This is a genomic window from Rufibacter soli (assembly GCF_054781795.1).
In genome coordinates this window covers 112971-170641 of sequence record NZ_BAAGTS010000003.1, presented here as the reverse complement: position 1 = coordinate 170641, position 57671 = coordinate 112971, and the positions used below count along the sequence as shown (strand labels likewise).

Sequence of the window (57671 nt, the reverse complement as noted above, 5' to 3'; positions counted from 1 at the left end):
CTGGCGCACTTTGATCATGTGCTTCTTGCGCAGTGAGTGCACCAGGGAAGACACGTTCTGCGCCAGTTGCATGCGCTGCTCCAAGTCTACGTCAATCAGATTTTCCTGCACTTGCGGGAAACGCTCCAGGTGAATAGACTCAGAAGTACTGCGGCCACTCACGCGGTTGAGGTCCAGGAACAGACGGTCCATGTAGAACGGCGCAATGGGCGAGGCCAGCTTGGCTACAGTTTCCAGACAGGTGTACAACGTTTGGTAAGCAGCCTGCTTGTCCTGGTTCAATTCGCCTTTCCAGAAACGTTTGCGGTTCAGGCGCACGTACCAGTTACTCAGTTCATCGGCCACGAAATCCTGGATGGCGCGGGCAGCTTTGGTAGGATCGTAATCATCAAAGTACGCACCCACTTCTTTCACCAGCGTGTTTAGGCGGGAGATGATCCAGCGATCGCTTTCGGTGCGCTGGCTAACCGGTATCTCTGTTCCTTCAAAGGTGAAGCCGTCCAGGTTAGCGTACAGCGCGAAGAACGAGTACGTGTTCTGCAGCGTGCCAAAGAACCGGCGCTGCACTTCGGTGACGCCGTCCAGGTTGAACTTAAGGTTATCCCAAGGCGGCGCGTTCACGATCATGTACCAGCGGGTGGCATCCGGACCGAAGCGACCGATGGTCTCAAACGGATCTACGGCATTGCCCAGGCGCTTGCTCATCTTGTTGCCGTTCTTATCCAGCACCAGACCGTTCGCGATCACGTTCTTGAAGGCCACGCTATCTTCCAGCATCACGGCCAGCGCGTGCAGGGTGAAGAACCAACCGCGGGTCTGGTCCACGCCTTCAGCGATGAAGTCTGCCGGGAAGTTGGCTTTGAATTTTTCCTCGTTCTCAAACGGGTAATGCCACTGTGCGTAGGGCATGGCGCCGGAGTCAAACCACACGTCAATGAGGTCCAGCTCACGGTTCATGGGTTTGCCACTCGGGCTTACCAACACAATGTTATCCACGTAAGGGCGGTGCAGGTCAAAGCCTTCATAGTTGAAGTCGGTGACGCCTAGTTCCGTGCGGGGTTCCTCGGTACCGGTGGGGCTCAAGGCAAACTCGCCAGCAAATTCCAGCAGGGTATTGGCCTGATGCTCACTCTCCGTACCGGTAGGTTTTTCCACATGCACTTTGGCCAGGCGCAAGGGGTTTTCAGACATGAAACCGGCGGCAATGCTGCGCTCAATCTCACGGTCAAGTTCGGCCACGGAGCCGATGCAGATTTCCTCATCGCCTTCCTCGGTACGCCAGATAGGCAGCGGCGTTCCCCAGTAGCGCGAGCGCGACAGGTTCCAGTCAACCAGGTTCTCCAACCAGTTACCGAATCGGCCGGTACCGGTAGACTCCGGTTTCCAGTTGATGGTCTTGTTCAGTTCAATCATCCGGGCCTTCACGGCGGTGGTTTTGATAAACCAGCTATCCAGCGGGTAGTATAACACCGGCTTATCAGTACGCCAGCAGTGTGGGTAACTGTGCTCGTACTTCTCTACCTTAAAGGCTTTGCCCTCCTCCTTCAGTTTGATGGAGATGAGTACATCGGTGCTTTTGTAGTCTTTGGCGTTCTCGTCTAAGCCGTCATAGTTCTTCACCGGCATGCCGGCAAAGTCAGTGACCTCTTTCACGAAGCGTCCCTGACGGTTTACCAAGGGAGCGGGCTTGCCATTCTCATCAGTTATTAACAGCGCGGGGATGTCATTCTGGGCGGCTACCCTAAAGTCATCAGCACCGAAGGTGGGCGAGATATGCACAATGCCGGTACCGTCCTCGGTGGTCACGAAGTCCCCGATCACTACCCGGAAGGCGGGCTTGTCCGGCTGCACGTACGGCATGAGCTGCTCGTACTCTATGCCAGCCAGTTGCTCGCCGGTGAACTCGTTCACTATTTTGAACGGGATAAGTTTGTCGCCGGGGTTATAGGCGTCCAGCTCCAGCTCGGCGGCCTTAGGCGAGAAATACTGCCCCACCAGGTCTTTGGCCAGAATCACGGTCACGGGGGTGAAGACGTACGGGTTGTAAGTCTTTACCTGCACGTACTTGATGTTCTTGCCCACGGCCAGCGCGGTGTTGGCGGGCAAGGTCCAAGGCGTGGTGGTCCAGGCCAGGAACTGGTTGTTGTCTGCCACCCGGAACAGGAACTCAGACTTCTCGTTTTGCCTGATCTTGAACTGGGCCACGATAGACGTGTCTTTCACGTTGCGGTACGTGCCCGGCTGGTTCAGCTCATGGGAGCTCAAGCCAGTACCGGCCGCAGGAGAGAACGGCTGGATAGTGTAGCCTTTATAGAGGAAGCCTTTGTCATAGAGTTTTTTGAGCAGGGCCCAGTTAGACTCTATATATTGGTTCTCAAAGGTGATGTACGGGTTGTCCAGGTCTACCCAATAGCCCATGCGCTCGGTGAGGTCATCCCACTGGTCTTTGAAACGCATCACGGTCTCGCGGCAGCGGGCGTTGTATTCCTCTACCGTGATGGTCTTGCCGATGTCTTCCTTGGTGATGCCTAGTTCTTTTTCTACCTGCAGCTCAATGGGCAGGCCATGGGTGTCCCAGCCGCCTTTACGCTCTACCTGAAAACCCTGCAGGGTTTTGTAGCGGCAGAAAATGTCTTTCACGGCGCGGGCCATCACGTGGTGAATACCCGGGGCACCATTGGCTGAAGGGGGGCCTTCATAAAACACGAACGTGGGCTGACCGGCGCGGGTCTCCACTGATTTCTCAAAGATGCGGTTCTGCTTCCAGTAGGCTCTCACCTCCTCGGCCAGGCCCGCGTAGTCTAGTTGTTTATACTCGTTGTACTTCACCTTTTGGTCTATATGGTGGTAGGTGTTATTCAATTCTTCTTGAGGGAAGCCTTACTGATTAGAAAACAGGTTCCTACAGCTGGCGCTTCTCAACCGTCCGCGCTATAAAATAAAGCTACCTTACACGCAAGGGTTCCATTAGCAAAGTTAAGCAATAAAAATTTGTGTGGGCGGTACAAGTGTTTTTTCCGTTTCGGGGCCGTTTTGGCCAAATCAGGCCCAAAACGGAAAGTCGTACCCTGCCACCACGTTTTTCTTTTCGTCTGCGGGCGGCGCCTGGGCAAAACCTGTTGTAGGGTAGCTCTTGCGGAAAGGGAGGCCGGCTGGCCTTAGCGTTTTAAGGCTGCTTTTGGGAAAACAGGCTTAAAACGGAATGTGGATTTCTCATCCCTTGGTTTTCGTGAAAATTACGCTCCTTACATTTCAAGCGGATTTTTGCCGTCAATACCTGCATTCTTTGTTTCTTTGCTTCAACACTTATCCACTCCCTTTTATGTCTCCCACCCAAATAATCTCCGTTCGTTTTCAACCATTGAGTTTGCCCTTGTTGGAACCCTTCGCCATTGCCACCGGCACCCAGTACCAGGTAGAGAATGTAATGGTGCAGGTACAGCTAGCCGATGGAACCACGGGCCTGGGCGAAGCAGCCCCCTTCCCGGCCGTAAGTGGCGAGACCCAGGAAAGCACGCTGGCCGTATTAAAAGACCTTGAAAAGCAGCTGCTGCAGAAAGATGTAAAAAACTGGCGCACCCTGGCTAAGCATTTAGAGGAATTGGCGCCTGCGGCGCCCGCCGCCCGGTGCGGGCTGGAGATGGCCATTCTAGACGCGCTCTGCAAACATTACCAGATGCCGCTCTACGTTTTCTTCGGGGGTGTGCAGACGCAGCTAAAAACCGACCTGACCATTACCGCTGGAGACGAAGCCCACGCCGCCGCCTCAGCGCGCTCTATTGTAGAACGCGGCTTCTCTATAATAAAGGTGAAGACCGAAGGCACGGATGTGGATTATGACGTGCGCCGACTGCAGGCCATCCACATGGCGGCCCCGGCGGCAAAACTGATTGTAGACGGAAATTGCGGCTATGATCTAGCCCGGGCTCAGGACTTTGTTAACAGACTGGCGGAAGCTAAAATCCCGGTTATTCTATTGGAACAGCCGCTTCCAAGGGATAGCTGGGAAGACTTGGCCGTGTTGGCAACCACCTGCCCTTTCCCCATTGCCGCAGATGAATCGGCGCGCAGCGCCCGAGACGTGGCGCAGTTGGCCCAGGACCGAAGCGCCGCGGTTGTCAACATAAAACTGATGAAGGGCGGGGTGCTGGAGGCGTTGCAGATGGCGGCCCTGGCGCAGGTACACGGCCTAGGCCTCATGATTGGCGGCATGGTGGAAAGCATCCTGGCCATGACCTTCTCGGCGCACTTCGCGGCGGGTATTGGCGGGTTTGACTACATAGACCTGGACACGCCCCTTTTCATTGCCGAGCATCCGTTCACAGGCGGGTTCCAGCAAGAGGGTGAGAATTTGACGCTAGACCCAACCGTCGCTGGGCATGGAGTAATCTTGCCGGAACTTCTTTGCTGATTATGGGTCATAAGGTATTTTGTAGGGCGTGCTTTTGATGCGTTCGACCAATTGCATACGCCTCACGCATTCTAGAATTACCAGATTACCTTCTTTTGCTGATTGTTTTCAGCTCCGGGTTTGGTACTGGCCGGCGCATAGGATGTATGCGATAAGTCTCTACGATCTTATAGAAAACAGAAAAGGCTCACCTTAATTAGGAGAGCCTTTTCTGTTTTTCCGTTTTGGCCTGTTTTCTGGAAAATGGGCCAAAAACGCATTCTCTTATTTTATGGGATTTGACTTTGTTGAACTTGTAGGAGCAATCCCTTGTGGTTGCCCAATGAGTGCAGAACGACAAAGGGCAACCACAAGGGATTGCCCCTACAGCTATACGTGGAAAACAAGGCGTTGAAAATTCTCCTCGATAGGTTAGTAACACATAAAAAAAGCCCCTGCTGGGCGCAAGGGCTTTTTTTATGGTGGAAATGGTTTCAGGCAGTTTTCAGAAAAACGGCCTTTATTCACAATCTATAGTTTCTCAAAAATACGTTTGAAGCTTACAGCGTCTCCTATGTATTGGCGAAGTTCAGAGATGTGCATGCGTTTCTGCTCGCGGCTGTCACGCTCGCGTACGGTCACGGTATCGTTTTCCAGGGTCTCGTAATCTACGGCAATACAGAACGGGGTGCCTATCAGATCCTGGCGGGTATAGCGCTTGCCAATGGCGTCGCGCTCTTCATAGATCATGTTGAAATCAAATTTCAGGTCATTGAAGATCTCCATGGCTTTCTCTGGCAAGCCATCTTTTTTCACCAGCGGGAACACAGCGGCTTTCACCGGGGCGATGGCAGGATGGAATTTCAGGAAGGTGCGGGTCTTGGTGTTTTCGCCTTCGGTGATTTCCTCTTCCTGGTAGGCGTTGCAGAGCGTCATCAGGAACAGACGGTCAGCGCCCACGGAGGTCTCCACCACGTAAGGCACGTAGTTTCCGTAAGGCTTGCCTTCCTCGTTGAGGTCATTGTCAAAGTACTGCTGCTTCTTGCGGCTCAGGTTCTGGTGCTGGGTCAGGTCAAAGTCAGAGCGGGAATGGATGCCTTCTACCTCTTTGAACCCAAACGGGAACTCAAACTCAATGTCCACGGCGGCTTTGGCGTAGTGGGCCAGCTTGTCGTGGTCGTGGAACCGTAGTTTTTCGGTAGGCACGCCCAAGGCCAGGTGCCAATTCTTTCTCCAGGCTTTCCAGTTTTCGTACCACTCGCCTTCGGTGCCAGGGCGCACAAAGAACTGCATCTCCATCTGCTCAAACTCGCGCATCCTGAAGATGAACTGGCGAGCCACAATCTCGTTCCGGAACGCTTTCCCAATTTGGGCAATGCCAAACGGCACTTTCATGCGGCCAGATTTCTGCACGTTCAGGAAGTTCACGAAAATTCCCTGGGCGGTTTCGGGGCGCAGGTAAATGGTGCTGGAGTCCTCGGCCACAGATCCTACCTGGGTGGAAAACATCAGGTTGAACTGACGCACTTCGGTCCAGTTGGAAGTACCTGACACCGGGCACTTTATGTTTTCTGAGATAATGAGTTGCTGTACGCCTTTGAGGTCTTCGGCCTCTAGCAGGCGGCCCATTTCTTTGAGCAGGGCCTGGGCTTTGTCCACAGTGCCGGCTTTCTCGTACTCAGCGGCTTTCTCTTCCAGGAGTACGTCGGCGCGGTAGCGCTTTTTAGAATCCAGGTTGTCAATCATGGGGTCATTGAAGGAGTCAATGTGGCCCGATGCTTTCCAGGTAAGGGGGTGCATGAAGATGGCGGCGTCAATGCCCACTACGTTCTGGTGCAGTTGGGTCATGCATTTCCACCAAAGGGTCTTGAGGTTGTTCTTCAGTTCCACCCCGTTCTGGCCGTAATCATAAACGGCCTGCAGGCCGTCATAAATCTCGCTGGACGGAAATACGAAGCCGTATTCCTTGGCATGCGATATAATATCTTTCAGCTGCGCGTTTTCTGTGGTTTTCTCAGTAGTGCTCATAGGCGCAAATATAGAGGTTTCTGCCGCACTTTGCCCAAGTAATCTTCCCCTTTCACTTCTACTAAATCAAGCCGTTTGCGTATGCGTGCACTAGTATCTGCTTGTAATTTGACCACTTATCTTCTTCTTTGAGTTTTATTTAACAATTCGGTAACATTGCCCGGGTTATAAAACTTTAATTTTGGCAGCTTTTTTCTCACCTCTATACGCTTATGTTCGGATTAGAAACTGACTTATTGATCCTGCTGATTATCTGTTTACTGGCAGCCTGTCTTTTTGAATTTGTAAACGGTTTCCATGACACCGCCAACGCCGTGGCCACCGTGATCTACACCAATACCCTTCGCCCTTGGGCGGCCGTGATCTGGTCTGGCTTCTGGAATTTTATTGGCGTTTTTGCCGGCGGAATTGGGGTAGCCATGGGGATTGTGTACCTGCTGCCCATTGAAACGCTCATTGACCAGGACGTGTGGCACGGCATTGCCATGATTGGGGCCTTATTGATAAGCGCCATCATCTGGAACCTGGGTACCTGGTACTACGGCCTGCCTTCCTCCAGTTCGCATACGTTGATTGGCTCTATCCTGGGCCTAGGGATTGCTTATTCTCTGTTGCCCTCCACCACTGAGGCCACCTTTGCCTGGTCAGAAGCCACCAAAACCGGAATGTCTTTGATCGTATCGCCTTTCCTGGGCTTTACCCTTACTGTTTTCCTGATGTTTATCCTGAAGCGGTTTGTAAAGAACAAGACCATTTTCAAGGAGCCGCACAAACGGAAGGCTCCCCCGCTTTGGATTAGAATTATCCTGATTCTTACCTGTACGCTGGTTTCTTTCTTCCACGGCTCTAATGACGGGCAGAAAGGGGTTGGCCTGGTGATGCTGATTTTGATTGCCATAGTGCCTACCTACTTTGCCTTGGACAACAGCAAAAACCCGTTTGAGCTGCAGACCTCCATTAATAAGGTAGAAATGGTGTTGGCCAAGGTAGACAGCAGCACGCTTTCTGCTTCAGATGCCCACCAATTAACCCTGTTGAATAACGAGGTTCGTGAAATGAACGGAATCTTTGCCGCCAATGCCGGCCTGAAGGAACTGCCCAAAGACTCTAGATTCAAACTGAGACGTGATATCCTTTTGATCACCAAAGGCACCGACAAGCTTCTGGAAAGCAAGGACGTGACCTTGAGCCAGCGCGACAAAGAGACCTTGAAAGAAGGTGTGACCGGTATGCGCTCCTTCACAGACTATGCCCCTAACTGGGTGATTATGATGATTGCCCTTTCCCTGGGTATTGGTACCATGATTGGCTGGAAACGGATTGTGAAAACCATTGGTGAGAAGATTGGCAAGGAGCACTTAACCTATGCGCAAGGCGCCTCTGCTGAGTTTATGGCCGCCAGTGTGATTGGTTTCTCTACGTTTGTGTTCAAGTTGCCGGTAAGTACCACCCACATTCTGTCTTCAGGGATTGCGGGTAGTATGGTGGCCAACAAAGGCATCAAAAACCTGAACCCTTCCACCATCAGAAACATTGCCATGGCCTGGGTCCTGACCCTGCCGGTGTCTATGTTCCTCTCCGGATCTCTGTTCATCCTGTTCCGGTGGTTGTTCGCCTAATAATAAGCTAAACGTTTTCTATATAAAGAGCCGCCTTATTTTAAGGCGGCTCTTCTTTTTTAGGGCTATCAGGTACCTCCAAGAAATCATTTCCAAGCGGTAACTGGTAGCTTATCTTTTTGAATAGGGCAGAGTAGCCGGGTGTTTTGGGCCTGTTTTTAAGAAAACGGGCTTAAAACAGATGTTCCACGCTCAAGGAGTAACTCATCTTATCCCTTTAAGCCTTTCTCTAGGCTGTATATAGAGTAACTGCCAACCCTGAGTGCTCTTTTGCCAAGAAGGCTGCCACAGGCCTTTAAATTTGAAAATTTCCTATTCCAAAAAATTCCGGGCCCCTTCCCCTACATGAGCTGATGTGCCGGTGGGTCCGGTTTCCTACAGGTAATTTCCAGGCAAATTTTTTAAGCGTTCAGGATTTCCTTTTAACGAGCGAGGCCTTCTTAAAAGATGAAACCGCCAACGGCGGACGATTTTTTTGAAAATTGGCCCTTTTTAGGACTTCACCTTTCTGCTGGTCTTTTCTCTGAGCCGTTTTGAGCCCATTTTTAGGAAAACAGGCTCAAAACGGAAATTTGGGATTAAAAGAGAAGCCCCACCTCAGTATAATACTGGGTGGGGCTTCTCTTTTAACTTAAACGAAAATGAAGGCTTAGGCTTGGTTTTCCTCTGGCCAAAGAACTTCCAGATTCTCATCCATGTGCACGCCGAAGTTTACGGCTAAAAGCTTGCCTTCTTCAAAGTAAAGGTCAATCATTTCGTTTTCATAAGAGAGGCAGGTCACGTTGTTTTCCATTTTCTCTTTCTCTACGTCTTGTACGCCCTGCTGCTTGAAGAGCTGCTCTACTTCCTGCTGGCTGATTTCAAAGATCTTCTTGCCCCATAGCGTCACGTTGGGGTTGGCAGTCTCTATGCAGCTAAGGCGGTAGTCATCTTCTTTGTCAAAGTAGAAAGAGAAGCCGCTGTCCCAGTAATTCCAGGCCTTGTGCTCAAACTCATCTTCCTCATCAGACTCTTCTACTTCTTCGGGCTCGCCCATGATCTCCTCTACCTGGTCCATGCTCAGGCCAAAACGGAGGTCGCCAATGCCGTAGCCTAATTTTATCTCATGATCAAATTGTTCTCTATCCTGTTCCATAGTTTCTAGTGGTTATATGGTTCCGTTTCCGGCTTGTTTTTATAAAACTACTCAAAAATTGGGGTTTCTTCCACATTAGGACCGGCCCACCCTGCCTGCTTAAATTTTTGCGCCGCGCCCCAGCTCCCCTTTCTCCTACCCGATCTGGCGGGTTTTCCCACTTTTCCACTTTCCCCACGTGATATTTATTATAAAATGATTTTTCATAAAATAAATCTTTTTCATCATTAGGGCTGTGCAGAAGTGGATAAGATTTCTTTTCCAGAGGTTATCCCCGCACTTCTGAATAATCCCCGGGGTAGTACCAGTTATGCCGGCTTCTTTGTGGATTCTTGTTTGGTCTTTGTCAGGCACTTAAATGAGCTTTCCACCTTTTCACAGGAAATGTGTCTAAAACTGCCCAACGTTTATACTCACGTGTATAACTTCAGGCAATTTCTGTTTTTATGCACCGGCTCCCACAATTGAGTGAGAGGCGAGCTGTTTCACGGTTTTGGTAAAATCATTTATCAGACTTACGCTTGAGTTGTCCAGAAGTTTGTCCACAGTTGTGCACATGGTTTCCACCTAGAATTGGATGGTGGACGTTTCGATTTCCCAGTTGCTTCTGATCTCAAAAATTTCCTTGGGAAGCACCACCGGTTCAGGTAATCTGCGGGCTTTTAGAAGGCCATTGTCCCATTTCCCGTTTCCGTTGGCGTCAATGAGAATGCGTAATTGGTAAGTACCGGGCTCTAGGTCGGTCCAAAGAATGGAGGTTTTATTTTTTACTTCCTTCACAATCTGGTCCTGGCGCAGCAGCTGTACAAAGAAGTTCTTTTCCTTGGTGGCCAGTTTTACCTGCAGGCTGCCTGTGGTGATTTTATCCGAAACAGTAAGCTTTTGGGTATTGGTGGCATATCTATCTCCTATAAAAGGGACGATTTTAGTGGTGTCTAGCGTAACCGTTACCTGACTTTTGGCCTCCATGGGGAGTTTCACGGTAATCTCTGTTCCGGTTTGGTTTAGCACAAGGTCTTTGGCGTCTTTGCTGGAAACCGTTTTAACCGAATCATATACCAAAGTAACGGCGCCCAATGGCTGCACGATTTTGGTGGGAACCTCAAACGACAGCTTGATTTCCTGGCCAGGTTGAATTGTGGTGCCGTTGGCTACGGTAAAGCTGTTGGCTTTTCTGGGCGCGCGGCTTCCACTTAGTCGTACGGCTATGGTATCTACCTTCACGTTTTGGGCACTGTCCTGTACCTCTACCAGCCATTTCTTTTCTTCCGGTTTGGCTGGGAACAAGCGTAAGGTTTTACCGTTGGGATCCAGGAGCCATTTAATATCCTCGCTTTTCTCTGCCCCTTTCACCGTGGCTTTGGCCAGGCCTTCATTATAGGTCACCTCATAGGCGTTGGTGAAACCCTTGCGGGAAATCACGTTCGGCTTGGTTGTATCTTGGGTATGGAGGATTAGCTTCAGGTCTTTGGCCGCAGGTCTTACCTGAATAGAATCTGCCAGGTAAGCGATAGCTTCCTTCTCACTGTCATACTTCAGGGTGTTGTTGGTTTCAAGTAAAGCGTAGAGGTGGTAATTGCCTTCTTTTATATTGGTGAAGGTAAAATTCCCCGCAGAATCTGAGGAAGTGACGTACAATGGCTTTCCTTTCGCTATCTGGGTGGTATCATTGGCCCGGTACAAGAGTACGCTGGTTTCTTTGGGTGTGGTGTTACTGAATAGGTAAGCCACGGTGCCGGATACCCTGCCGGAGTCCAGGTAGTTTCCAGTGGCAAAAGTGATCACCAGGTTTTTGGCGGCGTTTTTTTCTGTTACATCTGTAATCCCCTTCCTGAAGTTGAGATTATAGGTGGTATTCTCCAGCCAGGGTTCTGTGAATGTTATTTCAATGGTCTCGTTCTTGATCTTGGTCTTGTAGGTATTGTTGGTTAAGGGCGCAATGAGTAGTTCCCGGGTAAGATCTGGGGCCTGGATGGCTTCATCAAAAGTGAGGATGATCTTTTCAGGTTTTGTATTGGTTAGCCCATTTTTAGGGGTAGAGGCTATAAGAGTGGGGGCCGTTATATCTCTGTCTCCGCCTTCTGGGCTTGAGATGCTGGCACATCCAGCGGCTAGGAAAAGGGCTACCCCGGTAAGGGCGTTTCTGAGGTGGTTTTTCATTTTTGGCTGTAAAATGGAAATGACCTTACAGTCTGCACTATAAGGTCATTACGCTTGCTTTTCTATGGGTTATTTTTTCTGGGCAATAAAAATCTGGCTGGAATAGGAGTTTCCGTTGTACGCACCGTGCAGGTTGGACCTGAATCCGGTAAAGAACGAGCCCAGCATTTTGGTTTGGCCATGTTTATACTTTTCGCTCAAGATACTTACGTAATAGGCATCCCATTTCATGGGTAAAACTTCCTTTAATTCCAGCCGGTGCTTTTTGAGCAGACGTTGCATGCTGATTTTATTGAAGTGATACAGATGCCGCGGCACATCATAGGCTGCCCAATCTGCCCCGTATTTTTTAGCGTCATAAGAGTCTGCGTTGGGCACCGCTATGACTATATGGCCTCCTTTTTTGGTGGCATTCACCAAGGCCTTTACCGTTTCATTCAACTGGTGAATGTGTTCTAACACGTGCCACAGCGTAACCACATCAGACGTTTCCTGCCCTAGCTCCTCCAATGACCCGTGGTGAACGGGTTTCCCCAGTTTCTCTTCGGTTTGCTTTCTAGCGGTTTCATTGGGTTCATACCCCTCTACCTGCCAACCTTGTTTCTGGCAGGCTTGCAGAAAATACCCTACCCCACAGCCGTAATCCAGGATATTCCCCTTTTTACTTAACCGGTTCACCAGCTCCACCTTGGTCTTAACCGCCATAGACCTAACCAGACGGTAGGTTTTATTGAGCAACCCTTTGCTAGTGTCTGAGTGGGAAATGTATTCCTCAGAGGCATAGTAAGGACCAATGCTTTCTTCCGGCGGACGCGGATTGGTGAACTTGAGCTGGCAATTCAGACACTGCACAATCACAAAGCTTTCCTTTGAAACGCTCTTGTCCTGTACTACCAGAAAATTTTTAAACTCGGTTTTTGAACAAATGGGGCAATGGTCTAGCCGTTCGTAGCTCATTCTATTTTCCTAAGTATACCATCAGAATGGAAATATCTGCCGGAGATACGCCACTGATGCGCGATGCTTGTCCTAAGGTTTCAGGCTGCACCTTAAAGAGTTTCTCCCGGGCTTCATTGGAGAGCGCCGTAATTCCCTTGTAATCTAACCGGCCTTTGATGATGTAGTTCTCCAGTTCCTCCATTTTGGCGGCCATCTGGTTTTCTTTGTCAATATAGCTCGCATATTTCAAAAGAATAACCGCTTGCTCCAGGCTATCTGGTAAATATTTACTCAGGAACAGGTTCAGGCTGTCAGAGGAGTGCAGTAAATGCTCCAGTTCCACGTTGGGGCGCTTGAGTAGATTCCCCGCCTTTGCTCTCTCACTGATAGGCGCTGAGTCCAGAGACAGTAATATGGCGTTCACTTCTTCTGGCTCAATTCCTTTTTGTTGCAGGTAGGCGAGCACTTCAGCGGTCTCTTCCCGTTTGCGGATTACTTTATGCAGACGTTCTTCAGAAGCCAAACCCAACTGGTGCCCTTTTTCGGTGAGGCGCAAGTCTGCGTTGTCCTGGCGAAGCAAGATACGGTGCTCAGCGCGGGAGGTGAACATGCGGTAAGGTTCCTCGGTGCCTTTATTCACCAGGTCATCAATCAAAACGCCTATGTAGGCCTCTGATCTTTTAAGGACGAACGGCTCTAAGTTATGCACCTTATTATGGGCGTTAATTCCCGCCATAAGGCCTTGGCAGGCCGCTTCCTCATACCCAGTAGTACCATTGATCTGCCCTGCAAAGTAGAGGTTATCCACCAGCTTGGTTTCCAGGGTCAGGTTCAATTGTGTAGGTGGGAAGAAGTCATATTCAATGGCGTAACCGGGCCGAAACATTTTAGCGTTCTCAAATCCTGGTATTTCGCGCAAGGCTTTTAACTGTACGTCTTCGGGCAGAGAGCTGGAGAAACCATTCACGTACACTTCCACGGTGCTCCAACCTTCGGGTTCCACGAAGATCTGGTGGCGATCCCGCTCCGCGAAGCGGTTGATCTTATCCTCAATAGACGGGCAATAACGCGGTCCCAAGCCTTGTATCCTTCCCTGAAACATGGGGGATTTCTCAAATCCGGTTTTCAGGATTTCATGGACCTTACTATTTGTGTAAGTGATATAGCAGCTTCTTTGGTTGTTGAGCGCCGGTGTGTCTGTATAGGAGAACTTGGAAGGATTCTCATCCCCTTTCTGCTCTTCCATGACGTCATAGTTCAGGCTGCGGCCATCCACGCGGGGCGGGGTACCGGTTTTCATGCGGCCGGCTTCAAAACCTAAAGACACTAACTGCTCCGTAATTCCTTTCGCTGACTTCTCGGCAGCCCGGCCACCGCCTAATTTTTTCTCCCCTATATGGATGACCCCATTTAGGAAGGTGCCATTGGTTAATACTACGGCTTTGGCTTTAATGTCAATCCCCAGGCTGGTCTTCACTCCTACGGCCCGGCCATCTTCCACCAAAATCTCTGAGACCATTTCCTGCCAGAAATCTATGTTGGGGGTTTGCTCAAGAGCCATTCTCCATTCCTCAGCGAAACGCATGCGGTCGCTCTGGGCGCGCGGGCTCCACATGGCGGGGCCTTTGGACATATTCAGCATTCTGAACTGGATCATAGTTTTATCCGTGATGATTCCGCTCATTCCGCCTAGGGCATCTACTTCCCGTACTATCTGTCCTTTGGCTACACCACCCATGGCTGGGTTGCAAGACATTTGGGCAATAGTGTTCATGTTCATGGTTACGAGTAATACCTTCGATCCCATGGTGGCAGCTGCGTGAGCGGCTTCACAGCCGGCGTGTCCTGCCCCAACAATTATTACATCATAATTTGTGAACATAATGTGGATTAGTGTGATGTTTCACGTGAAACATTGTTGATAAGTGAGGTAAAACTAAAGAATGGTGTGTTTAAAACTTTATAAGCGCCAAACACTCTTCTTCTTTAGAACGCATGATAGCTTGCTTTTCGGGCGTTTTATCATCAAAACCCAGTAAATGGAGTAACCCATGGGCCATAACCCGGTGTAGCTCCTTTTCAGTGGAGGTGTTGAAAGTAGCGGCGTTGTCCACAATGCGGTCTATACTAATGAAAACATCACCTTCAATAACTCCTTCTATATCGGAATTATCAAAGGTGATGACATCAGTGAGCGTATCATGATCTAAGTATTCTACATTCATCTGATGAAGATATTCATCGGAACAAAAAATGTAGTTCAAAGATTCTACTTCGAAGGAATTTTCTGAAATAATCTCAAAAAGCCACTCTTTGACTTTAGACTCGTTCTTTACCTCAAATTCTACCTCTTCGGCAAAAAACTCAATTGGCAGTTCCTGCATTCTCAATATTAAAGGTTAGTGACACGGTGCGGCCATCATTGCTGAAGGTAACATCATCACATAGGTTGCGCATTAAAAAGATGCCGCGTCCACCAGGGTTTTCAAGGTTTTCAGGGGCGGTAGGGTCACTTAATGAATTTGGATCAAAGCCACTTCCCTCATCTTCTATCTCAAAACGCAATTGGTTGGGTTCCACGAAAAGAGAAAGATAGACGTTCTTATCTTTATCAAACTTGTTACCGTGTCTAATGGCGTTGTTCACAGATTCCGTCACGGCAACCATAATATTACCATAGATATCATCTTCAATCTGGAACTTCTCCCGGGAGTTGTCTATAAAGCTCTCCACAATGCGGATATTCTCAATGATAGAAGGAATCTGAATTTTTACTTGATTCATAATATGTTTACTATATCTGAAATGTCTGCAAATCTAATAACCTAATTGCTTAAAATAAGCATCTACCTGTCTTTTATAATAAGGAGTCAGCGCAGGTAGGTTCTGACGGAGCGTTTCTGTCTGCTGTTTCTGCCGTTCCTGGTACTTCTGGAGCGATGGCGGGATGCGGGCCGGCAATTCCTTGGCGGTATTGGCTTCCCTTTTCTCATCCAGATCACGCTCATTGGCGGCCTTCTCAGCTTGCAGTAGGCGCGTCAGAATCTCTTTCTGTCGCATCATGGTCTGTTCCGTAAGACGTTTATTAACGAGATCAGTTTCGGTTTGTTCCATGAGCTTGCTCAAATTACTGAGTTTCTCCCCTCCCTCCTTGCCTCCGGGGGCACCTGGCGCCGGGGCTAGCTCCTTCATAGCGTTACGAAGCATTTCCTGTTGGGCGGCTAACCTAGCCAGCTGTTCAGACAGTTCCTTGCCGCTTTTGCCGCTCTTCTGCAGTTGCTGAATCTGTTCATTGAGCTGTTGCTGCATCTGGCCCATCTTACCGGGTTGGTTCTTTCCGTTCTTGCCTTTGCCTTTCTTTTTGCCGGGTCCGCTTTGCTGCATGGCCATCATGGCCTGCTGCATCTGCTTTTGTACGTCACTGAGCATGAGGGCCAGGTTGTTCATGGAGGTCATGGCCAACTGTTGGTGGTTTCCGGTTTTGCCCAGGTTGCGCTCTTTGATAGACTCAGAGCTTTTGCTCATCTCCTCTTCCATGGCCCCTACTTCACGGGTCACAAAGGATTCTATCTGCGGAACGCGTTTGGCCAGCGACAAAAGACTGTCTTCAATAATAGTGGCGTCATCTGAGAGTTTAAGCTGCTGCTGGGCCAGGCCTATAAACCTAGGGTCTGTCTGTTGCACAGATCTGAAGTCTTTCATGAGCTTCTCCTGGTCAAAGGAAAGAGTCACCAAGTTCTCCAGGATGTCTCTTAGATGATCCAGGTTCTCCTGCATCTGCTGCATGTCACCGCCCATCTCCTGGCTCTGCATCTGCTGGGACATCTCCTTCATCTTCTGGGCGGCTGATTTCTGCTGCTGGCTTGCCTTCTGGTTCTTGCCTTTCTGCATAGATTCCTGGGCATTCTGCTGCTCCTGCTCAATCTGCTGCTCAGTCTGGTCCGTATCCGGCATGTCTTCCGGGTTCTCCAGCTCTTTGTTCAGCTTATCGGCTTCTTTGAGGTCTTCCTGCATCTGTTTGAATTCCTCTTGCAGCGCTTTCTGCTCCTGTTGCAAGCCTTGGTCTGCTTTCTCTTTCTGCTCTGCGGTCTTGTTGGCCAGGTCTTCCTGCTTTTTAGCCATCTCATCCAGCTTCTGCAGGGCATTGTCTAGTTTCTGCTCTACCTGAAGTTGCTTGAACATTTCCAGTAGGCGGTCCAGCTCTTTCTGGAGGTTGTCTTCCTTGTTGTTGAGTTTGTCCAGGAGAGGCTGTATCTGGGCTGGGTCTGGCTGTTTCTGTTGCAGGAGTTTTTCCAGTTGCTCATACAGCTTTTTGGTTTCCTCATCCAATAGCTGGTCCATGAGCTTTTGCAGTTGCTCGCGTTTTTCGGCTAATTTCTCACTCTGGGGCGAGAAGCGCTCCTGCTGCTGGTTGAGCTGCTCGTTCATCTTCTTCATGGCTTCCAAGTCTTCCTGCAAGGCCTTCTTCTTCTCAGCTAGCTCCTGCAGGGCTTTTTTGTCCTGGTAAGAGAGCTCCTTCTTGAGTTTGGTCTTGTCCTCGTTCTGCTCTAAAGACTTTTTCAGTTCCTCCGCCTTGGTGAGCGATGATTTCATCTGGGACTGCACCTGCTGCGAGGTTTCCTCAATGGATTTGCGGAGCTCAGACGGGTCTGGGTACTTGAAAATGAAGGTAGAGGTTCGGGCGCTCTTAGGCTGCGGTACCTGGTCATTGTCTGTGACCTGCACATAGTACTCCAGCTTGTCGCCGGGCTGCAGGTTAAAGGGTTTCAGGTTAAGCTGATGAAAGTAAGACTGCGTGGCCAGAGAGCCATTTATGGGCAAGCCTACGGTTCTGTACCCGCCCCCAGACTGGTTGCCTTTGAGCACGCGGTAGTATAGCGCCAGCCGACTGAATCCATAGTCATCAGAGATGGTCCCGCCCACCACTAAGTAAGAATACAACACTGAGTCTTTGAACTGCTCCAGCGTGATTTCAGGGGTTTGGTCTGGGATGACGGTCACCTGGTGCGAAATCTGCTCCTTGTTCTCTGAATAAGGATTTTTAAGGTGCATGCTGTAGGGCTGGCTCTGCAGGAAGATTTTCTTGACCACGTATTCCTCGTCCTTAAGCTCAGCTTTTACGGTTTGCGCAGGGGCATGGAACTGCAACCATAGGGAGTCCGCATTGTCGGCGGCCAGACGCCAGGTAACCTGTGTACCCTCCGGAACGGTCAAATCACCGGTGTTATCCAGTGTTTCGGCCGGTTTGCGGGTATAGGCCGGGTATTTCAGCTCCGCCCTCAAGGACCGAAGCATGGGGCGGGCCACCACGTTTAAATGGTTGGAAGCAGAATAAAAGCCGGCACCGGTCAACTGGAAATCCACGGGCTCCTGCACTTGCTTGAACTCATAGACATAGGTATTGTCACCGGTCTGTTTAAGCGGAAGCACCCTCCCATCCAAGACCAGCGCCACCTCCTCCGGAATAGATTTCCCTTCAATGGTCACCTTCAGCTCAAAGTCTTCGCCTTTGAAGGCCTGCAGTGATCGGTTTTCAATCTTGAACTCAAACGGTGCTTTAGGGGTATAATGCCGCTTGAAATGGATAATCCGTTCGGTACCCTGCACAAACAGCGCCGGATAGATAAAGGCCAGCACCAACACCAGAGACAAGGGCAAGAGCAGGTATTTGAAGTAAGAGCGGTTCTGGGTAAGCTTGATACGCTCCGGGAAACGGTAACTGGCCAACTCCTCAGACCGTTGCTCCACGCTGGCGGCTACTAGATCATTGTTCAGGGCCACGTTCTTGAGTTGCAGCAGATTCAGGAGCCGGTCCTGGATCTCAGGGAAATACTGTGCCACCTGCCGGGCCGCCTGCTCATCTGAAAGCAGCTTTTTTAGGTTAGCCAGGGCCATGAGGGGCGTCCAGAGCCATCTTATAATGGCAAAAGCGCTAATAGCCAGAAAAGAGAAGAGCAGAAACGCCCTAACCTCCGGCTGAAAGTAAAAGAAGTACTCTAAAACAGTAATGAGCAGGAAAGAAGACAGCAGCAGCCCCACAGTGAGAAGCGCGCCTTTGAAGAGCAGGTTCAGGTAAAACTTACGCTTGAACGCCTGAAGCTGCTGTAAAACTAAATGGAAAGAACCGGCAGCCCGCATACTTTGAAGAGAAATTAAGGAGGTAGTCAGGAAACGGGAACGTAGCAGCAGGAAGTCCAAGTCGTTTCCTTGCCTTTTCATACGTAATTAGGTAGTAGAGTATTAACTCTTTCGCTCACTAATTTATTGTTAATTCTTTGAATTGGAAGCTATTGCCCTGTTTTAGGCCTGTTTTCTGGAAAATGGCCCCGAAACGAGACTAAGGTAGGACTTCTATAGCGGGAGATAACAGGTTTGCTAGCGCTCATGCACCAAAGCTTGGTATGTAATGAAGACAGAAAAGAAAAAGGCGTTTTGGAGCCGTTTTTAAGAAAACAGCCCCAAAACGCCTTTTGAGAAAGAGGGAAAGCCTATGCCTCTACCGGGTGCATTTCCAGCAACACGGGGCAATGGTCAGAGTGTTTAGCCTCCGGTAAAATGGCGGCCCGTTTCATGAACGGCTTTAGGTGGTCAGATACCAACAGGTAATCAATGCGCCAGCCCAGGTTCTTGGTGCGCACATTGGCCCGGTAGCTCCACCAAGTGTACTGGTGCGGCTCTTGGTTGAAGTGCCGGAACGAGTCAATGAAGCCATCCTTCAGGAAACCAGAGAACCAGTTGCGCTCCTCGGGTAGGAAGCCCGAGCTCTTGGCATTGGATTTAGGGTTGTGGATATCAATGGCCTGGTGGCAGATGTTATAGTCGCCGCAAATAACCAAACCGGGCACCGTTTGCTTTAAACCCTGCATGTACTGTTGAAAATCACGGAGCCATTCCATCTTGAAGGCTTGCCTATGTTCCCCGCTGGAGCCAGAAGGCATGTACACATTCAACACCGAATACCCGTCAAAATCTGCCCTGATGACTCTTCCCTCCTGGTCGTACTGCTCTATGCCGCAGCCAATGCAAACATTCTTGGGTTCTGCCTTGGAAAGGATAGCCACGCCGCTGTACCCTTTCTTGGTGGCCGGGTGCAAAAACACTTTGTAGCCCAACTCTTCAAAAGGGACTTTGTCGAATTTGTCCTCGCAGGCCTTTATTTCCTGCAGACACAATACGTCTGGGTTGGCTGCCCTTACCCAGTCCACAAATCCTTTTGAGATGGCAGACCGGATGCCGTTTACGTTATAACTGATGATTTTCATTTAACTCATTTGGTCAAAGTATTCCAAAGCATGCCACTTGAGCATGCGCTCCTGTTCTTTCAGGTTGCAGGCAGGTAGTTGCTTGACGGATTTCCAATGCGGCCATCCGTCCTGGTCGGTTCCCTCCAGTTCATAGTAGCCAGACAAGCTGAGCAGTTTGCAGGTGGCAATATGCATGAGGTCCTGCTTTTCCTCTTTGGTGAACTCCCGCGCCCCCTGCCCTAGTTCCTGAATGCCTATTAAAAAAAGGATGGTATTGAGGTCAGGCTTCTTACCGAACTTCTTCTTGAAATCCTGGCGCAGCGCTGCCCACCGGACATCAAAATCTTCTTCGTTCTCCATGGGTGCCGTGTGTATAAGTGTGCTAGTAAGAGAAGAGGACAGCTGTGGATATGATTAGTTTTCCCACTTAGTTTTTAAGTATGTTTTAAGCCTATTTTTGCCAAAACATGCTTAAAACGTAAATTATGTGGTTTGCTACCTTCCGCGGAAATCTCTTTAGAAAAGGCTTTTAATCCTAGTAATCCACAGTGGCATTCTTTGCTGTTTTAAGCCCGTTTTTCATAAAACAGGCTTAAAACAGATTTGCCTTTTCTCGGTTTGCTTTACCCTTGCTGTTCCGTTTTCAGTTCTTCCCAGTACTCCACCGCTCTTCTAAAGTGAGGGATCACAATGGAACCGCCTATCAAATTCGCAATGGCGAACACTTCATATACCTCCTCATCAGAGAGGCCGCACTCAAAGCATTTGCCCAGGTGGTACTTAATACAGTCATCGCAGCGCAGGACCATGGAGCAGGCCAGGCCTAGCATTTCTTTGGTCTTCACGTCAATGGCACCGTCTGCGTAGGCATTAGTGTCCAGGTTGAAAAAGCGTTTAATTACTTTATTATCCGCGGCCATGATCTTCTCGTTCATGCGGGTGCGGTAGTCGTTGAATTCTTTTACTTGGCTCATTGTTGTGCGAAATTAAACGGGCTCCTGTGCCCTACTGTAAAGTTACACCAAAATCAGCAAGAGTGCTATGCCCCCACCCTTACAGATGACCCTGCGTACGCTCTTCCATGATTTTCTGGCCTTGCTGTACCCCGAGGAGTGCCGGGCTTGTGCCGGTGATTTGGCCATGGGCGAAGAGGTCATCTGCAGCCATTGCCGCATCAAACTACCCTACACAGATTTCCATACCTCACCTTTAGATAATGCCTTGCATACAGTTTTCTGGGGGAGGGTTCCTCTACAGGCAGCCGGCGCATACCTCAAGTTTCAGGAGAAGGGACGTGTGCAGCGGTTATTGCACCAACTCAAATACAGAGGCCAAGAAGAGGTAGGTGAAGTATTGGGCCGTTGGTATGGTGCCTTACTGCAAGGCCAGCCAGGCTACGCAGATATTAAGGTGGTAGTGCCGGTGCCCTTACATAAAAGCAAGCTGAAGCAAAGAGGCTACAACCAAGTAGCGGCCTTCTCCCGGGAGCTGGCTGTAGCCTTGGCTGTTCCGGTGGCGGAAGATGCCCTGCAGAAAAATAAGAACAGTGTTACCCAAACCAAGAAAGACCGGCAGGCCCGATGGGAAGCTATGCAACAGCTGTATAGTATATATAATAAGGAGTCTATCCAGGGTAAGCATGTGTTGCTGGTAGATGACGTGATTACCACAGGTGCCACGTTGGAGGCTTGTGCCTCCCTCCTACTCCACCAGGGTGCTAAGACCGTGAGCGTGGCGGCCATTGCCTATACCTTGTAGAATTGTCTATAATGATTAGGCTAAAATGTATTTTAAAGCGATTTAGCATATCCTAGATAAAGTTGTTCTCTCTACAAGTTGTTACTACAGCTTATGATATATTCTCTGTAGTAACTCATTAGTTAAAACCAGTTGGTCAGCAGATACATCTACCATGTAGATAGTCCCATCTTCAAGCTTTATCTTATAAGTAGCTTTGGAATCCTCGTAAGCTATATCCAGTATTGTATAATTTGATCTCTTGTAATAGATCGGTGGTGATGTCTGAGAGGTCTTAGCCTCCTCAGTGATTATATTAGCTTTAAATTCAATAGTAGTGACATTACTTGCAGGTAAGCACCCTACAACGCCTCCGCATGACATTTCAAGTTTCCACTTACTTGAAAGGGAATAAGGATATACTTCATCTTTTTCACATGAAAAAAGGAGACATATAATTGGGATAATTAAAACAACAGACTTTTCCATGACCCTTACTGTTTTTATTTCATGACCCTTATTCTTCTTAATTGGATGCATCTATATAATTATATCCTAAAAAACAAAAAGGGCCGGTTACTAACCGGCCCTTTTTACTTATGCTTTAGAAACTTTTCTTATTTGTTAGAGCCAGTGTTAATCATGGCGCAACGGAAACCAATAGTAGAGGTAGCAGAATCCTGCTCCATGAATCTACGGGTACCAGGAGATAACCAGTAGGCTACGTCTTTCCAGGATCCACCTTTGTATACACGAACGGTGTTAGTGATCAAAGACTGGAAGCCAGCTACGTCATACATAGAAGAGTCATCCAATACACCGTTTCTACGCACCGGGTTCAAATCTTCCACGTCCTGGAAAGAAAGCGGACGGTACACGTCTTGTACCCACTCGTTCACGTTACCAGCCATGTTATACAGACCGAAGTCATTGGGCGGATAAGCGTACACGTACTCAGTGATCATGGCACCGTCATTCAAAGAACCGGCAATACCGGCGTAGTCACCACGGCCACGTTTGAAGTTAGCCAGGAACTGACCTTGGTTTTTACCATATGGGTTACGCACCTGGTGGCCGTCCCATGGGTAGATACGCTTGTTGGTTTGGTTTTCTTCTTCGCTCAACTGAGTCCCGATCAAGGCCTGGGCAGCATATTCCCACTCAGCCTCTGTTGGGAGACGGTAGTTGGGCAGAATGGCGCCAGACTCAATTGGAGGCGTAGCACCTTCGGCTAAGTCACCTTTGTATTTAGAGGCAAGGCCTTTGTTTACCATGGCCGTTCTCCAGGTACAGTAGTCCTGGGCCTGCAGCCAGCTCACGCCTACTACCGGGTAGTAGCGGAAACCTGGGTAACGCAGGTAATAGCTTACGTAAGGGTCATTGAAAGAAAGCTCACGCTCCCACACGGTGGTGTCAGGTAACGCTTTGGCATAGATTTCTTCAGAAGAGTCTTTCCGGATGTAGTGTAGGTATTCTAACCAGTGAATGTTGGCTACCTCTGCCTCGTCCATGTAGAAAGAAGCAATAGTAACGGTACGCTCAATGTTATCACGGGTCATGGCCACGTCTTCTTCAGAAGAGCCAAGGGTTGTTCTACCACCTTCAATAAAGACCAGACCTGGTCCTTCAGGTACGTCGCTGTAGTCTGCTACCGCAAAGCCCCCCTCTTCTTCATCAAACTCAATCCCGGTGGCAGTACTCTTTTTGCCCGGATCTTGGCTGGTGGGACGTTTGTTCTTGGAGCAGGAAGAAAACACGATCATCCCCGCAGCCAACACGTACATTAATTGTTTAGACAGCTTCATAAATTTGGTAACTACCAGATAAATTGTATTCTTAGATCAAATATACCTTTTAACACGCAATATTATAGAAAATTAGAACGCTGGGCAAGCAATCCGATTGTATTTTTTATCGGAGCCTGACCTTTTAAAAATCTTCTCGTAATCCACTTTCTCAAAGGAAAGAATCAGCTCATGGGTGGGGCCCAGGGCCACTGGGTTTTCAGACACCGGGTGCCGGTACCCATATCCTATTTTAAATCCCTTATGTGTAACGCCTGCCACCCCCTGTATAGTACTTGCCAGGGGTGTATTTTTTGTACCCGGCAGCATGGTAGCACCCAACCCTACCGTGAAAGGAGTGAAATTGGCATAAATACTTGCATCCAGGCGTTTAAACGCACGTTGGTGAAGATACGAAAGGGTGGGCACAAAGCTAATCTCCTCAAATTTATTTTCTGAAAAATAGCTTTTCAGGTAAAACCGGTACCCCGTCTGCAGCTGAAAAGTAGGCGCCACGGTGCTCCCAGAACCTTCCCCCACGGCCGGGGAATTCAACTGCGTGCTAGAGAGCCCTACCCAGAATTGGCGGGTAAAAAGAAGCAAACCGGCCCCCAGGGACAGATACTGCTTTCTCTCAAAGCTGAAAGTCTCTGTAGTAGGCTGATTAACAGTGCCATCCGGACCTAACTGGTCTTCAAAGATTAAGTTTTTAGTACCTGGTCTCTCGGCACCGTATCCTACCTGCAGGCCGGCACTCAAATCCAGTTTTTGTTTTAATTTTGTATGGTAGGCGTAAAGGGCGTTCGCCTGCACTTTCTGGTACCCGGCGCCCGGTGCTTTATCAGATAGAAACGTAGCCCCTACCGCATTCTTTTTTTCCAGGAAACGGTACTCGCCGCTCACCATTTGGGTACTGAACCCCGGGCTGACGCCGGTCCATTGCGAGCGGTGGCCGGCGGTCACGCTGTAGTCAGACAATAAACCGGTAAAGGCGGGGTTAAGGAAAAGGCGGTGGGAATAAGGCAAAACACTGCCGCTCTCCTGTGCCTGGGCCGGGAAAGAACCTATCCAAAGCAGGATAACCAAGGGAACCAGGCCACGCCACCTAAGAAAAGTACAGCAAAAGAGACGGCACATTAATTGCAGAAGCCTTACCAAGCGCATAATCATTTGAAAATGCCTAAACTTACAACCTGAAAATACATCATTACCAATATGAGGAAATTAATTATAGGCCTGGCAGTATTTGTAGTAGTGTTGCTTGCCGCCGCCGCCTTGGTTCCTATCTTCTTCAAAGATAAGATCAAAGACCGGTTAGATAAAGAGATTGCCAAAAGCGTGAACGCCCGGGTCTTATACGAAACAGATAACGTAAGTCTGTCCCTATTTCGCACATTCCCAGATCTGGCCCTGAGCGTGAAGGATCTCACCATTGTAGGCAAAGACTCTTTCCAGCGCGACACGCTGGCCTACCTGCCAGATTTCAGTCTGGGCCTGGACCTGATGAGCGTGATCACCGGGGACCAGATGAAGATAAAATCAGTGCACCTGGGCGAGCCGCGCCTGAAACTGCTGGTGCTCAAGAGCGGGAAAGCCAACTGGGACATTTTCATCCCAGACTCCCTGGCCGCTGCCCAAAACCAGGACACCACTGATTTCAAGATGGCCATCAACGAATGGAAAATGGACCAGGGGCAGATTATCTACCAGGACCTGAGCATTCCCTTCGGCATAGCCGCCTATAACGTAGACCACACCGGCAGCGGTGACCTGGCCAAGGACATCTTTGACATGACCACCAAAACCCAGGCCGAGCGCTTTACCATGACCTATGACGGCGTCAACTACATAGAGAACAAGAAGCTGGACGCCGACGTGACCATGGCCATGGACCTGAACAAGTTCCTCTACACCTTTAAAGACAACAACTTCCGGCTCAATGATTTCGCCTTCGGGATGGCAGGCTCAGTAGGCATGCCCACCGATGATATCAACCTGGACCTGACCTTCAAAGCCCTGGAGACCGATTTCAAGAATATCTTCTCCCTGGTGCCCGGCGTGTTCACCAAAGATTTTAAGGACGTGAAGACAGATGGGAAAGTAGCCTTTAACGGCTACGTGAAAGGGGTGTACAATGAGACCACCATGCCGGGCTTTGGGGTAGACCTGAAAGTAAACAACGGTACCTTCCAGTATCCAGACCTGCCACAGGCGGCCAAAAACATCAATATTGACATGAGCGTGAAAAACACCGATGGCAATATGGATCATACCCTGGTAGATGTGCGCAAACTGCACCTGGACCTGGGCAAGAACCCGGTAGACGGCCGCGTGGTGATTGATGGATTGAGCCCTATGAAGATTGACGGGAACCTGAAAGCCAAGCTGGACTTAGCCGAGGTGACTAAGGTGTTCCCGGTAGAAGGCACTACCCTGCGCGGCTTGCTGGACGTAGACGCTCAGGCCAAAGGCGTCTACTTTGAGAAACACATGCCGGTGGTAACCGCCAAACTGAACCTAACCAACGGCTACGTGAAATCAAGTGAGTTCCCTGCCCCACTGGAGCAGGTGACCGTGATAGGCAACGTGAGCAACCGTACCGGCAACGCCGCCGACACCGATATCCAGATCTCCCGGTTTAAGATGCTGCTGGACAAAGAGCCCCTGGAAGGCCGCGTTTCCATCAAGAACCTGGCCCAGCCCCAGTTTGACGCCGATGTTAAAGGTGTGCTGGACCTGACCAAACTCACCAAGATTTTCCCCATTGAAGGTACTACCCTGAGCGGCCGCCTGAACGGGAACATTCTGGCCAAAGGCAAGATGACCGATGTAGACGCCGGAAGGTACGGCAACGTGCAAGCCAGCGGTACCGTGCAGATTGCCAACCTCAACTATAAGAGCACAGATTTGCCGCAGGGCATGAAGATCAACTCGGCTAAAGCTACCTTCAACAATGAGCAAGTGGCCCTGCAGCAACTGAACGGGTTCCTGGGCAAGAGCGACGTGCAGATGAATGGCACCGTGTCTAATTACATGGGCTACCTGTTCTCAGAGAACCAACCCCTGCGCGGAAACTTCACTCTGAACTCCACCAACTTCAACGTGAATGAGTGGATGGTGGATGAGCATACCGGCCAGACCGTTCCCTCCTCTACTAAGGAGGCGCAAGGCGTGGTGCAGATTCCGGCTAACCTGGAAATGGTGTTGATAACCCAGGCGGGTACCGTACTGTATGACAACCTCAAGCTCCAGAACCTGAAAGGCAAGGTGACCCTTAAAGACCAGATAGCCAGACTGGAAGACGTTACGTTTAACACGTTGGGAGGTCAGTTTTCCACCACTGGTTCTTATGACTCCAGAGACCTTATCCACCCTAAATTCTCCTTCGGGCTAGACATTAAGAACCTTGATTTCCAGAACGCTTTCAGTGCTTTCAACACCATTCAGAAGATAGCGCCCATTGCTAACCTGCTCAAAGGTGAGTTCTCCACCAAGTTTAACCTCAACGGCGAACTGGGCAGTGACATGATGCCCGTTATGAGCACCCTTACCGGTAAAGGCATGATTGAGGTGGTAGAGGCCGTAGTGGCCAATGTGAAGGCCCTGAGCAAGATCAGCCAGTTGACCAACCTGAATGAGGTGCAGAATTTCTCCATCAAGGGCCGGAACTTCGCGGCCGAGGTAGTGGGCGGAAACCTGGTAGTGAAGCCGTTTGATTTCACGGTGAAGGACATCAAGATGACCGTGGGCGGTACCAATAATCTGAGCGGCAAGATAGACTATATAGTAGCCTTGGATGTTCCCTCTGGTAAGGTAGGAAACGCTCTGGCTGGCAAACTCACCAGTTTATCTGGCGTGCAGAACCTCAAAGGCCTGGAGCGGGTCACCCTGAACTTGGGAGTGACCGGTAACTACAATGACCCCGCCGTGTCCCTGAAAGGCAGCAGCTTGAAGGCCGAGGCCTCTAACCTGGTAAAAGAGGTGGTGAGCTCCAAGCTGGAAAGCGTGAAAGAGAAATACAACATCACCACGCCTACCAATAAAGACAGTATCAAAGCCGAACTGGTCAAACGCCAGCAGGAAATGGAACTGAAGGCACGTCAGGAACTGGACAAGAAACGCGTGGAGGCAGAACAGAAGCTACGGGATGAAGCCAAGTCCAGGTTGAATAAACTGCTCACCCCGCGCAAGCCTGCCCCTACCCCTCCGGCAGACACTTCCAAGCAGCAGTAACCCACAGATGGTATTTTGAAAAGTTGTTTTAGGCACGTTTTTAGAAAATGAGGTCTAAAACAACTTTTTATATACTTTGATAAAAGATGTGCGTTAAAGGTCTGCTACGGAGAAGTAGCCCCATTAACCCCCTTATTTTTTGACTATGAGAAAGAGTGTATTCTTTGCCATGATGTGCTTGTCCGTGCTTGGTTTCACGGCTTGTTCAGAAGAAAACGACCCTTCCGGCACTTCCCGTATGGAAGTAAGATTGACAGATGCCCCCGGTGACTATGATGAAGTGAACATTGACATTAAATCTGTGCAGGTGCACCGTGACGCCAATGATGATGGGTCTGGCTGGATCACCCTGGAAACCATCAAGCCAGGCGTCTACAACCTCCTTGACTTCGCCAATGGCCGTGATACGCTGCTAGCCAGCTCTACCCTTCCGGCGGGCCGTATTTCCCAGATCAGATTGGTATTAGGAAACAACAACACCCTTAAACTGAAAGGCAGTAACTCTCTGGTGCCACTTACCACCCCCAGCGGACAAACCTCTGGCGTTAAGCTGCAGGTAAACGCAGAGCTGCAGCCAGACGTGACTTATGTGATGCTGCTTGACTTTGACGCCGCCAAATCTGTGGTGCCAAGAGGCAACAGCGGCGCCTATAACCTGAAACCGGTGATCAGAACTATTACCCAGGCCGTGGCCGGGGGCATTAGAGGTACTGTTACGCCAGCTGCCGCCAAGCCAGGTATTCTGGTGATCTCCGCGGCCAATGACACCATAGGCGGCTTCGCCGATGACGCCGGGAATTACCTGATCAAAGGCATTCCGGCAGGTACCTATAAAGTGCAGTACAGCACCGTGGCTCCTTACAAAAACAAAGAAGTAACCGGTGTGGTGGTGACCAATGACCGAATCACTGATATCCCGGCGGTAAACCTGAACTAGGTCTTACCCAGCTAGATCATAAAAAAGAGAGGAGACCTGTTATGGGTCTCCTCTCTTTTTTTGTACTGATGTATAAATCTGTTTTAGGCCCGTTTTTCAGAAAACAGGCCTAAAACGGAAAATTAAAGTTCCAGGTCCTGGCCGTACTGAATGCGCACGTAAGTCACATAATCAGAATTGATGGGCTCATGGCCGGCCAGCCTCAACTCACGTGAAACCTGTCCGCGGTGATAAGTGGCGTGGTTAATGGCGTGGGTCAAGATATCCTGCACCTTGGTGGAATAAGCCTTGCCTTGGGTGTTGGTGTATTCAATGGTACGGGCCAGTTCAGCGGCATCGGCGTTGGCATACAGTTCCACCAATTTAGGAGAGGTTTTCTCATGCAGCTGGTGCAGCTCTTCCAAAGAATGCACCTGCAAAACGGTTACCGGGCTCTTGGTACCGGTAATGCGCGCAATCCAGATGGCCTGGGCATTCAGTAAATGGCTGAACATAAGCTGGGCGTATTCTGGCAAGGCGCCTTCAATGCGGTCCAGGCTCTTCAAGATGCGTGTGTTGGCCCAAACGTTATATTCGGTGAGGTTCTTGAGTACGTCTGTAGTAGTCATGGTAAGAAAAAAGGTAAACAAAGAGGCAAGTGCCTCCTAAAGCGGGCAAAAGTAACAAACCTGTTGTTTAGAAGGAAGGTTTACGAAGACTTTAAGAGAAGGGTCCAGAGATAGGGGAAGAAAACCAGGGCGCCAATAAGCGCGGCCGTGCAGGCGGCCACCAATACGGCGCCCGCCGAAATGTCTTTTGCTTTGCCCGCCAGCGGGTGTCTGCCCGGCGATACCAGGTTCACCAATACCTCCAGCGCCGTGTTAAAAAGCTCTGCCATCCAGACCAGGCCTACGGCGAAAATAATCAAGGCCCACTCTAACCGCGTTATGCCCAGAAAGAAGCCCAGGGCCACCGCCCCACCCGCCGACAGCACATGCCACCGCAGGTTTTCCTCAGACTTGAACGCTGAGGCGATTCCCTGCAGGGCATACCCGAAACTGTTCAACCGTCTTCTTATATAGGTGGGTTTCCTTTCCATCTGGCAGGTAATACGAATAAAGCTGGTAGGCGTCTAGCTTAAACCTATTGTTGGAGTATGATAACACTTGAGAAGTATGAAGGTCAGCATATTCTCCCCTGTCCTATCTTCCGGCTGGGCCGCCACTCCTTTTCTAAGGGGTAAAATTAAAGCATCAGGAAGTAGAAGCACGCATGCTTGCCAATAAAAAAGCTTCGGGTGTTTTGAGGCCGTTTTTCCAAAAACGGCCTCAAAACACCCGAAGCTTCTATCTCAGGTTTCCGTTCCGGGCTTATACTTTGATGATAATGTTCTTTCTATACATCACATATAAAATCACCATCCAGAAAAGAATCCAGGTGAGGGCCCAGGCCAGGGAGGCATTATACGGCGAAAGCCAGGTGGTGTAAAAAGTATTGTAGAGGTAGGTTTTGCTGTCCACCTCGCCGGCGGCCGTGTCTACCTTAATCATGCCCATGATGCGCGGAATCAGCCCAGACAGAAAGAAAACTGTAATGGCGTTCACGCCATAGACTAAAAACGGGGTGGTAAAGCGGTGGTAGCCTTTCACGTCAATGAGCCAGTAGCATAATCCCAGCACCAGCATAGCCAATCCGCCGGAATAGAGCACATAGGAGCTGGTCCAGAGGCTTTTGTTGATAGGGAAATGCAGATCCCAGATAAGGCCCAGGCAGGTACAGATCACGCCCCATACCATCAGCCAGGCTATTTTGTTGCCGGGTTCATCTTTCTGCTTCAGCCATTGGCCCACCTGTACGCCCAAAAGCGCGGTGACTATGGCAGGCAGGGTACTGAGAACGCCTTCGGGGTCCCACACCTTGGTTTGGCTCCACAGGTGGCCGGGCAATAAGGTATTATCCAGCCAGGCGGCCAGGTTGGTGGTGGGCAGCAGGTTGGACTGGCCAATGCCGGGTACCGGGGCAAACATCATCACCAGCCAATAGCCCACCAGTAATACCGCCATGATCACTAGCTGCGTACGCTTTTCGGTTTTTAAAAAGATTATGGCTGCCAGAATGAATACTACCCCAATGCGCTGCAACACCCCAGGTATACGCACGGTCTCAAAAGCAAACTTAGGAAACAGTGACAAGAACAGACCCAGGGCAAACAGGGTGAGCCCGCGCCTTACAATCCTGAGCAAGGTTTTGTTGTGGGTCTCAGGGTGCAGTTTGCTACCAACCAGGGCGTAGGCAATGGATACCCCCACTATAAATAAAAAGAAAGGGAACACCAGGTCTGTAGGAGTACATCCGTTCCAGGGAGCGTGCTTAAGGGGGGCATAGATTTTCCCCCAGTTGCCTGGGTTATTCACCAGGATCATGGCCAGGACAGTAATGCCCCTAAACACGTCTAGTGACCGGAGCCTGGTTCTGGGAGGTACCGCAGAAGGTTCCTGAGTGAGTACGTGTTGGGTAGCAGCAGAAGAGACTTGCACGGGGAAATAAGTAAAAGGTGAAACATTAGAAATAATACCAGTTGACAGGCTGAAACAATTGACTTGGGGAAGGCCTTGTGTTACCTGGCAAATTAACTTACTGAGCCAAAGGCACAACCTTCATGAATATCAAAGTTGCATGATTGCCTGCTCAATAAGAAAATATTTTTAAATAATTGGGAGAAAGTAATTAAGAATATTAAACAACTCTTGTATTCATTAACCAGGTTCTCTATATTTTCCACTTGAAACTATCTGTAAAGGGGAAAGCACCTGCTTAAGTGAAGCGCTTGAGGCAGAGTGAAGTTGCTGATTTTTATTGTAAGATTTGATAAGAATTAGATTACAGCTTTAAAAAAGCTTAAAAAGTTGGTCTTGTTACCCAATTTTTTTACCGAATCCTTATTTTATCTTTCAGCCTTTGATGAAATAGGATAACTTGCAATACTTTTCACCTACTCTAACCTCCTTTTAAATAAGTGCCTATGTAGTAGAATTGGCTTCTGATTGCACACAGAAAAAACAACAAACAAAATTCCATTCCAGTACCCTAAATCCTTTTTTTATGAAAATAATGTTACGGCTACTATTATTTGTCTTGAGCTTATCCATAGCTCAGGCAGGTTTTGCCCAAAGCAAGACAATTACCGGAAGGGTGACTTCTTCTGATGACGGCTCGGCGATGCCCGGCGTAAGTGTGGTGGTAAAAGGTACCACCGTAGGTTCTTCCACAGACGGGAACGGACGCTACTCAATTCAAGCCCCGGTAGGCGGGGTTTTAGTGTTCAGTTTCATAGGTACAGTCTCCCAAGAAAGAACAGTGGGCGACAACAACAGCATTGATATAGTGCTTAGAACAGACTCCAAAGCGCTGGACGAGGTGGTAGTAACCGCATTAGGTATTGAAGAAAGAAAAGCGGCCCTTGGCTATGCCATTACTGAGGTGAAAGGCGCTGATGTAGCCCAAACCCAGCGCGAGAACTTCGTGAATGCCTTAGCTGGCCGCGTGGCCGGGGTTGAGGTGAATTCCAATTCAGGTTTACCTGGTTCTTCTACCTCTGTAACCATTAGGGGGGTAAGCTCATTGAGCGGTAGCAACCAACCATTATACGTGGTAGATGGTCTGCCTGTAAGTAATAGTACTTTCAGTACTGCCAACTTTGCCGGTACTGCCAATACTCTTGAGAACAGAGGGGTAGACTATGGTAACAGGGCCGCAGACATTAACCCGGAAGATATTGAGAACATTACCATTCTAAAAGGACCGGAAGCTTCTGCCCTTTACGGGATTGACGCAGCCTCTGGCGCTATTGTGATTACCACCAAAAGAGGAAAAGCCGGTACTGCTTCCATCAACTACAGCAATACCTTTAGAATGGACCGCATTGTAAAGTACCCTAAAATTCAGCAGCAATATGGCAGAGGGGTGCAAGGTGTAACTGATGAAGGAACCACCATTACTACCTACTTTGGAGAAGCCTACCCAGAGGGAACCCAGTTTTATGACAACGTAAAGAACTTCTTCCAAACCCAGACGTCACAGAGACACAACCTGGCATTCTCTGGCGGAACAGAAGCTTCTACGTACAGAATTTCTGCCTCTTATACAGATGCCGGTTCTTTTGTGCCTAATACTGGTTTGCAAAGATTCAACCTTTCTTCTGCTGTAACCTCCAAGCTGAACAAATACATCTCTACAGATGTGTCTTTCGCTTATACAAAGTCAAATGTAGAGTCAGTATTCAACGTAAATGGCGGCCCAATGCTAGGCTTGCTGTCCTGGCCCTCAAATGATGACGCCAGAAACTACCTTGATGAGAATGGCAACAGACGGTTTTTTTCTGCCAGTTCTACTAGCACTGAACTGGAGAACCCGTTCTTTAACGTAAATAAGAATCCTATCAACAATGACCGTGACTCTTATGTAACAAACGCTAAGATTGTGATTGACCCTGTTTCCTGGTTCAAATTCGTTGGTAACGTAGGGTTTGACTATTATTCTCAGCAGATCAAGCAGGTGCGTCACCCAGAATCCAGAATGTCTGGCTCTACCGGAGGTATTTTTGACCAAAGCTTAAATACTGGCCGCGTAATCAATGTGCAGTACTATGGCCAGTTCACTAAAAAGTTCCTGGATAATAAAATTGGAGCTGACCTGAAAATTGGTAGCGCCATTAATGACCAGAACTATTACACCCAGGCGGTAAACGGACAGAAATTCCTGGCTCCTGGCCTTTTCTCTATTGAGAACACAGACCCAACCACCAACCGTGGTAGAAACAGACTTTCTCAAAGACGTTTAGTGGGTGTGTTCAGCAGCCTTGGGTTGAGCTACGACGATATGTTGTATCTGAACTTTACCGGCCGTAATGACTGGACCTCTACCCTACCAGTAGTAAATAACTCCTTCTTTTACCCTTCTGCTAGCGTAAGCTTCGTCTTTACTGAATTGGCCCCTTTGGCAGAATTTAAGAACGTACTTTCTTTTGGTAAACTGAGAGCCTCTGCCGCGCAGGTAGGGAAAGATGCTGACCCTTACATGATCCGTCCTTGGCTGGAGCCTAGATCTACCACTGGTGGTGGCTTTGGCTATGCTTTCAATGGCCCGGCAGAAGCATTGCTTCCAGAAAAAACTACCTCTTATGAAGTAGGTGCTGAAGTGAAGTTTTTCAATGACCGTTTAGGTGCTGACTTTGCCTTGTATAGAAAAGTCTCCAAAGACCAGATTGTAAGAGGTATGCGTCTTTCTTATGGAACAGGCTTTGTACTGAAAACTTTCAACGCCGGTGAGATTGAGACAGGCGGGTATGAATTCCAGATCAACGCTACTCCTCTTATCATCAAGGACTTTAGCTGGGACATGAACGTGAACTTCAGCCACAACTATTCTACCCTGGTAAAGCTACCTCCTTCCATCCCAGAGTATTACAGTTCAGATACTTGGTTATACAACAACGTACGTAATGGTGCCCGTGTAGGTGGCCCGGTTAACTCCTTCACCGCTTATGAGTACCAGAGAAATAAAAAAGGAGAAATCCTGATCAACCCTTCTAATGGTTTCCCGCTTCGTGACTTAACTGAGTGGAAAGTGGTAGGCGACAGAACACCAGACTTTATGATGGGTGTGGGTAACACCTTCAAGTATAAGAGCCTTTCTTTGAACTTCTTGTTTGAAATCAGAAAAGGAGGCGATGTGTTCAATGCCACTGAGCACTTCTTAACTGTGCGTGGTTTGAGCATGAGAAGCCTTGACCGTTTCACGCCAAGAGTATTTGACGGGGTATTGGCAGATGGTCTACAGGATACTGAGAACCCTACCAGAAACAACATTGTGATCAACCCTGTTCTGGATGCCAACTTCTATGCGGCTTCTGCCGGTGAGGTAGACTATATTGAAAAAGATGTTCACTGGGTACGCCTAAGAGACGTAACGCTCCGTTATTCTCTGCCAACCAGCCTCCTACAAAGAACCAAGGTAGCTAAGTCTGCCAGCGTGTTTGTAACTGGTACAGACTTATTCTTAATCACCAATTATTCTGGTCTTGACCCAGTGGGTAGCGCAACCAGTTTGGCAACAGGCGGTAGCGGTGGCTATGGTTTTGACTATGGTAACCTGCCAATGCCAATGGGTGTGAACGTGGGGGTTAATATTGGATTTTAATTAGCAAAAAAATGAGAAAGATATTTGTTTCAACTTTAATCGCGGCCAGTTTATTCACCACCAGCGGGTGTGAAAATTGGTTAGATGTAAATACGAACCCTAATGGTCCAGATCAGGTAGTAGAGCCGCATCTGTACCTAGCCCCTATCCTTTCAGAACTAGCATCAGCGGTTCAGTTTGACGGCCGTTACATTGGCAAATACATTGCAAACTGGCATGGCCAGGTGGCTGACGCCACCTGGGACCGCCATGGTTATGCAGCTGCTAGTGATGCGGCAGGCCAAATCTGGCGTTCTACCTATTACACTGCTGGTCTAAACCTGCGTGACTTGATCGCTAAGGCTGAGGAGCAGAAAAAGTGGGACTTTGCCGGAATTGGATACGCAATACAAGCATTTAGCTGGCAGATCACCACAGACTATCATGGAGAGATCATCATGAGCCAGGCTTTTGACCCTAGTTTGGCCGCCTTTGATTATGATGAGCAGCAGGTAGTGTATGAGGAAGTAAAAAGACTTTCCATGAAAGCATTGGAAAGCCTTGACAAAGCCAATGGCCCGGATCAGAACCCTAACTCCAGAATCTCTGAGTCTGACCTGATTTATGGTAGTGCTACCGGAACCACTGCAGATGCCGTTGTTTTACAGAGAGAGAGATGGAGAAAGTTTGTTTATGGCCTTTTGGCTTTAAATGAGCACCATTTAACTAACAAAGCATCTTACAATCCTGCCAAGGTGATTGAGTATGTTGATAAGTCCTTCACCAGCAATGCAGATGATGCAGGCGTGAGATTTACAGGATCAGTGACAGCAGATGCCAATGCTTGGGGCCCTATGCGTGGTAACTTGGTAAGCCCTAATGTGCGCCAGTCTAAGTTTATTGTGGAATTAATGGATGGTACCAACCCAGTATTGAGAGACCCTGCTTTAATAGGTCAGGACCCCTCTACTACTTTTGCCGGCCAGCACTTGAAAGACCCACGTTTAACTACCATGTTGGCTCCGGCAGGAGACGGGCAGTACAGAGGCGTATTGTATAATGGTGTAACAGAGTATTCAGTGACCGCGCAACGCCCTCTTAACCTGTACGGAACCACTTCTGATGCTGCCAATGCTACCGCTGCCGGTAAATACCTGTTCCAAAATTCGGTGAAATTCCCGTTGATGACTTATTCCCAGCTTCAGTTCACAAAAGCAGAAGCCGCTTTCAAAGCAAATCAGGGAACAGTTGCCCTAGATGCCTACAAGAAGGCAGTGAACGCCCATATGGACTTTGTAAAGTCTCTTACCCCAGCCACAGAACAAGCACAGTTTGACGCCCGCAGAACCAAGTACATGGCAAGTCCTGCTATTGTGCCGGCTACGGCTGCAAACCTTACACTGTCCCATATCATGTTGCAGAAATACATTGCACAATGGGCGTGGGCTTTTGTGGAGCAATGGACAGATCTTAGAAGATATCACTATGTAGGTGGGCCAGATGGCGGAAGCTATGATGTAATCAATACCCCAGATGCAGAGCGTGTGTTTAAAGGATACAAACTACCTACAGATGCTAATGTGGCTTTCTTTGCGTCTAACAATGGCAAACCTGCCTATCGTGTAAGACCAAGATACAATTCTGAGTATATCTGGAACGTAGAGGCACTTAGAAGAATAGGTGCTTTGAACGCAGATTACCATACGTATGAAATGTGGTTCAGTAAGAAGTAATAACCAGAGATATTATGAAAAGACTATATAGTAAAATAGCGGCTGTCTTGGCTATGGGTTTCCTGCTAGGAGCTTGCGAGGAGAATGCTATCCCAGACCGGTTCACCTATGCCACCAATGGATCTCAGATAAAAGTTTACAACCATGTGGAAGGCTCCCCTCTCACTAACTTTTATCTAGGTGACCAAAGGGTTACGGCTCTCTCCCCAACCACCAACAACGGTTTGAGAGGCCTGGCTTTTGGAGCTACCTACCCGTCTGTATATGGATATGCCCTAGTGCCATCAGGATCCTTTAACCTGGCAGTTAGAGATACATCTACTATGGAGCCGGCCTCCTTTGATGCCACATGCAAGGCCCTTTCCTGGAAACCAATTGCTAGCCCTTACAATCTCTTGGCACAGAAACAGGTAACCTTAGACAATAATACCAATTACTCTGTCTTTTTAGTGGGTACACCGGCTGTTATGGGCACCGCAGCGCCTGACTGTGGCAAGGTGATCACTCCGGCTAATTATGACATTGTGGTAACCCGTGACCAATTACCTGAGCTAGACTTCTCAAAAGTGTATTTCAGGTTTATGAACACCATAGCCAATGCGCCTTATAATTTTGATGTGGTGGCTACCCGCCAGGCCAGAGCGGCAACATCTACCTTGCCCGCGCAAGATGAGGTGAAAACGGTTATTGCCAGAAATATTGCCTTCAAAGAGATTGGCCCTTATGTAGAGGTGCCGTTGGGGAATTACAGAGTTGACTTCTACAAAGCAGGTACATATGGTACCGGAGCCGGTGAAGTTAAATATCTGTCTTATCCTTCCACTTCTACGTCAGCCATCACTACTTTGGCCTTGGGCAGGGTGTACACCTTCTTCTTGCGTGGAACATTCTCAACTCCAGGTAAATCAACCCACATTGACTACTGGAGAGAGAGATAAGATCTCCCCTCTTTTAAGAAAGGAGCTTCCCAAAGAAGCTCCTTTTCTTTTGCCCCATTAAAACAGAAAAGGCCCTTCTGCTTCTGCAAAAGGGCCTTTTCTGTTTAAAGCACGTTTTGGCCAAAACAGGCCTAAAACAGCAATTACTTCTTTAAGCTCCCAATCATGTCCTCAGGGCGTACCCACTCGGTGAACTGCTCATCGGTTAACAAGCCTAGGTCCAGGGCGGCCTGGCGAAGGGTGGTGCCTTCTTTATGGGCCTTCTTGGCGATCTTGGCGGCATTGTCATACCCTACGTGCGGGTTCAGGGCGGTTACCAGCATCAAAGAGTTATCCAGTTGGCGTTTGATCACCTCATAGTTTGGCTCAATACCCACGGCGCAGTGCTTGTCAAAGGAGTCACAGGCATCACCGATCAGGCGGGCGCTCATGAGCAGGTTAAAGATCATCACCGGCTTGAACACGTTCAGTTCAAAGTGGCCATTCATCCCTCCTACTGACACGGCTACGTCATTGCCCATTACCTGGGCGCAGACCATGGTCATAGCCTCAGCTTGGGTTGGGTTCACTTTGCCAGGCATGATAGAAGAACCAGGCTCGTTCTCAGGGATGATGATCTCCCCTATACCCGAACGTGGGCCAGAAGCCAGCAGACGGATGTCATTGGCAATTTTCATCAGACTCACGGCCAGTTGTTTCAGGGCACCGTGGGTTTCCACCATGGCGTCATGAGCGGCCAAAGACTCAAACTTATTCTCGGCGGTCTTCAAATCCAAGCCAGAGAATTCAGAGATCTTTTGGGCCACCTTCTCAGCATAGCCTTGTGGCGTGTTGAGGCCGGTTCCTACGGCAGAGCCGCCCAAGGCCAGCTCGCTTAGGTGATCTAAGGTGTTTCTAAGGGCACGCATGCCATGGTCCAGCTGAGACACGTAGCCAGAGAGTTCTTGGCCCAGGGTGAGCGGCGTGGCATCCATTAAGTGCGTACGGCCAATCTTCACCACGTGCATGAACTCCTGAGACTTGGCGTGAAGGGTATCACGCAACTTCTGTACCAGGGGCAGGGTATGCTGGGTCACGATCTTGTAGGCCGCAATGTGCATGGCCGTAGGGAACGTGTCATTAGAGGACTGTGATTTGTTCACGTCATCATTGGGGTGAATCTTCTTCTTCTCGTCCATGAGGTCACCGCCCAGCAACACGTGTGCGCGGTTGGCTACTACCTCATTCACGTTCATGTTGCTCTGGGTACCAGAACCGGTCTGCCATACTACCAGCGGGAATTGATCGGCTAGGTCACCGGCCAGAATCTCATCACACACGCGGCCAATGATCTCAGCCTTGTCCTGGGACAATACGCCTAATTCTGCGTTGGTGTAAGCGGCGGCTTTCTTTAAGATCGCGAAGGCCTCAATCACCTCAGTAGGCATTAACTGGCCCCCGATAGTGAAGTTCTCTTTGGACCGTTGGGTCTGGGCGCCCCAGTATTTATCGGCGGGTACCTCTACCGGCCCCATTGTGTCTTTCTCTATGCGTACGTTCATATCTTTTGAGAAAATAGTGAATAGGTTAGATGCCTTAAAACTACGCAATAATTCATAAAAAACGGGAGACAAACCTTGCCTCCCGTTTTATGCCTGTTTTCTGAAAAACGGCCTCAAAACGCCGTTGATCACGTTGGCCTATAATCCTATAATTATGAAAGACCAGCTGATCTAAGAAATAGAAATGACACATCTTCACATTTCTTCATCTCCAAATTTTCAAATCAAAAAGGCTACTTCTTCCGCTTGCCGGTGGCCGGGCGGGAGAGCTTGCTTTCATTATGAAGGCGGTCCACAGCAGTTACAGCATAGGTATACGGCTTTCCGGCCTGCGCCGAAGTATCTGTGTAGGTGGTGCCGCCGTTGTGGATAGCTAGCATATGGGCCGGGTTTTCCAAGTTAATGGTTTGGCCTTGTGGTACACGGTACACCACGTAATAACGGGCCAGATTGCCGTCTGCGGCCTTTGCAGGGGCATTCCATCGCAAAGCCACGGCGTCTGTGGTGTTGATAACTTTCAAATCAGTGGGGGTGTTGGGAGCGATGCTGTCTAGCCAGGGCATGGTGGGGAGCAGGGCCAGATTCTTGTAGTAGTACTGGCGCAGGCTGTCCTGAATTCCGTTGGGGTTGTCCATCACGGATCTGGAGCTGAAGTACACGCTGCCCTGCACGTTGGGGGTCTGGCGGTTGAGCCTGATCTGGCGACCGGTCTCCAGCGGGTCACTCCACTGCTTGTATACGCGGTCATTGTTGATCTTATAAGGCCCCTGCCCTACGTAAAAATGTTTCCCGAAGCTGTTCTTGGCCCACCAGTCCAGCAGCTTGCCGTAGTCGGCGTTGGGGTGGCCCAGGTGGAAGTAGATTTGCGGCACGTTGTAGTCAATCCAGCCTTTCTCCAGCCAGCCCCTGATGTCGGCGTAGAGGTGGTCATAGTTGGTGATACCGCCCTTGGAGTCTGAGCCGCGGGGTTCCAGCTCAGTTTTGTTGCGCCAGATGCCAAACGGGCTTATCCCGAATTTCACGTACGGCTTCTCCTTCTTGATGCTGTCTGAAAGCACCCTGATCACCTCATCTACGTTGTAGCGGCGCCAGTCATCCTTGTTGGTGAAGTTGGTGCCATAGGCGGCAAAATCCTCATCATCTGGGAAGGCGTCTTTGGTGGGGTACGGGTAGAAGTAATCGTCAAAGTGGATGGCGTCTACGTCATAGTTGCGCACCACGTCCATGATCACGCCAATGATGTACTGGCGAACTTCGGGGAGACCGGGCTTAAAGTAGTATTTGCCACCGTATTGAATAAACCATTCAGGTTTCTTGCGCGTGATGTGATCTTTGGAGATGTTAGCCCGCACGGTGTCATGGGTGGCGCGGTAGGGGTTAAACCAGGCATGGAACTCCATGCCGCGCTTGTGAGCCTCCTCAATCTGGAAAGCCAGCGGGTCATAGGGTGGGTTGGGTGACTCACCCTGCTTGCCGGTAAGCCAATGGGACCAAAGCTCTTTCTGGCTGCGGTAGAGGGCATCGGTGGTGGGGCGCACCTGCACAATTACCGCGTTGATGCCGGTTTTCTGGTGCTCGTCCAGGATATATCTAAACTCGTCCATCTGCACCACTGGCGAGAGGCCTTTCTGGCTGGGCCAGTCAATGTTGGCTACGGTGGCAATCCAGACGCCCCGGAACTCGCGCTTAGGCGATGGCTGGGCAAAGGCGTTAAGGTGGAGCAATAGCAAGAGAGACGCCAGAACGGCGACCCTGCGGAGAGGGTAAAAAAGGTGCATAGGGAGAAAGGATTGGTTGGTCTTAAGCGGCAAGATAAACCCCTTTTCCTTTTCCCTGCAACTATTGATGGGACCACTCTTGTTTTAAGCCCGTTTTGGCAAAAATAGGCCTAAAACAGAGGCGGTTATTTGCTTTTCAGGGCTTTCAATTTCTCAAAGGGGATATCCATGAGCGGGTAAGCACGCCAGTCGTTGAAGTCATAATGCCACCATTCCTTGGGGAAGACTTTAAAGCCGTGGCGCTCCATGGCACTTATCAGCAAAGCTCTGTTTTTCTTGGCCTCTTCCGGTACGTGCGGGTAATCAGCATGCGACTGCTCCACGGTGGCATCATACGGCGTAGGCATCTGCACTTCTTTCCCGTCTGCCAGCGTGATAAGGGTGAGGTCTATGGCACAGCCCCGGTTATGGCGGGAGCCGTCTTTAGGGTTGGCCACATAGTCTTTCTCCTTTACTTTTTTAAAGAAGATCTCTGTGACCCGGTACGGACGGTAGCCGTCATAAATCTTGAGGCCCAAGCCCAGTGGTTTCAGGTCGGCTTGGATCTGGCGCAAGGCGTCTGCCACGGGCTTGCGCGCATAGGCGGTGGCAACGGTGTACACCGGTTCTTTTACCAGGTTATCAGGGGTGGCGTATTTGATGTCCAGTACTAGGCCGGGTAAATAAGAGGCCAACTCTACCAGCTCATGGGCAGGGTTTTGCGCCACCAACTGCCGGTACAAGCTCACTTTGGTGACCACTGGCAAGCCATAGTGGTTCTTAGGGATTTCTGGGGCCTGACCAAAGGCTTGGGTAAAGCAGACCAAGGCTAAGGCCGATGCTAAGAAAAAGGAGTGCAGACGTCTCATTTGCGGGTATAGATTACATAGGCCAAGATACCAGAAAACAGGAACGTGACTAACCGCAGCCATTCAATGCGGCCGGTGAGGTAGAAGGTAAGGGCCAGGGAGGCAAAGGCCAGCAAAGCGGCTATGCTGAATAAAATGACAATGAGTTTACGGTTTTTCATGCCAGAACAGGTAACGGAATTCCCTTCAGGTAAGTGGGTTAACGGATTTAAAATAAGTAAGGCAAAAAAATGATATTCCCTGGGCCAAGCGTCAGGCAGCTGTTTTAGGCCTGTTTTCCTAAAAACGGGCTTAAAACAGAAATATAACCAAAGCCCCTTTCCTACCCTCAAGGCCTATTGGCTAATATAATCCAAAATCTGACAGAGCCCAAAACCTAAACCTACTGCCAGGCTGGTAAATGGTTGACTGGTAGGCTTTTATTTTTCAGTCTTTTTTATCAATATTAAGTGTAAGAAATTCTCTTTTACCTAGACAAATTAGAAAATATACCTTATCTCTGCCCCTAGTCCGGAACGTCTACTTTAAAATTCCTTTTATGCATCATCCCCTTAAAACCGTTTGCCTTACCGCATTGCTGGGCGGTTTGGCCCTTAGTACGCTGCAACCCATACGCGCGCAGGCCACTAAGCCCGTGGCTAAAACCGCCGCCCCCGCCGCCAAACAAGGCACCAGCACCGGCGGGCAGTTTAACCTGCCGTTTGAGAAGTATAAGCTGGCCAACGGCCTGGAGGTGGTGCTGCATCAGGATAAATCTGACCCCAAGGTGGCAGTAGCCATTATGTACCACGTGGGCTCTAACCGTGAGAAACCAGGCCGCACCGGCTTCGCGCACTTTTTTGAGCATATGCTCTTCCAGAACTCAGAGAACGTAGGCAAGGGCAACTTCATCAAGAACGTGAACCAGATAGGCGGCTCCTTTAACGGGGGTACGTTCACAGACGGTACCGTGTATTATGAGACTGTTCCCAAAGACGCCCTGGAGCGCATACTCTGGATGGAGTCTGACCGCATGGGCTTTTTCATCAATACCGTGAGCGAGTGGGGCCTGGAGAACGAGAAACAGGTGGTGAAGAATGAAAAGCGCCAGCGTGTGGATAACCAACCCTACGGACACACCAACTATGTGATCTTGAAGAACCTGTATCCGGCCAGCCATCCTTACAACTGGGAAGTAATTGGTTCCCTGGAAGATTTGCAGAACGCCACCCTAGCCGATGTGAAAGAATTCTACAACCAGTGGTACGGGGCCAGCAACGCCACCCTGGTGTTCACCGGCGACTTTGAGACGGCCAACGCCAAAGCCATGATTGAGAAGTACTTCGGGGAACTCAAGACCAAGCCCGAGGTGAAGAAACTGGCGCCCATGCCCGCCAAACTCACGGCTACCAAGTCACTTTTCCACGTGGATAACTTCGCCAATCTGCCGGAGCTGACCATGGTGTACCCCACCGTGGAGCAGTACCACAAAGACTCCTACGCCTTAAGTATGCTGGGTAGCCTGCTGGCTGAAGGCAAGAATTCTCCTTTTGAACGGGTGATTGTGGAGGAGCGCAAGCTGGCACCGGGCGCTTCGGCCGGGCAAAGCTCTCAGGAGATTGCGGGTACGTTCAGGATACGCGTGCGCACCTTTGACCAGAAAGACCTGGACGACGTGCAGGCCGCTATCTTCGCCGCCTTTGACCGGTTTGAGAAAGAAGGCGTAAACGCGAAAGAGCTGGAAAGACTTAAAATAAAACAGGAAACCGCCCTTTACAACGGCATCTCCAGCCTGCAGAACAAAGCCTTCCAGCTGGCCCAGTACAATGAGTTTGCCGGTGACCCGGGCTACGCCAAAAAAGACATTGCCATGACTCAGGCCGTCACTGCCCAGGACATCATGAACGTGTACCTGAAATACATTAAAGGCAAGCCCTACGTGGCCACCAGCTTCGTGCCCAAAGGCCAGGAAGAACTGGCTTTGAAAGGGGCTGTGAAAGCCGAGGTGGTGGAAGAGAAAGTGGTGGCCGGGGCCGAAGGCACCAACACCGGCAAAGAGCCCACCTCGTTTGCCAAGACCCCTTCCAAAATTGACCGCAGCAAACGGCCGGCGCTAAGCAATAACTTCAAATTCACACCACCCGCCATCTGGACCAGCCAACTCAAGAACAGCATGAAAGTGTATGGCATTGAGCAGCACGAACTGCCATTGGTTCAGTTTAGCGTGCAGATTAAGGGCGGGATGCAGCTGGATGACCCTAAAAAGATAGGAACCGCCGCTCTGTTAGACGCCATGTTGCTGGAAGGCACTAAAAACAAGACCCCGCAGCAGCTGGAAGAAGCCGTAGGCCAATTGGGGGCCTTCATCAACGTGAACTCCTCCTCTGAAGACATCACGCTGTCTGGTAACACGCTTTCCCGCAATTTTGCGCAGGTCATGAAACTGGTAGAGGAAATTCTGCTGGAACCGCGCTGGGATGAGGCTGAGTTCGGCAAAGCCAAACAGGCCGCCCTTAACCGAATCAAGCAGAATCAGGCCAACCCGGCTATCATGGCTTCCTTGGCCTTTAACAAAGTAGTGTACGGCCAGGACAGCCGTTTTGCCTACCCTACCAGCGGTACCCTGGAAACCGTGCAGGCCATTACGCTGCAAGATGTGAAAGACTACTACCAAAAGAACTTCTCACCAAGTGTGGCCAGCTTCCAGGTGGCGGGGGATATTAAACAACCAACTGTGGCCAGCGCCCTGGCAGGGCTGGAGCAGAAATGGGCCGCCAAGAAAGTGACCTTGCCTTCGGTGGTGACCGCTACTGCCAAGCCTACTGCCCGCCTGTATTTCATTGACCAGCCAGATGCCAAGCAGTCGGTGATTTACGCGGGATACCTGGCAGTACCGGCCGGTTCCAAAGATTACATGGCGCTGCAGGCCATTAACCATAAGCTGGGCGCGGGCTCAGCCTCTACCCTGTTCAGTGTGCTCAGGCTGCAGAAAGGATACACGTACGGGGCTGGCTCGGGTTTCTCCCGCAGGCCTACCGCCCCAGGTCCTTTCGTTACGTCTTCCAGCGTGCGTACCAACGTTACCAAAGAGTCTCTGCAGACCATTGACGAGATCTTGAAAGGGTACGGCACCAGCTACTCAGAGAAAGACCTGGCTACTACCAAAGGCGCCATGTTCAAAGAAACGGCCCTGAGTTTTGAGACTCTGGGTAGCTTGGTAAACCTGCTGGAAACCATCAGCACCTACAACCTGCCTTCAGATTATCTCAAGCAGAACCTGACCGCCCTGCAAAGCCTCAGCTATGACCAGGCCAAAAGCCTCATCAATACTTACATTGACCCCAATAAAATGGTGTACGTGGTGGTAGGTGACGCCAAAACTCAGTTAAGCGGCCTCAAAGACCTGGGCTTAGGTGAACCAGTGGTGCTGCAACCTTAATAGAAACAATAATCCTTTAACCTAAAGGAGAGCCCGCCGCATCCACGGCGGGCTCTTTGTTCTTCTGGCTGTTTTGAGCCTGTTTTTGCGAAAATAGGCTCAAAACAGAAACCACTATCCCTTTTGCTACCACCCCCTTTGAATGAAACCGCCCGTTTTTGCGTTGTGAATAACCAAGGCAAGTCCCATCTTTGTTACACCTTTTGCAAGGGGTGCCTTTGAGAAAATCTTCTTATGACAAAATATACGCTATGCCTGCTCTGCCTTACCCTTGGTTTTTTTACCTGGGGCTGTGAGCCAGAGAAATTGGAGCGGGGCAAGGAAATGGCCGTAGAGGCAGAACGGCACAAAGTAAAGCGCATCATGCCTGAAGACATGGAGAAGCAGGCCCAGGCCGCCGGTGACACCATAACCAAACTGGTGGAAGGGGCCTTCCTGCAGCTAGCCGAGAGCCAACCCAAAGAGCAGGCCCTGTTTGTGGCCCAACCAGACAAACTGCCCACGGTAAACGCTATTCTCAAACGCTACAACGCCACCTTGGAACGGGTCACGTTTAGTTCTTCGGCAGAGGCCAGCAAGTTCTTCCCTGCCAAGACTTCCTCACTTAGAAAGGAAGCCCCGGCTGCCAGGGTAAAGCTTACCCCGGAGGCTACCTTCCAATACCAGCGGCCTATTGTGATCAGAAGGCGTAATTGCGCCAGCTGTGATGAGCCCAGCCTGCTTGATTTCACGGCCCAGGAGTTAGATAAGCTGCGGGTGTTTTCGGCGCAGGGGCAGCCAGACGGGTATGAGGAAGAGCAGTTGCGGGGGGCGTGGTTGGTTTCCTTCCCCAAGGACAAGATCATTGAGCAGATTACGCTCAAGACCAAGCCGTCCAGACGCGGGAAGCTCTTTGCCAGCGCGGCAGACTCCACGGCCAAACCCACCAAAGATTAGCCCGCCAGTTTAGGCTTGTTTTCTGAAAAGTGCCGCATAAACGCTAATTTTGCGTATTGATTTTTATTTTAATGTACTTACATAAATTTTATGGCTATCATTCAAGCAACCGATACAGATTTCCAGGACGTGCTCCAGAACAATGAGCGCGTAGTAGTGAAGTATTTTGCCGATTGGTGTGGCAACTGCCGCCTGTTTTCCCCTAAGTTCAAGCGTATGGCCGCCAATGAGGAGTTTGCCAACGTGGCCTTTGTAGACGTGAACGCTGAAAACAGCCCCGAGGCCCGCAAGCTGGCGGGTGTCACCAACCTGCCTTTCTTTGCCGTGTTCAAAAACGGTGAACTGGTAGAAGGCGCCGCCACCAGCAAAGAAGAGTACGTGGTAAGCATGGTGCAAAAACTAGCCTAAGACAGACATGAAAATACCTGCCATTAAAAAACTGGTGGAAACGCAGACCATTGAAAGCCTGCGCGAAGCCGAAGAGCAACTGCTCAACGAGGAAACCCCGTCCTTTGAGATTGAAGGCGAAGACGAGGGTGAGAAACTGACCCACGTGTTTGGCGCCATCTGGATCTTGAACCACATGGGAGACAACGGCGCGGACTTCAAGACCGCCCTGCGCGAATTCACCCAAAAAGTGCGGGTTTCCATTAACTAACCCATTCCTTCACCCCTAAAAAAGCGGGGCTGCCAGTTTTATCTGGCAGCCCCGCTTTGTTTATTCGGCCCAGCCGAGTTCTATTTCAGTTTAGAGAAGAAATCCTCCACTTTTCTCATGCCGTCTTCTGAACAGAGGCCCCTAATGTAGTACAGGAAAATACTCCTGAAAACCTCAGAAATATTGAATTTGTCTGGCGGGAAAATACCAGGGTTCACCAGCATAGACAGCTGCTCCAACATGATCTTGGTTACCAGCTGAATGTTAAGGTCACTTCTTAATTCCTTGGTTAAGACGCCCTCATTCAGGATATCATAGACCACATAGGCCGTGTATTCATTGGAGTGGTTCCAGTAGAGCGCCCACGCGTTAGGGTAGAATTCCTGCAACTCTTTTAAGAGCGAAGGCTTTGATTCCTGAAGCGACTCCAGGCCCAGCTGCACCATCAGCAGCAGCCGGCGTACCGAGCTAGGTTCAATGGCAAACAGACGGTCATGTTCTTGCTTGCGGCTCTCCAGGTCAAAGGACACCACCTGGGTCACCATATCTTCCATGCTTTGGAAGAATTCATTAAACGTAGCCGAGGAAATGTCAATGCGGGAAAGGATTTCCTGCTCATTTAAATGACTTAGGCCTTCTTGCCTGATGAGGACGAACAGCTCCTGTAAAACGGTTTGCTTAAAAGTCATTTAGGTAGATAATAGATTTCTGAGGTACAGTTTAAGCCAAAGGGCAACAAAGCTACTTGATTCTGGTAAGGGATTGCTTTCCTTCCTTATAAATTTCAGGTTTCCTTCACAGATAGGCAAGCCTTTGTGCCTCTGCCTGGCAGAAAAGCAACCCAGTACGAAAGGTAAGAGTTCCGGGGAGGCCCTTTCAAATTTACCATTTCTAAACATAAATTTATTTGCCTCTTGTAGAGGAGAGGTATCTTTTAGTTCGACCAGGCCTTACACCGGTTAGGCTTAGAAGATCGGGTATTAAGACGGGAACGATTAGAACGAGATAGGGATTCCCTGATAGGTAGACACTTTCTTCTGGTACAACCGCATGTATACTTGCCCATCACGTACTTCCTTGACCACCACCCATCGCTCCTGCAGGTCTTCCAGTTCATCATCAGTAAAACCATTGAAGACATTGGAGTACAGAATATAAGACTGTGTGGTCAGGTTTTTGGCCGGAAAGGTGCGGTGGTCCTGGTTCAGGTCGGTGTCTGCGGGAGCGGCCAGGTTGGGGAAGTCACTGCCTACCTCCTGCCACGGAATTTTGTGTTGGTCCAGATAGGTGAGCATCTGCTGTCTGAGCTCAAAGTACGGCAGGTGTGCCAGCGTGGCATCCCAGCCTTTGGCCACCCGCTGTGGGTACAACCAGAAATGGCCACTTACCAGGCTAGCCACTAGTAACGCATAAATACCTGCTCTTATATCTTTCCTTTTCACGGTCACCTGCAGCAGGTGCGCGGTCAATAATCCTAACAGCACAAACTCTACTAACCAGTACCGGTGCCCAATGGGATTGGTAAACCAGACCAGCACTGCGCTGAGCGTGACCAGCGGCACCGCCAAGAGCAGCAGCAATTCTTTGGTAGCCTTGGTCAGGTTCCGGGCAGAGAGGACCAACAACGCGCCGCAGGAGAGCCACAGCGCCACCCGACCAAAGTCTAACAGGCGCCAAGCAATAAGGCCCAGGTTCCGCAGGAATTCAGGAGTAGTAACAAAGGTGCTGTAGGCGCCCCAATCTGAGGACCGGGAAAACCCGATCCACCCGAAGTGCCGGTAATGCAACCACAACCACCCTAGCAGCAACAGCCCCGCCGGAAGGTAAGGGAGCACGACCTTCCCTAAGGTTGGGATAGAAAACTGGCGGTAGGTTTGCACATGCCAGAATAGGTGTGTGAGGAAAACCGCTACCATAAGTATCTGGCTTCTAGGAGTATGTACGGCCATGAATACCAGCGCTACCGCTAAAAGCCAAGGCCGATGGTGCAGGACTGCGTTCAGGCAGGTCAGGTACAGAAACAGCAGGAGAAGATCCGGGGCCACCTGCGCGCTCTGGGCCAGTAGTGTAGGGTCCAGAAAGACCAGAAGCATGCCCAGAAAAACCCAGGAGCCCGCCAGATACCGCTTCGCCAACAGATATACCTGCCAGACAATACCCAGCAGAAAAGGAAGCATGAGAAAATGACTAACCGGTACGGTCTTGCCAAACAGGTGCCAGCCCGCCGCCAGGTACATGCCAAACAAAGGTGGGTAACCCGCTATCTCCTGGGGTACAAACAAGGTGGAGAAACGGGTTTGGTAATACCATTGCCCGTACTTTGAGGCCAGAAGGATGCTGTCCCAGAAGAAGCCGTTGTGCTGCACATACCAGGTAAGCCCCAGTAGCAGCAACATAAACGGGGCCACCACCGGCAGCGCGGTACGCAAAGAAGACGCAGCAGGCGGCGTGGGCACAGGTTAGCGGTTGGGTTGATGTTTGTCTTACACCGTGAAAGACAGGCCTGCAAAGAACAGCAATTGCACCAGAAAAACCCACGGCGCCATGGGGTTATCTTTCGGAAACCCAGCCCGATGGAAGTACACCTGCAGCAGCAGCGCCACCAGGAACCAGCCAATAAAGTTAGAGAAAGGAATAGCCTCGGCGTGCCATGACCAGAAATCAAACCGCACGGCCACGGGCTCAATAAAGTAATCCAGGAAGACCATAAGCGCCGCGCCCAGCACAGATTTCACCAGCCAGTGCGACGCCACTTTCTGTACCACGTGCCCCGAGGCATACACCAGCATCAGCCAATTCACGCCAATAAGCACCGGCACTGCCCACAGCTTCAGGCCCAGCGTGGGGCCATAGACGTATTCGCCAAACATGAGGCCTGTGTGCACCCCTACCCACTCAAAGGCCATGCCCACCAACCAAGCGGTAAACGCAAACAGCCAGAAAGAACGGGTCCAACCCCGGTGGAACAGGAAAAGCAGCGTATTGGTCAGCAACAGATTGAACGGCACCAAGGCCTTGAACCAGTCTTCATAGGCACTGAAACCCATGCCCCAGAAACCCACGCAGTAAAACAGAAACAGCACACCCACCGCCCAAGGCAGGTAGCGGTCCCTGAAAGAAGAAGCCGGGGCAGAAAGCGTGGAAATCATGCGGGTACGTTAGGGGAAACAACAGGAACCAGATCGGTGGCAATCTTAGCCGAAAGCAGGCAAAGCGGGATACCGCCGCCGGGGTGCACGCTGCCGCCTACAAAATACAGGCCTTTGAGCTTGCCGGTAAAATTGGGATGGCGCAGGAAAGCCGCCATTTTGTTATTAGAGGAACTGCCGTACAAGGCCCCGGCAAAGGAAGAGGTGTCTGCTTCAATGCCCTTCGGGTCCCAGACTTTTTCTGTGGTGATAAGCGAGGCCAGATCTACACCCAAGCTCTGGCTTACCTTCTGAATGACTCGCTGCCGGGTTTCCTGGATGAGCGTCTCCCAGTCCTGGCCGGCGTTGTGGGGCACGTTCACCATTACAAACCAGTTCTCATGCCCGGCTGGCGCATCTGAAGGCGTGAGTTTGGAGGTGATGTTCACATAAACCGTAGGGTCATGGGTGACAGTCCCCCTCTGGAAAATATGCTCAAACTCCTGCTGATAGTCCTGGCTGAAGAAGATGTTGTGCAGGTCGAGCTCTGGAAACGTGCGGGAAATGCCCCAGTAATAGATCAAGGCCGAACTGCTGCGGGGTTGCTTGAGCGTTTTCTCAGGGGCCGGTTGCTTAGGTAGGAGTTTGCGGTAGGTAGGCACCACATCCATGTTGCTCACCACCAGGTCTGCGGTATAGCTGCCTTGAGAGGTGCGAACACCCGTAGCGCGGTTGCCCTGGGTGATGATTTCCTGGACCGGCTCGTTGTATTTGAATTCCACGCCCAGTTCCGTGGCCAGTTTAACCAGGCTTTGGGCAATGGCGTAAATGCCGCCTTCGGGGTAGAACGCGCCAATGTTAAACTCCAGATGCGGAATAAGATTGAGGGTGCCGGGGGCCTGGTAAGGGTCTGAGCCGTTGTAGGTGGCGTAGCGGTCCAGGAGCTGCACCAGGCGCGGGTCTTTGAAGGCGCGGGCGTTGGCGGCGTGCATGGTGGTGGTTAAACCCAGTTCAGGCAGGGCCGGAAGCGTCTTGAGCACATCAGAACTCAGAAAGGTGCTTAGCTTGTGCAAAGACTTGTGCAGGAATGTGTCTGCGGTAGCATGGTAGAGCCGGGCCACTTTCTGCAGGTGTTTGAGCAGTTGTTCTTGGGGCACGCCCAGTTTGACCTCTACCTCCTGGGCAAAGGCGTCTGCGTTGGCGTGGGCCGTTAACCTGGTGCCGTCTGGCCAGAAATACTGCGTAACAATAGGCAGGCGCTGGTACCGGAAATAGTCCTCGGGATTACGACCGGCCAGGGTGAACAGGTCATCTACCAACTGGGGCAGGGTGAACAACGACGGACCGGCATCAAAGCGGTAACCGCCCGGCAGGGTGAACTGCGTCATCTTGCCTCCGAAGGTGGCGTTGGCTTCCAGCACGGTCACGGCGTAGCCTTTCACCGCTAGCCTAATGGCCGCCGCTATACCGCCAATTCCTGAACCAATCACTACTGCTGTTGCCATGCTGCCAATCTACGCTTTTCCTGCTTTTTTTCTGGACATAACCGCCCATTACCGCAATTGTTTGCTTTGCTGTAATTGGGTAAAACCTGTTTTGAGCCTGTTTTTGTAAAAATGGCCTCAAAACGCTTACGCTACTTTCCCGAAGAACCGGCGGTACACCGGGCCCCGCTGGGCAAACTGCGCATAGAAAACGGGGTAAAGCAACTTGTCTAGAATGGTAGAGCCGGTGCGGTATTCTATCAGTTCATGAATGACGCTGTGGCTGCCCTGGCGGGTGATAAGGTGCTTATGGCGCCAGAATTTAAGAGGGGGCGGCAACACCTGGCCTTCGTCTACAAACCAGACTTCGTTTTCATGTTCTTCCCGCTCTGTGATAAGGGAGGTCCAGCGGCGGGCTATAGGACCGGCCTGCAATTCTATTTCCACGTGGTCTCCGGGGAAACTTCCATCAAATCTTAAAATTTTTAATTTGGGGAATGGGGGTGACAGGGCCCTGAACAGGTCTACTGTAAAACCCGCCAGCACGGCCTGCATATCCTGGGCCACTGCAAAATGGAGATGGAGTTTCATAGGGCAATTATTGTTTCTGGAAGATAACCCGTTCCCCAAGGTAAAGTTCTCGGCCAGAGGCCAAGGCGGAAGAATAAAGTCTGTAACGTCAAGACAAATGAATAAGAAGATGAAGTATCTGTGGGTGGTGCCTGCCCTCCTGTTAGCGCTGACCAGCTGTGACCAATCCCGGCATATCTATACGAGCCCTAGTTTCTCAACGGCGGCCCGGCAACACAAAACTATTGCCATTCTGCCTTTTGACGTGCAGGTGGGGCTCCGACCTAACCAAATGAAGCGCCTTACACCTGAGCAGCACTATGACCTGGAACTGCAGCATGGGCGGGCGGTACAGAGCGCCTTCCAGATCCATTTCCTGAACAAGATCAACAAAGAGACCGAGAAGGTGGCGGTACAGGACGTGATATTGACCAATTCCATTTTAAAGGAACATGATATTCAGCCGGAAGAGATCCAGACGATCCCGCCGGCTGAGCTAGCCCAAATGCTGGGCGTAGATGCGGTGCTGGTGGGAACTTTGGTGACCGAAAAGCCGCTTTCCAATGCCGCCGCAACGGCCCTGGTCATTTACACCATTCTCTTTGCCCCTGACCTGGCAGGCAGCCAACCTACCAACGTAGGAAGCACCACCGTTAAGATCTATGACGGGCCCACCGGAAGCCTTCTCTGGAGCTATGAGAAGTTTCTGACCCGGGGCTTGGGCAGTGATACCCATTCTATTGTCAAGGCTATTACCCGCAAGGCCTCCAAAACGCTTCCGTACGCCAAAATAAAGGTGATTGCCCCAGACTCTGCTGCCCAGGTAAATAAAGTAGCGGCCGTGGAGAAGGAGTAACCAGTAGTCTATTCTTTTGCTTGTCCTTTCCCATACTGGGGCATAGGTAACAAGTAAAATCTTTTTAGTAATATTACTAGCCTGCTCCTTTTACTCAGAGGAGCAGGCTTTTTACTAACCCATCAGTTAAAACAGAAACCCAGAAATGAAAAAAATCCTTCTTCTTTTGGTGGTAGTAGCCATTGCCGCCGGCGGATATTGGTTTTATAACAGAGCCAAAACCGGCCCCGAGGCCTCTATTGTAGAGATACGGTCGGCGTTGGAAACCAAAGACATGGAAAAGCTGCAGAAGTACGTGGACTTTAAGCGCACCTCAGCGAGCATAGTGGAGGAAAGCCAGAACATGGCCGTTGACCTGTTGCCCGAAGAACTGCAAGGCGCCGCTAACCTCCTAAGACGCGGCCTCAAAGCCAGAAAGCAATTAACCTCTACCGTACGCAACCAACTCATCCAAAGCGCCGAGACCGTGTCTGGCCAGAAAGTGCCTGAGATTGGCGACGTGGTGAAACTGCTACCCATTGGCAAGCTCATCAATACCAAAATGCTGCCCAAGCTGGAGTTTGAAGGCATAGACAACATTGACCGCCAGGATTCCATTGCGCTGGTAGGCCTGAACGTGAAGCCCATAAATGGAGATGAGTCTATGGTGATTGAACTGCGCATGCTTCAGAAAGAAGACTACTGGCAAGTGGTAGGCGTAGAGAACTTCAAGGAGGTACTACCCAAACTGATCTCTATTGGCAAGAAAAAGAAAGAAGAAGAAGCTGGGTTGTAGCGTTTCTTAAGCTAAGAACTTTACCTAAAGAACTACTGCTCTCTCCTTGTCATCCTGGAAGGATCTTGGTAGCAAACGGTAATGGCATCAGAGTAAACGCTTATCTAGTTCGCCCACAAGGTCCTTTCAGGATGACAGCTGAGGTGAAAAAGGTAATCTACTACTTAACTTTCCTAGACAAAAAGGCCCATGCAGAATGTTCTGTATGGGCCTTTTTGATGAAGTCGTTTTAGGGCCGTTTTTGAAAAAACAGGCTTAAAACGGTTATTCGTCTATTCTTCATTCGTCTCTTACTAAAGGGGTTAGTCTATTCTGCTGGAGGGGATGTTCTTAAAACATAGGTGCATCTTTTCCAGTTTACTTCCACCGGGTGGCTACCCATTCTTTTTTCTGCTCAGGGGTAAGAAACGTCCAGGCTACAATGCGGCTGCTTTTGTTTCCCTGGCTCATAGGAATGGTTTTTACCTCTACGGCTTTAGCCATTTCCAGGGCTTTATAGGTACTCTTTAGGCTAGCTGATCTAGACACCAGGGTAGAGAACCAGAAGCAGGAATAAGCATATTGCCGGCTCTGGCGCACCATGTCGGCAATGAATCTTTCCTCCCCTCCTTCGCACCACAGTTCATTGTGCTGCCCGCCAAAGTTGAGCACGGTCTTGGTGACTTTCTGCTGCTTGAGGTTTCTTAGTTTGCGTTGGGTGCCTGCCTGGGCATCTGCCGCCGAGGCGTGAAAGGGTGGGTTGCAGATAGACAAATCTATGCGTTCCCCTTCCTGGAGAATGCCTTTAAAAATATCATTGGGGTTAGGCTGTAATCTTAGCTCTATGTGCCCTTTTAAACCCGGGTTCTTGTCCAGAATGCGTTGCGCAGAGGCGATGGAAACCGGGTCAATGTCGGCGCCTATAAAAGACCAGCCGTACTCCTGGTGGCCAATGAGCGGGTACACGGCATTCGCGCCCACGCCCACATCCAGGCAGGTAATCTTAGGGCCCCGGGGTATTTTGTCTCCCTTGCCGCCAGGGTTCTGGCTGCCCAGCAGATCAGCTATGTGGTGAAGGTAATCAGCCCGGCCGGGGATGGGCGGACATAGGTAGTTCTGAGGGATCTCCCAGTCCTTGATCTGGTAGAAGTGCTGGAGCAATGCTTTGTTCAGCATTTTCACCGCCGCTGGGTTGAAAAAGTCTATAGACTCATCCTGATACTCGTTCCGCTTTACAAACTCCTTTAAAGGTGGGCAGCTGGCAATAAGCTTCCTGAAATCATAGCGCTCCCGGTGCTTGTTCCTGGGGTGCAGCTCTGATTTCTCTTTGGGGTGTTCTTTCTTTTTAGGAAGCATGTACGCGTACTATGGAATGTGAAGATGCCTGGCTATAAAAACGCTTTTATTTTCTGTTTCCGGCCAAGCACTAAATAGAGGATAGCGCCAAGAACCGGCACAAACACAATAGCCACCAACCAGATGAGCTTCTCTATGCTGTTCGCAAAGGTACTGGTGAGTACATCTACCAATGCCCAAAGCCAGAGGAGAGCCGGAATACCGGCAAAAAGTAGGAGCATCAATATTTCTGAAATACCAATGTTCCCGATAAATAATAAGAGCTGGTGTTGCATATAGGAAGTGTTAAGAGTCTAAAATGCAGTACTGGTATCTGCTCTTAATGAAAGCAGGAGTAATCTATTTACGTATTCATTGCCTCTTCTGACTAGAAGCTTCTACTATCCTGGCTATTAAGAACTCCCTTTTCTAAAGGCCATTAATTAGCCCTTAAAAAGAACTCCATGGTATAGGCATGGTACTCTGGCTGGGTAATGCCCTCCACATATGAAAGATTATGTTCCTGGGTATATTTCTGCTTATAGGCTTGGTCTACCAGAAGGTTCATGTGGGCATCAGTTAACTGTTTGCCGGTCACCTTTAGCACCTGGTCTCCCAACTTCAATTCCCCTACTCCCTGCTCCTGGAAGGCTGTAAACCAACTTCTACTGCTTTTAGCCCAACTTCGGGCAAACACCCTTCCCTCTACCGTCACCATCCAAATGTCTAAGAATTTGTCACGGTCTGTGCCGCCTTTTACCCCGGCCAAGGTATTTGAGGCCAGGTAGTCAAGTGATTTCTGGGAAAACGGATAGGTAGTCACTTATCTTAATTTGAATATCAGAGAGTAAAAAAGGCAATAAGGTTTGTCTAGAGGGATTAGTCGGTTTATGGCCTTAGCTTTTTCCTGCTTTGGTTGAACAGAACGCCAGGGATTTAATGCAATTGAAATTGTAAATCCCTTGATAATGTTCTTTTAGGAAAGACTAGAACTTCAATAATAATAATTTATATACTATTTAATTTGAAGGGTATTGGGTGAAAAATAGACCCTAATGTCATTAGTGCTCTCTACAGTAAACTTTTCTACGTTTTTATTTTTTAAATATAGAGTACCAATAAAGGCTGTTCCCTCATTATTTGTCATTTCAAATTTAAAATGGTCTTCCTTCTTAAAACAGGAACTGACCAGGAATTCTTTTTGATTATCGCTTATGTCTTCCACAACCTTTCCTGTGCCATCATTAAGTATTTGGAAATAGAGATTAATTCTTGCCCTATCAGTCCGTAGGCTTTGGTCTGAATCAAATTTTTTAGAATAGACATGAGTGAAATAATACTTCGTGATGAAGTTTGTTACCTGCTTTGTCTCTGGATGGATGTTGAAAGTATGCGTGCCATGTTGTGCAAATAAAGTAAGGCTAATACAAATCAGGCTAATGGTAAAGAAGAGTCTTATTTGCATGTTATTGTATTTATATGGCCTTCCTAATTGCTTTTATATAGTCCCCGCTTTGGGAACAGTCATTTATAATTATAGAATATATAAGTAAGATTCTTTATTAATAATATACCGGTTTCAAGCCCATTTTCCCAAAAACAGGCACAAAGCAGCCTAGCTCAACAGACTCTCAATATCCTCCTTGGTCAACCGCTTAATCACGGCTTCATCAGTGGAGATAAGGTCTGAGACCATTTGCAGTTTCTTGTCCTGCAGGGCCAGGATCTTCTCTTCCACGCTGTTCTTGGTGATGAACTTGTAGGTGAAGACGGTGTTCTGCTGGCCAATGCGGTGGGCACGGTCAATGGCCTGGGCTTCTACGGCGGGGTTCCACCAAGGGTCCAGAATGAACACGTAGTCGGCGGCGGTGAGGTTGAGGCCTACGCCCCCGGCTTTTAGGGAGATAAGGAAGACGGGCAGTTTAGGGTCGTTCTGGAAGTTATTGACCTGCGCCTGACGGTCTTTGGTGGAGCCGTCCAGATAGGCGTATTTGATCTTGCGCTCGTCCAGGGCGGCGCGCACAATGTCCAGGTGCTTTACAAATTGGCTGAAGATAAGCACCTTGTGGCCTTCGCTCACCACGTTGCGGGTAAGGCGCATGACCTCGCCCAGCTTGCCAGATTCCGCTTCAGAGGCCGGGTCGGCCATGCGCGGGTGGTTGGCTATCTGGCGCAGCTTCATCAAGCCTTGCAAGAGCATGAACTGCGACTTGGCCGCGCCCTGCTCCTCTATGTTCTTGAGGATCTTGTTGCGGTAGTAAGACTTGGTTTCCTCGTAGGCATGCTCCTGCTCCTCGGTCATCTTGCAGTAGGTGACGTGCTCAATCTTCTCGGGCAGTTCTTTGGCTACCTGGCTTTTGTGACGGCGCAGGATAAAGGGCTTGATGAGGGCGTGCAGACGGTGCGTTTTATGCTCGTCCTTCAGCTTCTCAATAGGCCGCAGAAACTCCTTCTTGAAGAAGTTCTGGGTACCCAGCAGCCCCGGGTTGATGAACGACATCTGGCTCCAGAGATCAAGCGTGCTGTTCTCTACGGGCGTGCCGGTTAAGATCAGGCGGTGCTTAGACTTGAGCTCACGTATGCTGATGGAGGTATTGGAATTAGGGTTTTTGATGGCCTGGCTCTCGTCCAGAATCACGTAGTCAAAGATGTATTTCTTCAGGAGCTCATGGTCCAGGCGCACAATGCCGTAAGACGTGAGAATAAGGTCATAGTGCTTGAACTGCGACACGTTTTTGTTGCGGTACGTGCCGGTGTAGGTAAGAATGCGAAGTTGAGGCGTGAACTTCTGGGCTTCGGCTAACCAGTTGTAAATCAAAGAAGTAGGCATAACCAGCAAAGACGCACTCTGGGCGCCGTGCTCTTTGCGGTGTTGCAACATGGCCAGCGTCTGCACGGTCTTGCCCAGACCCATGTCATCGGCTAAACATCCTCCAAAGTGGTATTCCTGCACGAAATGCAGCCAGTTATAGCCCGCTTTCTGGTAGGGCCTTAGTTCGCCTTTGAAACCGGCAGGTAACGGTTTATCCTCCACGGCCTCAAACTCGCGCAGCTTCTCCAACTTGCGACTCATGGTCACGTGAGCCAGGTTGCCGTTCTGCAGATCGCTTACCAGAGATAAATGGTGCTTGCGCAGCTTCATCTCGTCTTCGCCCTCAGAAAAAGCGAACAGTTCCAGGTACTGGGTAAACCATTCTTCGGGGATGATGGCAATCTGGCCGTTGGGTAGGGTGTACTCGCGTCGCTTGGTGAGGATGTGGTTGCGCAGCTTAATGAACGGAATCTCATAGGGCCCGAACTTCACGGTGCCGTAAATGTCAAACCAGTCATTG

Annotated in this window: 46 protein-coding genes (2 of these 46 cut by a window edge); 14 read left to right on the top strand and 32 right to left on the bottom strand. The window is 49.9% G+C overall.

Annotated features, from left to right (window positions below):
* Positions 1-2829, bottom strand: the 5' portion of a protein-coding gene (gene ileS, locus ACYVJQ_RS14120) for an isoleucine--tRNA ligase (RefSeq protein WP_460893859.1). 666 nt of this gene lie to the left of the window's left edge; 2829 of the gene's 3495 nt are visible here — the first part of the coding sequence; its start codon is at positions 2827-2829; its stop codon lies off the left edge, out of view.
* A 493-nt stretch (positions 2830-3322) separates the two neighbouring features.
* Between ileS and ACYVJQ_RS14115 the strand changes: the two genes are divergently transcribed.
* On the top strand, positions 3323-4411 hold the full coding sequence (locus ACYVJQ_RS14115; RefSeq protein WP_460893749.1) for a dipeptide epimerase: 1089 nt from the start codon (positions 3323-3325) through the stop codon (positions 4409-4411).
* 510 nt (positions 4412-4921) lie between these two features.
* On the opposite strand, the gene ACYVJQ_RS14110 is transcribed toward ACYVJQ_RS14115, so the two are convergent.
* On the bottom strand, positions 4922-6418 hold the full coding sequence (locus ACYVJQ_RS14110) for a glycine--tRNA ligase (protein ID WP_460893748.1): 1497 nt from the start codon (positions 6416-6418) through the stop codon (positions 4922-4924).
* Positions 6419-6630: 212 nt separating this feature from the next.
* On the opposite strand from ACYVJQ_RS14110, the gene ACYVJQ_RS14105 reads away from it, so the two are divergent.
* The gene (locus ACYVJQ_RS14105) at positions 6631-8037 is read left to right on the top strand and encodes an inorganic phosphate transporter (RefSeq protein WP_460893747.1); all 1407 of its coding nucleotides are present in this window, start codon (positions 6631-6633) and stop codon (positions 8035-8037) included.
* Positions 8038-8686: 649 nt separating this feature from the next.
* On the opposite strand, the gene ACYVJQ_RS14100 is transcribed toward ACYVJQ_RS14105, so the two are convergent.
* From ACYVJQ_RS14100 to ACYVJQ_RS14055, 10 genes are all read right to left on the bottom strand, one after another.
* The gene (locus ACYVJQ_RS14100) at positions 8687-9172 is read right to left on the bottom strand and encodes a hypothetical protein (RefSeq protein ID WP_460893746.1); all 486 of its coding nucleotides are present in this window, start codon (positions 9170-9172) and stop codon (positions 8687-8689) included.
* 567 nt (positions 9173-9739) lie between these two features.
* Entirely contained in the window at positions 9740-11332 is a 1593-nt protein-coding gene (locus tag ACYVJQ_RS14095; RefSeq protein ID WP_460893745.1) for an Ig-like domain-containing protein, read from the bottom strand.
* Between the two features lie 69 nt (positions 11333-11401).
* On the bottom strand, positions 11402-12289 hold the full coding sequence (locus ACYVJQ_RS14090) for a class I SAM-dependent methyltransferase (RefSeq protein ID WP_460893744.1): 888 nt from the start codon (positions 12287-12289) through the stop codon (positions 11402-11404).
* Between the two features lies 1 nt (position 12290).
* Positions 12291-14153 carry a tRNA uridine-5-carboxymethylaminomethyl(34) synthesis enzyme MnmG gene (gene mnmG, locus ACYVJQ_RS14085; protein ID WP_460893743.1) on the bottom strand — a complete coding sequence of 621 codons (1863 nt, stop codon included), beginning with the start codon at positions 14151-14153 and terminating at the stop codon, positions 12291-12293.
* A 70-nt stretch (positions 14154-14223) separates the two neighbouring features.
* A complete protein-coding gene (ybeY, locus tag ACYVJQ_RS14080) occupies positions 14224-14655 on the bottom strand; it encodes an rRNA maturation RNase YbeY (protein ID WP_460893742.1) in 432 nt (143 codons plus the stop codon).
* Positions 14636-15055 carry an ATP-binding protein gene (locus tag ACYVJQ_RS14075; protein ID WP_460893741.1) on the bottom strand — a complete coding sequence of 140 codons (420 nt, stop codon included), beginning with the start codon at positions 15053-15055 and terminating at the stop codon, positions 14636-14638. The genes ybeY and ACYVJQ_RS14075 overlap by 20 nt, the downstream gene beginning before the upstream one ends.
* A gap of 33 nt (positions 15056-15088) precedes the next feature.
* Positions 15089-18490, bottom strand: coding sequence for a DUF4175 family protein (locus ACYVJQ_RS14070; RefSeq protein WP_460893740.1), 3402 nt, complete (start codon positions 18488-18490; stop codon positions 15089-15091).
* Between the two features lie 269 nt (positions 18491-18759).
* Positions 18760-19533, bottom strand: coding sequence for an exodeoxyribonuclease III (locus ACYVJQ_RS14065; protein WP_460893739.1), 774 nt, complete (start codon positions 19531-19533; stop codon positions 18760-18762).
* Positions 19534-19875, bottom strand: coding sequence for a hypothetical protein (locus ACYVJQ_RS14060; protein WP_460893738.1), 342 nt, complete (start codon positions 19873-19875; stop codon positions 19534-19536). It lies immediately after the preceding gene.
* Between the two features lie 263 nt (positions 19876-20138).
* Positions 20139-20489, bottom strand: a complete 351-nt coding sequence (locus ACYVJQ_RS14055) for a carboxymuconolactone decarboxylase family protein (protein ID WP_460893737.1) — start codon at positions 20487-20489, stop codon at positions 20139-20141.
* 67 nt (positions 20490-20556) lie between these two features.
* On the opposite strand from ACYVJQ_RS14055, the gene ACYVJQ_RS14050 reads away from it, so the two are divergent.
* Entirely contained in the window at positions 20557-21273 is a 717-nt protein-coding gene (locus ACYVJQ_RS14050) for a ComF family protein (RefSeq protein WP_460893736.1), read from the top strand.
* An 84-nt stretch (positions 21274-21357) separates the two neighbouring features.
* Here ACYVJQ_RS14050 and ACYVJQ_RS14045 read toward each other — a convergent pair whose 3' ends face one another.
* From ACYVJQ_RS14045 to ACYVJQ_RS14035, 3 genes are all read right to left on the bottom strand, one after another.
* On the bottom strand, positions 21358-21792 hold the full coding sequence (locus ACYVJQ_RS14045) for a hypothetical protein (protein ID WP_460893735.1): 435 nt from the start codon (positions 21790-21792) through the stop codon (positions 21358-21360).
* Positions 21793-21869: 77 nt separating this feature from the next.
* The gene (gene gldJ / locus ACYVJQ_RS14040; RefSeq protein WP_460893734.1) at positions 21870-23057 is read right to left on the bottom strand and encodes a gliding motility lipoprotein GldJ; all 1188 of its coding nucleotides are present in this window, start codon (positions 23055-23057) and stop codon (positions 21870-21872) included.
* Between the two features lie 72 nt (positions 23058-23129).
* Positions 23130-24122 carry a PorP/SprF family type IX secretion system membrane protein gene (locus ACYVJQ_RS14035; RefSeq protein ID WP_460893733.1) on the bottom strand — a complete coding sequence of 331 codons (993 nt, stop codon included), beginning with the start codon at positions 24120-24122 and terminating at the stop codon, positions 23130-23132.
* Between the two features lie 129 nt (positions 24123-24251).
* Here ACYVJQ_RS14035 and ACYVJQ_RS14030 point away from each other — a divergent pair, with 129 nt between their 5' ends.
* Together ACYVJQ_RS14030 and ACYVJQ_RS14025 are read left to right on the top strand one after the other, a co-directional pair.
* Positions 24252-27269: an AsmA family protein gene (locus ACYVJQ_RS14030; RefSeq protein WP_460893732.1), complete on the top strand. Its 3018-nt coding sequence runs from the start codon at positions 24252-24254 to the stop codon at positions 27267-27269.
* A gap of 145 nt (positions 27270-27414) precedes the next feature.
* The gene (locus ACYVJQ_RS14025; protein ID WP_460893731.1) at positions 27415-28206 is read left to right on the top strand and encodes a DUF4382 domain-containing protein; all 792 of its coding nucleotides are present in this window, start codon (positions 27415-27417) and stop codon (positions 28204-28206) included.
* Positions 28207-28328: 122 nt separating this feature from the next.
* Here the strand turns inward: ACYVJQ_RS14025 and ACYVJQ_RS14020 are convergent, their stop codons facing one another.
* The 3 genes from ACYVJQ_RS14020 to ACYVJQ_RS14010 all read right to left on the bottom strand — a co-directional run bounded on the left by ACYVJQ_RS14020 (position 28329) and on the right by ACYVJQ_RS14010 (position 30722).
* Positions 28329-28814, bottom strand: coding sequence for a DinB family protein (locus tag ACYVJQ_RS14020; RefSeq protein ID WP_460893730.1), 486 nt, complete (start codon positions 28812-28814; stop codon positions 28329-28331).
* 80 nt (positions 28815-28894) lie between these two features.
* Positions 28895-29284 carry a diacylglycerol kinase family protein gene (locus ACYVJQ_RS14015; RefSeq protein ID WP_460893729.1) on the bottom strand — a complete coding sequence of 130 codons (390 nt, stop codon included), beginning with the start codon at positions 29282-29284 and terminating at the stop codon, positions 28895-28897.
* A gap of 271 nt (positions 29285-29555) precedes the next feature.
* Positions 29556-30722 (bottom strand): acyltransferase family protein, encoded by a 1167-nt coding sequence (locus ACYVJQ_RS14010; protein WP_460893728.1) that lies wholly within the window; start codon positions 30720-30722, stop codon positions 29556-29558.
* 565 nt (positions 30723-31287) lie between these two features.
* Between ACYVJQ_RS14010 and ACYVJQ_RS14005 the strand changes: the two genes are divergently transcribed.
* From ACYVJQ_RS14005 to ACYVJQ_RS13995, 3 genes are read left to right on the top strand one after another with little or no spacing between them, the layout of a single operon-like run.
* Positions 31288-34383, top strand: coding sequence for a SusC/RagA family TonB-linked outer membrane protein (locus ACYVJQ_RS14005; protein WP_460893727.1), 3096 nt, complete (start codon positions 31288-31290; stop codon positions 34381-34383).
* Positions 34384-34394: 11 nt separating this feature from the next.
* Entirely contained in the window at positions 34395-36095 is a 1701-nt protein-coding gene (locus ACYVJQ_RS14000) for a SusD/RagB family nutrient-binding outer membrane lipoprotein (RefSeq protein WP_460893726.1), read from the top strand.
* A gap of 14 nt (positions 36096-36109) precedes the next feature.
* Positions 36110-37033, top strand: coding sequence for a hypothetical protein (locus tag ACYVJQ_RS13995; RefSeq protein ID WP_460893725.1), 924 nt, complete (start codon positions 36110-36112; stop codon positions 37031-37033).
* 143 nt (positions 37034-37176) lie between these two features.
* Here the strand turns inward: ACYVJQ_RS13995 and fumC are convergent, their stop codons facing one another.
* From fumC to ACYVJQ_RS13975, 4 genes are all read right to left on the bottom strand, one after another.
* Positions 37177-38574 (bottom strand): class II fumarate hydratase, encoded by a 1398-nt coding sequence (gene fumC / locus ACYVJQ_RS13990; RefSeq protein ID WP_460893724.1) that lies wholly within the window; start codon positions 38572-38574, stop codon positions 37177-37179.
* 233 nt (positions 38575-38807) lie between these two features.
* On the bottom strand, positions 38808-40352 hold the full coding sequence (locus tag ACYVJQ_RS13985; RefSeq protein ID WP_460893723.1) for a glycoside hydrolase family 10 protein: 1545 nt from the start codon (positions 40350-40352) through the stop codon (positions 38808-38810).
* Between the two features lie 125 nt (positions 40353-40477).
* Positions 40478-41200: a M15 family metallopeptidase gene (locus ACYVJQ_RS13980; RefSeq protein ID WP_460893722.1), complete on the bottom strand. Its 723-nt coding sequence runs from the start codon at positions 41198-41200 to the stop codon at positions 40478-40480.
* Positions 41197-41361, bottom strand: coding sequence for a hypothetical protein (locus ACYVJQ_RS13975; protein ID WP_460893721.1), 165 nt, complete (start codon positions 41359-41361; stop codon positions 41197-41199). Before ACYVJQ_RS13975 ends, ACYVJQ_RS13980 begins: the two co-directional genes overlap by 4 nt.
* 377 nt (positions 41362-41738) lie before the next feature.
* Between ACYVJQ_RS13975 and ACYVJQ_RS13970 the strand changes: the two genes are divergently transcribed.
* The 4 genes from ACYVJQ_RS13970 (at position 41739) to ACYVJQ_RS13955 (ending at position 46212) form a co-directional block, all read left to right on the top strand.
* Positions 41739-44618 carry a M16 family metallopeptidase gene (locus ACYVJQ_RS13970; RefSeq protein ID WP_460893720.1) on the top strand — a complete coding sequence of 960 codons (2880 nt, stop codon included), beginning with the start codon at positions 41739-41741 and terminating at the stop codon, positions 44616-44618.
* A gap of 234 nt (positions 44619-44852) precedes the next feature.
* Positions 44853-45554 carry a hypothetical protein gene (locus ACYVJQ_RS13965; RefSeq protein WP_460893719.1) on the top strand — a complete coding sequence of 234 codons (702 nt, stop codon included), beginning with the start codon at positions 44853-44855 and terminating at the stop codon, positions 45552-45554.
* 90 nt (positions 45555-45644) lie between these two features.
* Entirely contained in the window at positions 45645-45962 is a 318-nt protein-coding gene (locus ACYVJQ_RS13960; RefSeq protein WP_048922142.1) for a thioredoxin family protein, read from the top strand.
* A gap of 7 nt (positions 45963-45969) precedes the next feature.
* The gene (locus tag ACYVJQ_RS13955) at positions 45970-46212 is read left to right on the top strand and encodes a DUF6952 family protein (protein WP_460893718.1); all 243 of its coding nucleotides are present in this window, start codon (positions 45970-45972) and stop codon (positions 46210-46212) included.
* A gap of 80 nt (positions 46213-46292) precedes the next feature.
* On the opposite strand, the gene ACYVJQ_RS13950 is transcribed toward ACYVJQ_RS13955, so the two are convergent.
* The 5 genes from ACYVJQ_RS13950 to ACYVJQ_RS13930 all read right to left on the bottom strand — a co-directional run bounded on the left by ACYVJQ_RS13950 (position 46293) and on the right by ACYVJQ_RS13930 (position 51415).
* Positions 46293-46901, bottom strand: a complete 609-nt coding sequence (locus tag ACYVJQ_RS13950) for a TetR/AcrR family transcriptional regulator (protein ID WP_460893717.1) — start codon at positions 46899-46901, stop codon at positions 46293-46295.
* A gap of 306 nt (positions 46902-47207) precedes the next feature.
* A complete protein-coding gene (locus ACYVJQ_RS13945) occupies positions 47208-48668 on the bottom strand; it encodes a hypothetical protein (RefSeq protein ID WP_460893716.1) in 1461 nt (486 codons plus the stop codon).
* 27 nt (positions 48669-48695) lie between these two features.
* Positions 48696-49361, bottom strand: coding sequence for a carotenoid biosynthesis protein (locus ACYVJQ_RS13940; RefSeq protein ID WP_460893715.1), 666 nt, complete (start codon positions 49359-49361; stop codon positions 48696-48698).
* The gene (gene crtD / locus ACYVJQ_RS13935; RefSeq protein ID WP_460893714.1) at positions 49358-50845 is read right to left on the bottom strand and encodes a 1-hydroxycarotenoid 3,4-desaturase CrtD; all 1488 of its coding nucleotides are present in this window, start codon (positions 50843-50845) and stop codon (positions 49358-49360) included. Before crtD ends, ACYVJQ_RS13940 begins: the two co-directional genes overlap by 4 nt.
* A 126-nt stretch (positions 50846-50971) precedes the next feature.
* Positions 50972-51415, bottom strand: coding sequence for an SRPBCC family protein (locus tag ACYVJQ_RS13930; protein WP_460893713.1), 444 nt, complete (start codon positions 51413-51415; stop codon positions 50972-50974).
* A gap of 97 nt (positions 51416-51512) precedes the next feature.
* Between ACYVJQ_RS13930 and ACYVJQ_RS13925 the strand changes: the two genes are divergently transcribed.
* Both ACYVJQ_RS13925 and ACYVJQ_RS13920 read left to right on the top strand, forming a co-directional pair.
* Positions 51513-52250, top strand: coding sequence for a hypothetical protein (locus ACYVJQ_RS13925; RefSeq protein WP_460893712.1), 738 nt, complete (start codon positions 51513-51515; stop codon positions 52248-52250).
* Between the two features lie 145 nt (positions 52251-52395).
* Entirely contained in the window at positions 52396-53025 is a 630-nt protein-coding gene (locus ACYVJQ_RS13920) for a hypothetical protein (RefSeq protein WP_460893711.1), read from the top strand.
* Positions 53026-53382: 357 nt separating this feature from the next.
* On the opposite strand, the gene rlmF is transcribed toward ACYVJQ_RS13920, so the two are convergent.
* The 5 genes from rlmF to ACYVJQ_RS13895 form a co-directional block, all read right to left on the bottom strand.
* Complete coding sequence (gene rlmF / locus ACYVJQ_RS13915; RefSeq protein ID WP_460893710.1) at positions 53383-54360, bottom strand: 23S rRNA (adenine(1618)-N(6))-methyltransferase RlmF; 978 nt, start codon at positions 54358-54360, stop codon at positions 53383-53385.
* Between the two features lie 32 nt (positions 54361-54392).
* Positions 54393-54635 carry a PLDc N-terminal domain-containing protein gene (locus ACYVJQ_RS13910; RefSeq protein WP_460893709.1) on the bottom strand — a complete coding sequence of 81 codons (243 nt, stop codon included), beginning with the start codon at positions 54633-54635 and terminating at the stop codon, positions 54393-54395.
* Positions 54636-54778: 143 nt separating this feature from the next.
* Entirely contained in the window at positions 54779-55162 is a 384-nt protein-coding gene (locus ACYVJQ_RS13905) for a DUF2255 family protein (protein ID WP_460893708.1), read from the bottom strand.
* Between the two features lie 192 nt (positions 55163-55354).
* On the bottom strand, positions 55355-55804 hold the full coding sequence (locus ACYVJQ_RS13900) for a hypothetical protein (protein ID WP_460893707.1): 450 nt from the start codon (positions 55802-55804) through the stop codon (positions 55355-55357).
* Between the two features lie 150 nt (positions 55805-55954).
* Positions 55955-57671 carry the 3' portion of a DEAD/DEAH box helicase gene (locus tag ACYVJQ_RS13895; RefSeq protein ID WP_460893706.1) on the bottom strand. The gene runs 1223 nt beyond the window's last position, so 1717 of the gene's 2940 nt are visible here — the last part of the coding sequence; the start codon falls outside the window, past its right edge; the stop codon is at positions 55955-55957.

What these genes read in the sequence shown, in the direction of transcription:
- ACYVJQ_RS14045 (WP_460893735.1), bottom strand. Translation starts at nt 21,792, where the DNA reads ATGCATCCAATTAAGAAGAATAAGGGTCATGAAATAAAAACAGTAAGG.
- ACYVJQ_RS14090 (WP_460893744.1), bottom strand. Translation starts at nt 12,289, where the DNA reads ATGAGCTACGAACGGCTAGACCATTGCCCCATTTGTTCAAAAACCGAG.
- ACYVJQ_RS13925 (WP_460893712.1), top strand. Translation starts at nt 51,513, where the DNA reads ATGAATAAGAAGATGAAGTATCTGTGGGTGGTGCCTGCCCTCCTGTTA.
- ACYVJQ_RS14065 (WP_460893739.1), bottom strand. Translation starts at nt 19,533, where the DNA reads ATGAAAATCATCAGTTATAACGTAAACGGCATCCGGTCTGCCATCTCA.
- ACYVJQ_RS14030 (WP_460893732.1), top strand. Translation starts at nt 24,252, where the DNA reads ATGAGGAAATTAATTATAGGCCTGGCAGTATTTGTAGTAGTGTTGCTT.
- ACYVJQ_RS14025 (WP_460893731.1), top strand. Translation starts at nt 27,415, where the DNA reads ATGAGAAAGAGTGTATTCTTTGCCATGATGTGCTTGTCCGTGCTTGGT.
- ACYVJQ_RS13965 (WP_460893719.1), top strand. Translation starts at nt 44,853, where the DNA reads ATGACAAAATATACGCTATGCCTGCTCTGCCTTACCCTTGGTTTTTTT.
- ACYVJQ_RS13960 (WP_048922142.1), top strand. Translation starts at nt 45,645, where the DNA reads ATGGCTATCATTCAAGCAACCGATACAGATTTCCAGGACGTGCTCCAG.
- ACYVJQ_RS13950 (WP_460893717.1), bottom strand. Translation starts at nt 46,901, where the DNA reads ATGACTTTTAAGCAAACCGTTTTACAGGAGCTGTTCGTCCTCATCAGG.
- ACYVJQ_RS14075 (WP_460893741.1), bottom strand. Translation starts at nt 15,055, where the DNA reads ATGAATCAAGTAAAAATTCAGATTCCTTCTATCATTGAGAATATCCGC.
- ACYVJQ_RS14110 (WP_460893748.1), bottom strand. Translation starts at nt 6,418, where the DNA reads ATGAGCACTACTGAGAAAACCACAGAAAACGCGCAGCTGAAAGATATT.
- ACYVJQ_RS14015 (WP_460893729.1), bottom strand. Translation starts at nt 29,284, where the DNA reads ATGGAAAGGAAACCCACCTATATAAGAAGACGGTTGAACAGTTTCGGG.
- ACYVJQ_RS13970 (WP_460893720.1), top strand. Translation starts at nt 41,739, where the DNA reads ATGCATCATCCCCTTAAAACCGTTTGCCTTACCGCATTGCTGGGCGGT.
- ACYVJQ_RS14100 (WP_460893746.1), bottom strand. Translation starts at nt 9,172, where the DNA reads ATGGAACAGGATAGAGAACAATTTGATCATGAGATAAAATTAGGCTAC.
- ACYVJQ_RS14115 (WP_460893749.1), top strand. Translation starts at nt 3,323, where the DNA reads ATGTCTCCCACCCAAATAATCTCCGTTCGTTTTCAACCATTGAGTTTG.
- ACYVJQ_RS13955 (WP_460893718.1), top strand. Translation starts at nt 45,970, where the DNA reads ATGAAAATACCTGCCATTAAAAAACTGGTGGAAACGCAGACCATTGAA.
- ACYVJQ_RS13940 (WP_460893715.1), bottom strand. Translation starts at nt 49,361, where the DNA reads ATGATTTCCACGCTTTCTGCCCCGGCTTCTTCTTTCAGGGACCGCTAC.
- ACYVJQ_RS13910 (WP_460893709.1), bottom strand. Translation starts at nt 54,635, where the DNA reads ATGCAACACCAGCTCTTATTATTTATCGGGAACATTGGTATTTCAGAA.
- mnmG (WP_460893743.1), bottom strand. Translation starts at nt 14,153, where the DNA reads ATGTTCACAAATTATGATGTAATAATTGTTGGGGCAGGACACGCCGGC.
- rlmF (WP_460893710.1), bottom strand. Translation starts at nt 54,360, where the DNA reads ATGCTTCCTAAAAAGAAAGAACACCCCAAAGAGAAATCAGAGCTGCAC.
- gldJ (WP_460893734.1), bottom strand. Translation starts at nt 23,057, where the DNA reads ATGAAGCTGTCTAAACAATTAATGTACGTGTTGGCTGCGGGGATGATC.
- ACYVJQ_RS14005 (WP_460893727.1), top strand. Translation starts at nt 31,288, where the DNA reads ATGAAAATAATGTTACGGCTACTATTATTTGTCTTGAGCTTATCCATA.
- ACYVJQ_RS14105 (WP_460893747.1), top strand. Translation starts at nt 6,631, where the DNA reads ATGTTCGGATTAGAAACTGACTTATTGATCCTGCTGATTATCTGTTTA.
- ACYVJQ_RS13985 (WP_460893723.1), bottom strand. Translation starts at nt 40,352, where the DNA reads ATGCACCTTTTTTACCCTCTCCGCAGGGTCGCCGTTCTGGCGTCTCTC.
- ACYVJQ_RS14095 (WP_460893745.1), bottom strand. Translation starts at nt 11,332, where the DNA reads ATGAAAAACCACCTCAGAAACGCCCTTACCGGGGTAGCCCTTTTCCTA.
- ACYVJQ_RS14055 (WP_460893737.1), bottom strand. Translation starts at nt 20,489, where the DNA reads ATGAGCCAAGTAAAAGAATTCAACGACTACCGCACCCGCATGAACGAG.
- ACYVJQ_RS14050 (WP_460893736.1), top strand. Translation starts at nt 20,557, where the DNA reads ATGCCCCCACCCTTACAGATGACCCTGCGTACGCTCTTCCATGATTTT.
- ACYVJQ_RS14000 (WP_460893726.1), top strand. Translation starts at nt 34,395, where the DNA reads ATGAGAAAGATATTTGTTTCAACTTTAATCGCGGCCAGTTTATTCACC.
- crtD (WP_460893714.1), bottom strand. Translation starts at nt 50,845, where the DNA reads ATGGCAACAGCAGTAGTGATTGGTTCAGGAATTGGCGGTATAGCGGCG.
- ACYVJQ_RS13995 (WP_460893725.1), top strand. Translation starts at nt 36,110, where the DNA reads ATGAAAAGACTATATAGTAAAATAGCGGCTGTCTTGGCTATGGGTTTC.
- ACYVJQ_RS14020 (WP_460893730.1), bottom strand. Translation starts at nt 28,814, where the DNA reads ATGACTACTACAGACGTACTCAAGAACCTCACCGAATATAACGTTTGG.
- ybeY (WP_460893742.1), bottom strand. Translation starts at nt 14,655, where the DNA reads ATGCAGGAACTGCCAATTGAGTTTTTTGCCGAAGAGGTAGAATTTGAG.
- ACYVJQ_RS13930 (WP_460893713.1), bottom strand. Translation starts at nt 51,415, where the DNA reads ATGAAACTCCATCTCCATTTTGCAGTGGCCCAGGATATGCAGGCCGTG.
- ACYVJQ_RS13920 (WP_460893711.1), top strand. Translation starts at nt 52,396, where the DNA reads ATGAAAAAAATCCTTCTTCTTTTGGTGGTAGTAGCCATTGCCGCCGGC.
- fumC (WP_460893724.1), bottom strand. Translation starts at nt 38,574, where the DNA reads ATGAACGTACGCATAGAGAAAGACACAATGGGGCCGGTAGAGGTACCC.
- ACYVJQ_RS13900 (WP_460893707.1), bottom strand. Translation starts at nt 55,804, where the DNA reads ATGCAAATAAGACTCTTCTTTACCATTAGCCTGATTTGTATTAGCCTT.
- ACYVJQ_RS13975 (WP_460893721.1), bottom strand. Translation starts at nt 41,361, where the DNA reads ATGAAAAACCGTAAACTCATTGTCATTTTATTCAGCATAGCCGCTTTG.
- ACYVJQ_RS14060 (WP_460893738.1), bottom strand. Translation starts at nt 19,875, where the DNA reads ATGGAGAACGAAGAAGATTTTGATGTCCGGTGGGCAGCGCTGCGCCAG.
- ACYVJQ_RS14070 (WP_460893740.1), bottom strand. Translation starts at nt 18,490, where the DNA reads ATGAAAAGGCAAGGAAACGACTTGGACTTCCTGCTGCTACGTTCCCGT.
- ACYVJQ_RS13980 (WP_460893722.1), bottom strand. Translation starts at nt 41,200, where the DNA reads ATGAGACGTCTGCACTCCTTTTTCTTAGCATCGGCCTTAGCCTTGGTC.